At 68.2% G+C, this 57,671-nt stretch carries 46 protein-coding genes and 1 pseudogene (1 of these 47 only partly in view); 21 read left to right on the plus strand and 26 right to left on the minus strand.

Annotation, left to right across the window (positions count from 1 at the left end; genetic code table 11):
• Positions 1–589, minus strand: a pseudogene (locus VB739_RS05010) (NAD-dependent DNA ligase LigA); the annotation flags it as partial.
• 115 nt (positions 590–704) lie between these two features.
• On the opposite strand from VB739_RS05010, the gene VB739_RS05015 reads away from it, so the two are divergent.
• Complete coding sequence (locus VB739_RS05015; RefSeq protein WP_323356014.1) at positions 705–1,421, plus strand: hypothetical protein; 717 nt, start codon at positions 705–707, stop codon at positions 1,419–1,421.
• A gap of 93 nt (positions 1,422–1,514) precedes the next feature.
• On the opposite strand, the gene ligA is transcribed toward VB739_RS05015, so the two are convergent.
• Both ligA and VB739_RS05025 read right to left on the minus strand, forming a co-directional pair.
• Entirely contained in the window at positions 1,515–3,584 is a 2,070-nt protein-coding gene (ligA, locus tag VB739_RS05020) for an NAD-dependent DNA ligase LigA (RefSeq protein ID WP_323356015.1), read from the minus strand.
• Positions 3,585–3,587: 3 nt separating this feature from the next.
• Positions 3,588–4,010 carry a hypothetical protein gene (locus tag VB739_RS05025; protein WP_216906571.1) on the minus strand — a complete coding sequence of 141 codons (423 nt, stop codon included), beginning with the start codon at positions 4,008–4,010 and terminating at the stop codon, positions 3,588–3,590.
• A 61-nt stretch (positions 4,011–4,071) separates the two neighbouring features.
• Between VB739_RS05025 and VB739_RS05030 the strand changes: the two genes are divergently transcribed.
• The 3 genes from VB739_RS05030 (at position 4,072) to VB739_RS05040 (ending at position 5,949) form a co-directional block, all read left to right on the plus strand.
• Positions 4,072–4,599, plus strand: coding sequence for a SprT family zinc-dependent metalloprotease (locus VB739_RS05030; protein WP_323356016.1), 528 nt, complete (start codon positions 4,072–4,074; stop codon positions 4,597–4,599).
• 128 nt (positions 4,600–4,727) lie between these two features.
• Complete coding sequence (locus VB739_RS05035) at positions 4,728–5,360, plus strand: hypothetical protein (protein ID WP_323356017.1); 633 nt, start codon at positions 4,728–4,730, stop codon at positions 5,358–5,360.
• Between the two features lie 67 nt (positions 5,361–5,427).
• Entirely contained in the window at positions 5,428–5,949 is a 522-nt protein-coding gene (locus VB739_RS05040) for a DUF1269 domain-containing protein (protein ID WP_323356018.1), read from the plus strand.
• Here the strand turns inward: VB739_RS05040 and VB739_RS05045 are convergent.
• The 9 genes from VB739_RS05045 to VB739_RS05085 form a co-directional block, all read right to left on the minus strand.
• On the minus strand, positions 5,870–6,388 hold the full coding sequence (locus VB739_RS05045) for a hypothetical protein (protein WP_323356019.1): 519 nt from the start codon (positions 6,386–6,388) through the stop codon (positions 5,870–5,872). The genes VB739_RS05040 and VB739_RS05045 overlap by 80 nt on opposite strands.
• A 108-nt stretch (positions 6,389–6,496) precedes the next feature.
• Entirely contained in the window at positions 6,497–7,078 is a 582-nt protein-coding gene (locus tag VB739_RS05050; RefSeq protein ID WP_323356020.1) for a chorismate lyase, read from the minus strand.
• Between the two features lie 34 nt (positions 7,079–7,112).
• Entirely contained in the window at positions 7,113–7,970 is an 858-nt protein-coding gene (locus tag VB739_RS05055; protein WP_323356021.1) for a hypothetical protein, read from the minus strand.
• Between the two features lie 25 nt (positions 7,971–7,995).
• The gene (gene mnmG / locus VB739_RS05060) at positions 7,996–9,945 is read right to left on the minus strand and encodes a tRNA uridine-5-carboxymethylaminomethyl(34) synthesis enzyme MnmG (RefSeq protein WP_323356022.1); all 1,950 of its coding nucleotides are present in this window, start codon (positions 9,943–9,945) and stop codon (positions 7,996–7,998) included.
• Positions 9,946–10,008: 63 nt separating this feature from the next.
• Complete coding sequence (locus tag VB739_RS05065; RefSeq protein ID WP_323356023.1) at positions 10,009–11,166, minus strand: HD-GYP domain-containing protein; 1,158 nt, start codon at positions 11,164–11,166, stop codon at positions 10,009–10,011.
• 82 nt (positions 11,167–11,248) lie between these two features.
• Positions 11,249–11,983, minus strand: a complete 735-nt coding sequence (locus VB739_RS05070) for a sterol desaturase family protein (RefSeq protein WP_323356024.1) — start codon at positions 11,981–11,983, stop codon at positions 11,249–11,251.
• A gap of 68 nt (positions 11,984–12,051) precedes the next feature.
• Positions 12,052–13,461 (minus strand): replicative DNA helicase, encoded by a 1,410-nt coding sequence (gene dnaB, locus VB739_RS05075; protein WP_323356025.1) that lies wholly within the window; start codon positions 13,459–13,461, stop codon positions 12,052–12,054.
• A gap of 118 nt (positions 13,462–13,579) precedes the next feature.
• Positions 13,580–14,041, minus strand: coding sequence for a 50S ribosomal protein L9 (gene rplI, locus VB739_RS05080; RefSeq protein ID WP_216906589.1), 462 nt, complete (start codon positions 14,039–14,041; stop codon positions 13,580–13,582).
• A gap of 42 nt (positions 14,042–14,083) precedes the next feature.
• Positions 14,084–15,100 carry an acyl-CoA desaturase gene (locus VB739_RS05085; protein WP_323356026.1) on the minus strand — a complete coding sequence of 339 codons (1,017 nt, stop codon included), beginning with the start codon at positions 15,098–15,100 and terminating at the stop codon, positions 14,084–14,086.
• 56 nt (positions 15,101–15,156) lie between these two features.
• On the opposite strand from VB739_RS05085, the gene VB739_RS05090 reads away from it, so the two are divergent.
• Positions 15,157–15,972, plus strand: a complete 816-nt coding sequence (locus VB739_RS05090) for a hypothetical protein (RefSeq protein WP_323356027.1) — start codon at positions 15,157–15,159, stop codon at positions 15,970–15,972.
• Here VB739_RS05090 and VB739_RS05095 read toward each other — a convergent pair whose 3' ends face one another.
• The gene (locus VB739_RS05095) at positions 15,973–16,851 is read right to left on the minus strand and encodes an acyl-CoA desaturase (RefSeq protein ID WP_323356059.1); all 879 of its coding nucleotides are present in this window, start codon (positions 16,849–16,851) and stop codon (positions 15,973–15,975) included.
• 206 nt (positions 16,852–17,057) lie between these two features.
• Here VB739_RS05095 and VB739_RS05100 point away from each other — a divergent pair, with 206 nt between their 5' ends.
• The 4 genes from VB739_RS05100 to VB739_RS05115 all read left to right on the plus strand — a co-directional run bounded on the left by VB739_RS05100 (position 17,058) and on the right by VB739_RS05115 (position 22,044).
• Complete coding sequence (locus VB739_RS05100) at positions 17,058–18,332, plus strand: aminotransferase class I/II-fold pyridoxal phosphate-dependent enzyme (RefSeq protein WP_323356028.1); 1,275 nt, start codon at positions 17,058–17,060, stop codon at positions 18,330–18,332.
• Positions 18,333–18,359: 27 nt separating this feature from the next.
• Positions 18,360–18,749 (plus strand): glycine cleavage system protein GcvH, encoded by a 390-nt coding sequence (gene gcvH / locus VB739_RS05105; protein WP_323356029.1) that lies wholly within the window; start codon positions 18,360–18,362, stop codon positions 18,747–18,749.
• Positions 18,750–18,787: 38 nt separating this feature from the next.
• A complete protein-coding gene (gene gcvP / locus VB739_RS05110) occupies positions 18,788–21,724 on the plus strand; it encodes an aminomethyl-transferring glycine dehydrogenase (RefSeq protein WP_323356030.1) in 2,937 nt (978 codons plus the stop codon).
• Positions 21,725–21,810: 86 nt separating this feature from the next.
• Positions 21,811–22,044 carry a hypothetical protein gene (locus VB739_RS05115; protein ID WP_323356031.1) on the plus strand — a complete coding sequence of 78 codons (234 nt, stop codon included), beginning with the start codon at positions 21,811–21,813 and terminating at the stop codon, positions 22,042–22,044.
• 9 nt (positions 22,045–22,053) lie between these two features.
• Here the strand turns inward: VB739_RS05115 and VB739_RS05120 are convergent, their stop codons facing one another.
• Complete coding sequence (locus VB739_RS05120; protein ID WP_323356032.1) at positions 22,054–23,871, minus strand: diflavin flavoprotein; 1,818 nt, start codon at positions 23,869–23,871, stop codon at positions 22,054–22,056.
• The gene (locus tag VB739_RS05125; protein WP_323356033.1) at positions 23,871–25,649 is read right to left on the minus strand and encodes a diflavin flavoprotein; all 1,779 of its coding nucleotides are present in this window, start codon (positions 25,647–25,649) and stop codon (positions 23,871–23,873) included. The genes VB739_RS05120 and VB739_RS05125 overlap by 1 nt, the downstream gene beginning before the upstream one ends.
• 147 nt (positions 25,650–25,796) lie before the next feature.
• On the opposite strand from VB739_RS05125, the gene VB739_RS05130 reads away from it, so the two are divergent.
• Positions 25,797–26,147, plus strand: coding sequence for a PilZ domain-containing protein (locus tag VB739_RS05130; RefSeq protein ID WP_323356034.1), 351 nt, complete (start codon positions 25,797–25,799; stop codon positions 26,145–26,147).
• Between the two features lie 4 nt (positions 26,148–26,151).
• On the opposite strand, the gene VB739_RS05135 is transcribed toward VB739_RS05130, so the two are convergent.
• From VB739_RS05135 to VB739_RS05155, 5 genes are all read right to left on the minus strand, one after another.
• Positions 26,152–26,571, minus strand: a complete 420-nt coding sequence (locus VB739_RS05135; protein ID WP_323356035.1) for an Hsp20/alpha crystallin family protein — start codon at positions 26,569–26,571, stop codon at positions 26,152–26,154.
• 105 nt (positions 26,572–26,676) lie between these two features.
• Positions 26,677–27,123 (minus strand): MEKHLA domain-containing protein, encoded by a 447-nt coding sequence (locus VB739_RS05140; protein ID WP_416233302.1) that lies wholly within the window; start codon positions 27,121–27,123, stop codon positions 26,677–26,679.
• Between the two features lie 118 nt (positions 27,124–27,241).
• Entirely contained in the window at positions 27,242–28,120 is an 879-nt protein-coding gene (locus VB739_RS05145; RefSeq protein WP_323356036.1) for a hypothetical protein, read from the minus strand.
• Between the two features lie 146 nt (positions 28,121–28,266).
• Positions 28,267–29,178: a DUF1194 domain-containing protein gene (locus VB739_RS05150; protein WP_323356037.1), complete on the minus strand. Its 912-nt coding sequence runs from the start codon at positions 29,176–29,178 to the stop codon at positions 28,267–28,269.
• A gap of 223 nt (positions 29,179–29,401) precedes the next feature.
• Positions 29,402–30,268 carry an SWIM zinc finger family protein gene (locus tag VB739_RS05155; RefSeq protein ID WP_323356038.1) on the minus strand — a complete coding sequence of 289 codons (867 nt, stop codon included), beginning with the start codon at positions 30,266–30,268 and terminating at the stop codon, positions 29,402–29,404.
• Positions 30,269–30,337: 69 nt separating this feature from the next.
• On the opposite strand from VB739_RS05155, the gene VB739_RS05160 reads away from it, so the two are divergent.
• On the plus strand, positions 30,338–31,489 hold the full coding sequence (locus tag VB739_RS05160) for an acyl-CoA desaturase (RefSeq protein ID WP_323356039.1): 1,152 nt from the start codon (positions 30,338–30,340) through the stop codon (positions 31,487–31,489).
• A gap of 12 nt (positions 31,490–31,501) precedes the next feature.
• Here the strand turns inward: VB739_RS05160 and VB739_RS05165 are convergent, their stop codons facing one another.
• Together VB739_RS05165 and VB739_RS05170 are read right to left on the minus strand one after the other, a co-directional pair.
• Positions 31,502–34,603, minus strand: coding sequence for a DEAD/DEAH box helicase (locus VB739_RS05165; protein WP_323356040.1), 3,102 nt, complete (start codon positions 34,601–34,603; stop codon positions 31,502–31,504).
• Complete coding sequence (locus VB739_RS05170; RefSeq protein ID WP_323356041.1) at positions 34,600–35,076, minus strand: hypothetical protein; 477 nt, start codon at positions 35,074–35,076, stop codon at positions 34,600–34,602. The genes VB739_RS05165 and VB739_RS05170 overlap by 4 nt, the downstream gene beginning before the upstream one ends.
• 220 nt (positions 35,077–35,296) lie before the next feature.
• Between VB739_RS05170 and VB739_RS05175 the strand changes: the two genes are divergently transcribed.
• The 3 genes from VB739_RS05175 (at position 35,297) to alaS (ending at position 41,802) form a co-directional block, all read left to right on the plus strand.
• A complete protein-coding gene (locus VB739_RS05175; RefSeq protein WP_323356042.1) occupies positions 35,297–37,048 on the plus strand; it encodes an HD domain-containing phosphohydrolase in 1,752 nt (583 codons plus the stop codon).
• A gap of 111 nt (positions 37,049–37,159) precedes the next feature.
• Entirely contained in the window at positions 37,160–39,055 is a 1,896-nt protein-coding gene (gene glsA, locus VB739_RS05180; protein WP_323356043.1) for a glutaminase A, read from the plus strand.
• 65 nt (positions 39,056–39,120) lie between these two features.
• The gene (gene alaS / locus VB739_RS05185; RefSeq protein WP_323356044.1) at positions 39,121–41,802 is read left to right on the plus strand and encodes an alanine--tRNA ligase; all 2,682 of its coding nucleotides are present in this window, start codon (positions 39,121–39,123) and stop codon (positions 41,800–41,802) included.
• 17 nt (positions 41,803–41,819) lie between these two features.
• Here the strand turns inward: alaS and VB739_RS05190 are convergent, their stop codons facing one another.
• Positions 41,820–43,538 (minus strand): ShlB/FhaC/HecB family hemolysin secretion/activation protein, encoded by a 1,719-nt coding sequence (locus VB739_RS05190; protein ID WP_323356045.1) that lies wholly within the window; start codon positions 43,536–43,538, stop codon positions 41,820–41,822.
• Between the two features lie 232 nt (positions 43,539–43,770).
• Between VB739_RS05190 and VB739_RS05195 the strand changes: the two genes are divergently transcribed.
• The 3 genes from VB739_RS05195 to VB739_RS05205 all read left to right on the plus strand — a co-directional run bounded on the left by VB739_RS05195 (position 43,771) and on the right by VB739_RS05205 (position 49,157).
• Complete coding sequence (locus VB739_RS05195; RefSeq protein WP_323356046.1) at positions 43,771–47,985, plus strand: CHAT domain-containing protein; 4,215 nt, start codon at positions 43,771–43,773, stop codon at positions 47,983–47,985.
• A 90-nt stretch (positions 47,986–48,075) separates the two neighbouring features.
• A complete protein-coding gene (locus VB739_RS05200) occupies positions 48,076–48,435 on the plus strand; it encodes a DUF3307 domain-containing protein (RefSeq protein WP_323356047.1) in 360 nt (119 codons plus the stop codon).
• 23 nt (positions 48,436–48,458) lie between these two features.
• Positions 48,459–49,157, plus strand: a complete 699-nt coding sequence (locus VB739_RS05205) for a hypothetical protein (protein ID WP_323356048.1) — start codon at positions 48,459–48,461, stop codon at positions 49,155–49,157.
• Here the strand turns inward: VB739_RS05205 and VB739_RS05210 are convergent.
• Positions 49,111–50,973: an adenylate/guanylate cyclase domain-containing protein gene (locus VB739_RS05210; RefSeq protein ID WP_323356049.1), complete on the minus strand. Its 1,863-nt coding sequence runs from the start codon at positions 50,971–50,973 to the stop codon at positions 49,111–49,113. The genes VB739_RS05205 and VB739_RS05210 overlap by 47 nt on opposite strands.
• 89 nt (positions 50,974–51,062) lie before the next feature.
• A complete protein-coding gene (locus VB739_RS05215; protein ID WP_323356050.1) occupies positions 51,063–52,544 on the minus strand; it encodes a mechanosensitive ion channel family protein in 1,482 nt (493 codons plus the stop codon).
• Between the two features lie 89 nt (positions 52,545–52,633).
• Here VB739_RS05215 and VB739_RS05220 point away from each other — a divergent pair, with 89 nt between their 5' ends.
• From VB739_RS05220 to VB739_RS05235, 4 genes are all read left to right on the plus strand, one after another.
• Complete coding sequence (locus tag VB739_RS05220; protein ID WP_323356051.1) at positions 52,634–53,338, plus strand: SIMPL domain-containing protein; 705 nt, start codon at positions 52,634–52,636, stop codon at positions 53,336–53,338.
• A gap of 76 nt (positions 53,339–53,414) precedes the next feature.
• The gene (locus VB739_RS05225; protein ID WP_323356052.1) at positions 53,415–54,143 is read left to right on the plus strand and encodes an iron dicitrate transport regulator FecR; all 729 of its coding nucleotides are present in this window, start codon (positions 53,415–53,417) and stop codon (positions 54,141–54,143) included.
• A 28-nt stretch (positions 54,144–54,171) separates the two neighbouring features.
• Positions 54,172–55,242 (plus strand): hypothetical protein, encoded by a 1,071-nt coding sequence (locus VB739_RS05230; protein ID WP_323356053.1) that lies wholly within the window; start codon positions 54,172–54,174, stop codon positions 55,240–55,242.
• Between the two features lie 89 nt (positions 55,243–55,331).
• Positions 55,332–57,212, plus strand: coding sequence for an adenylate/guanylate cyclase domain-containing protein (locus VB739_RS05235; protein WP_323356054.1), 1,881 nt, complete (start codon positions 55,332–55,334; stop codon positions 57,210–57,212).
• Between the two features lie 2 nt (positions 57,213–57,214).
• On the opposite strand, the gene speA is transcribed toward VB739_RS05235, so the two are convergent.
• Positions 57,215–57,671: the end of a biosynthetic arginine decarboxylase gene (speA, locus tag VB739_RS05240; RefSeq protein WP_323356055.1), read on the minus strand. The gene runs 1,532 nt beyond the window's last position; 457 of the gene's 1,989 nt are visible here — the last part of the coding sequence; the start codon falls outside the window, past its right edge — the gene reads right to left on this strand; the stop codon is at positions 57,215–57,217.

A 57,671-nucleotide genomic window follows, 5' to 3' on the forward strand; every position in this document is an offset into this window, starting at 1 on the left:
GCAGGGAGCCCCGCAGGATGGCGGGGCAGCCGTTGTTGACGCAGCGGGTGGCGGCTTCCCCCTCCTCGCGCACCAGCACCGAGCCGCATTCCGGGCAGGTGGCGGGCAGCTCCAGCCGGGCCGCTCCATCCGGCCGCAACTCCTTCAGCACCCGCACCACCTCGGGGATGATCTCGCCGGCCTTACGCACCACGATCGTGTCGCCGGCGCAGAGATCCAGCTCCGCCAGGCGGTCGGCGTTGTGGAGCGTGGCGCGGCTGACGCTGGTGCCGGCCAGGGGCACCGGCTCGAACTCCGCCACCGGCGTGACGACGCCCGTGCGGCCCACCTGGCAGGTGAGACGCAGCAGGCGGCTGGGGGCCTCCTCGGCGGCGTACTTGAGGGCGATCGCCCAGCGGGGCGCCTTCTGGGTGAAGCCCGCCTCCTCCTGCAGACGCAGGTCGTCGAGTTTCACCACCGCCCCGTCGGTGGCGTAGGGCAGGCCGCGGCGCTCCTGCTCCCAGCGGTCGCAGATGGCCTTCACCGCCGCGAGCGAATGCAGCAACTCCGCGCCGGGATGCACCCGGAAGCCGGCAGCCTGTAGCCACTGCTGCAAGTCACTGGGTGATCAATTAGGACCTGCGATCAGAGAAACATCACAATCGACTGCGAACTTTCAGAGTATGCTCGTCAGGCTACTGAAGAGGGTGCGATCTTTGTCAGTCATGTGGGTTGAGGACTCGTTTGATGTGGAGCCTGGCATTGGCGTCGCCTGTGCCCGAGATAACTCGACCTCAGATCCTCTGTTTAAGCAGGCTCAAGACCATCTGCGCCGTGAACTGTCTTTATTCCTGCTCACCAAGGATGATGTCGACATTGTCTATAGGCCACAATGTAGCCTGCTGTTGACAAGCTCCTTAGATCATATTGAATCCAACAACAAGATTCGTGATGCCTACGGTTCCGGAGTTCCGGTCGTGCTGGCCTCCGATATTGTTACATGCTCTGTCGGAGAAAGAATTCGAGCATTCCTTGCGCCTTCGCGTCATGCGGATTACTGTAATGACAAACAAGAATTTGAGGGGTCATGGCATCTCGCTAGCCACGTCCTGAAGGCCAGCGATAGGTTTTTTGCGACGCACACTCGGGCTGGAGGTAAGTTGAAGTGCATTGAGCGCATTGAAGAGCATCTGCGCAGTGTTATTGGCGAGCCCCAGGAAGTGGGCAATGCGCTTCCCCAAAAGCAGCTGATCGATTTCGTTGTCGTGCCAACTCTCCGCACACATTCAAAAAACCTCAGGCTTGCGGTCAATCGGCATCCTCCTGTTCCAGTGATTCGCTCTTACGAACTAATTGATAAAGCCGAAGGCGATGAGGTGCCAGCATGGATTTGGCAGGGCGGTGAAATGTGGGCATATCCTCGGAAGTACAATCCTCGATAGCTGTCCACCGAATCGAACTAGAATCAAATATCCGAGCAGTTTCGAGAATTTATTATGTGTCTTTGCGCCCGGATTGTCTTTTGACTTCCGTTATTATGTTTCATTCAGCAAAGTCTTTAGCTCATGTTCGTCTAGCACTTGAATTCCAAGGTTCTTGGCTTTGGTTAGCTTGCTGCCAGCTTTTTCCCCAGCTACGACGTAGTCTGTTTTGTTGCTCACGCTGCTGATTACCCTTCCCCCTGCTGCTTCGATCAGGGCCTGGGCATCGGCTCTCTTCAGCGTGGGTAGGGTACCGGTTAGCACAAAGCTCTTGTTGGCTAGAGCGGTAGGGCGTTGGCCGTGTAGCTGGTTTGTGTCATCTGAGAGAGCGAATTGGGCGTTTTCCGAAAGAAGGTTGCCAGTTTCCTGTTGAAGAGATTTGACTAAGTCTTCGTTGGCGCGCGTGGAAAACCAATTGATCAGGCTTTGAATAGTGCGCTCTCCAATGCCTGGTATTTCATGGAGGATTTCCGGCGTCTCATCAAGAGCGGAACGTAGATCGGTCACGCTTCTATACCGACTGGCCAGGGCTTTGGCATTTACCTCTCCCACGTGGTGTATCCCCAGGCCGTAGAGCTGGCGGTACCAGGGCTGCTGCTTAGAGGTCTCCAGGGCGGCCACCAGATTGCTTGCACTCTTCGTCCCCATTCCCTCCATGCTGGCCAGGAGAGCCGCATTGAGCTGGTAGAGATCCGCGATGGAGTGCACTAGTCGGTTTTCCACAAGTTGCTCGATCCGTTTTGCGCCCAGCCCTTTGATGTCAAGGGCCCCCTTGCTCACCCAGTGGCGCAGGGAGCCCCGCAGGATGGCGGGGCAGCCGTTGTTGACGCAGCGGGTGGCGGCTTCCCCCTCCTCGCGCACCAGCACCGAGCCGCATTCCGGGCAGGTGGCGGGCAGCTCCAGCCGGGCCGCTCCCTCCGGCCGCAACTCCTTCAGCACCCGCACCACCTCGGGGATGATCTCGCCGGCCTTGCGCACCACGATCGTGTCGCCGGCGCAGAGATCCAGCTCCGCCAGGCGGTCGGCGTTGTGGAGCGTGGCGCGGCTGACGCTGGTGCCGGCCAGGGGCACCGGCTCGAACTCCGCCACCGGGGTGACGACCCCCGTGCGGCCCACCTGGCAGGTGAGACGCAGCAGGCGGCTGGGGGCCTCCTCGGCGGCGTATTTGAGGGCGATCGCCCAGCGGGGGGCCTTCTGGGTGAAGCCCGCCTCCTCCTGCAGGCGCAGGTCGTCGAGTTTCACCACCACCCCATCGGTGGCGTAGGGCAGACCGCGGCGCTCCTGCTCCCAGCGGTCGCAGAAGGCCTTCACCGCCGCCAGGTCGGGGCAGAGGGCGCAGTGGGGATTGACGCAGAACCCGGCCGCCTTGAGCCAGTCAAGGGCCTGCCACTGGCTGCGGGGCCCGGCCAGCCAGTCGTCGGGCAGGTGCAGGGTGTAGGCGAAGAACGACAGGCCCCGCGCGGCCACCACCTTCGGATCCAGCTGGCGCAGGGTGCCGGCACAGGCGTTGCGCGGGTTGGCGAACGGGGCTTCGCCCCGCTCGGCGCGCTCGGCATTGATGGCGGTGAAGGTGGCTTCGGGGATGAAGGCCTCACCGCGCACCTCCACCCAGGCCGGCGGCGACGCCAACGCCAGCCGCAGGGGCACGCTGCGGATCGTGCGCACGTTGGCGGTGATCTCCTCCCCCCGCTCCCCGTCACCCCGGGTGGCGGCCCGCACCAGCACCCCCTGCTCGTAGCTCAGGGCCAGGGCGTTGCCGTCGATCTTGAGCTCGCCCACCATCGGCAGGGCCGGCGCCTGGGAACCCTCCTGGGCTTCGCGGTCGAGCACCTTGAGCAGGCGGCCGTACCAGACGTCCAGGTCGTCAGGGGAAAAGGCGTTGTCGAGGCTCAGCAGGGGAACCCTGTGGGCCACGCTCGTGAAGCCTTCGGCCGGGGCTCCCCCCACCCGGCGGGTGGGGCTGTCGGGCCCGATCAGCTCCGGATCGGCCTCCTCGAGCGCCACCAACTCCCGGTAGAGCCGGTCGTAGACCGGATCCTCCATTTCGGGAGCATCGAGAACGTAGTAGGCATGGGCGGCGCGGTTGAGCAGCCGCCGCAGTTCTTCTGCCCGGGCTTGGGCCACGGCTCAGGCGGCCGCCAGCCGGGTGATGCGATCCACCCGCCAGGCCTCTTCCACCTTCACGAAGGTGAAGTCGAGCGGCAGTTCCTCCTTGCCGTCGGTCTTGAGCTTGACCGTCAGGATCACCTGGCCCTCCTGCAGCCGCGGCCGGCCGGACTTGAGGTTGCGGTACTTGTTGAGCTGCAGCCCGGCCAGGAAGCGGATGAACTGTTGGCGGTTGACGTGGGAGCGGTAGTTGCGGGTGGTCAGCAGGTAGGCCCCGTCCACCTGGCCGGAGGCCACCTGGGTGAAGAACTGCTTGATCAGCGGATTGATGCCCCGGGCGCTGAGCACCAGCCGGACCGCCGAGATGGTCCAGTACAGAAGCAAGCCACCGGCTCCCGCCAGCAGGAGCTTGGTGCCGATGTCGCGGGCCAGTCCCCAGTCCATGGTGATCCCATCCGTTCGCAGCGTTGCAGAGTCTGACGGACGACCCCACCAGAATGGGCCGATGCCCCTGGAACCGCTGCTGCCCCTGTTCCACCGGCTCAATCGCGAGCACTTCGACGGCCAGCTCACCCGCCAGGACAAGCCGCTGGTGGACGTGCGCTGGAGCGACGGCCGCCTCACCCGCACCGCCGGCCTCTACCGGCGTGGCCCCGACCTTTGCGAGATCGTTCTGTCCCGGCCCCTGCTGGAACCGTTGCCCCGGCAAGCCACCCTCGGCACCCTCTGCCACGAGATGATCCACGCCTGGGTGGATCGGGTGCTGGCGGTGCGGGAGGTGCATGGCCCCCACTTCCGGGCCCGGATGGCGGCGATCAACCAGGCCCAGGATGGTTTTGAGGTCAGCCTGCGGCACCGCTACCCCCTGCCGGTGGTCGCCAGCCGCTGGATAGCCCGTTGCCCGTGCTGCGGCAGCCGGACGCCCTACCAGCGTCGCCGGCAGGGACTGGCCTGCCGCCACTGCTGCGAGCGCCTCCATGGCGGCCGCTGGGATGCCAGCTGTCTGCTGGTGTTCGAGCCCAACACCGCCTAGGTTCGCCGCAGGTGTTGGGGCCGATGGCGACGTTTCTGTGGACCCTGGAATGGGGTGGTTTCACCATTGCCCTGGTGGGGATGGGGCGGGAGCACTGGCTCTCCGGTCGGCGCCGTTAAAATGGCCTGATGCCTACGACGGATCAGGGCTACGGCCGCGAGCGCGATCCCCGAGACCGCGAGTTCCGTGAGCGTGAAACGGCCCGGCGGCCAAGGGCCGGCACCGACCCGCTGGATCAACGGGTCGACCGCTGGGTGACGGCTGGGCGCCAGTTCGTCGAAGGGGTGGCGGGCTCCCGGCCTGGCGGCCGTCCGGCGCCTCGGGGCGCCGACCGTCGCCCCCCGTTGCGGCCCCGCATGGACGAGCTCGGCCGCTGGGTGGAGGGGCGCCTCGACTGGCTTCTCGATGACGGGGACGACTGGCGCGAACCGTGGCAGGAGTCCGAACGCAGCACGCCTGTGCCGCCGCCCCCTGGGGAGCAGCAGCCCGCCGCGCCGGGCCGTCCGCGCCGCCAGGGACTTGAGGCGGTGTCGCGCCGCGGCCGGTCGGGATCCGCCCCGTCCCAGCCGCCGGCTCCAGAACCCCGTCCCAGCATGGGTACCGCCACCACCGGCGATGGCGACTGGCCCGATGACGCCAGCTTCACCCTGCCCCGGTGGCAACGCCCCGAGTCCAGCGAGCGTCCCTCTCCCCCGGAAGCGGTGGCCAACTCCCCAGCCGACGGCCGGCCCCTGCCGCGCTCAAGCCGACGACGTCCCTGAGCCATGGACACCGCCAGTTCGGACCGGAGTGGGTTAGGAATACCTTGTCATTGAAATCTTGTCGGCCATGAGCAGCCTGGTGGTTGTTGGGTTTCCGTCCGTCGCGGAAGCGGACCAGGTCCGGCGTCAATTGGTGGAGATCCAGAAGGAGGAACTGATCGCCCTGGAGGATGCGGTCGTGGTGGAAGCGGAGCCGGACGGCAAGGTCCGCCTGCACCAGTCGCTCAACCTCACCAAAGCGGGGGCTCTCGGCGGTGGCTTCTGGGGAACCCTCGTGGGCTTGCTGTTCCTCAATCCCCTGCTTGGGGCTGCCGTTGGGGCGGGTCTGGGGGCCGCTTCAGGCTCCCTGTCCGATCTGGGCATCAATGACGGCTTCATGCGCGAGGTGGGAGAAACCCTCCCCCCCGGCAGTGCGGCTCTCTGCCTGCTGCTGCGCGATGCCACCCCCGACCGGCTGATCGACCGCCTGAGGGTTCACGCCCCCCACGCCAAGCTGCTGCGCACCAACCTCAGCACGACCGACGAGGACCGGCTGCGTCAGATGCTCGAGCAGGCGAGCAAGCAGGCCCAGGGACTGCGGTTGTCCTGAGCTTCGGGTTGACCCGGAAGCTGCAGCCCCTCTGACGCAATTCCCTGTTGACCGGCTTCACCAGGTCGCTGGGAACGTCATCGGCCATCTCCTCAACGGAGATGCTGATCGACGGTGAGCCGTTCTGAAGGGCACTGAGCAGATCCGCCCAGAGGCTCACCATCGTGCGCTGGGCCTGGGGCACCAGCCCCAGCCTCTCCAGGTGGGGGGCACATCCCTGATGCAGCCAGAGGCTGGAGTGGTGATGGCCGGGCTGGGGGCGCATGGCCAGGCCGGCCGCCAGGGCTTCGGCGGTGGGCTCGCCGCCGCTGCGGCGTAGGCCGGAGGCCACCAGCAGTTTCCCGGTGTGGACGGCTGACACGCCATAGCGGCGGCCCAGTTCGGTGAGGGTGAGCCAGTCGCCTCCGGGTGGGGTCTGGGCGCTGTGGCGGGTAGACATGGAGGCGGAATCGAGTAACCGAATCCTGCCCGTGACCCCTGAAGCGTCAATTCGTCAACAGGAAACCGCCACATGGTGTTACCGAATTGATGAGACTTTACGAACAATTCAGGTTTCGGCCGGGCCCAGCCAGCGCTCCAGCGCCGGGGAGAACACCTCCCTGATCACCGTGAGTTCCCTCCCCTGGCGAAAGAAGCGGTAGTGGCGGCTCCAGAAGGGGCCCTTGCAGCCGAAGCGCTCCTTCAGCCAGGGTTCCTGCACCTGGCCGAAACCATCCACCTCCCGGTACAGCTCTGCCCGTCCGGCCGAGAGGCTGCGCCAGATCGGCAGGCGGCGATCCTGCAGATGGGCCTCCGCCTCGGCCTGGTTCCACCAGCTCTCCGCCCAGCCCAGGGCCTGGGGCCCGCAGGTGAGCCACACCTGTCGCCGCAGCAGGGGCTCGGCCAGGTGGGCCACCTCCGCCGGAGCCCCTGGCGATCCCCCCGGTTCGGAGGCCATGGCGATCAGTTCGACCTCCACCGGCAGGCCGGTGAGCAGTTGCAGGTGCCGGGTCGGGCTGCCGTCTCCAAGCAGCAGCAGCTTCCAGGGCCCGGTGAGTTCCCGGCCGGTCGGCAGACCCTGGCGTTCGGCGGCGTTGGCCTGCCACAGAAAGCCGGGAGAGGGCCACAGGCCGCCGGAGTCAGGGGTCATGGCGGGCTGGGGCGCGGGTCAGTAGCCGTTCGGGTCAGTAGCCGTTACTGATCGAGATGCGCCGGACCTCGCCGCCGCGCTCGATCAGGGCGGTATCGCCATCGGCGGAGCGCAGGCGCCAGCCGCTGCCACCGATCGCTTCTCCGGTGTTGACGCTGGTGGAGCTTCCCCCCATCTGGAAGATCGCCGAGGCAGGGCGTCCCGCCGAGCCCACAACACCGACCAGCTCCGGAACGGCACCGCCCCCACCGACCGGGGCGGCGCTGCGCTCGGGGTAGGCCCCGCCGCTGCTGGCGGGGGGGGCGGCGGCGGCCAGTTTCGGGCTCACCGGCACCCGCAGGACTGGGGCCCTCGCCCCCTCCTGCTGGGGCAGCTGGGACAGCTGCTCGATCCAGGGTTCTTCCGGTGGAGGCGGGAGCTGGTCGCCGGACAGCGGCAGCATGGTCTGGCCACCGCTGACCAGGTTGGTGCCACCCACGGCCCCGAGCGGGGCCGGATTGGCCGGCCCGAGACTGCGTAACCGTTCCACCAGCAACAGGCTGCGCTCCTGCGTGAGGGCTTGCTGCATGCGGCTGGAGTGGGTCAGGTACAGCACCGAGCTGGCGACGCTGATCATGCAGACCCCGCCCATTGCCGTCAGCAGCAGGGTGTGGCGGTCGGGCCGTGCCGGGGTGGGGGCCATTGAAGGGGATGGAGTGGCCGGACGTCCCCGCAACCGTCGAGTGGGGGTGGCCACCGGCAGTGGTGGCGGCGGCTCGGCCTGGGCCGCCACATCGAGATCAATGGTGGCCTCAGGGTCGAACACCCGGTTCATCATCTGCTCGGCCTTCAGCTCCCAGTAGGCACGGGAGGTGGGGATGCCGCGCAGGGGGCGCCGAGGGGAGGGGCTCACGTGCAGTCCTCGGCGAAGGCGTGCGTCACTGTAACGATGGTTCCGCGCTCTGACGAGGGCCCGGTGGCTCCCGGCGCCGTTCCAGTTCCAGCCAAAGCAGCAGGGCGTTGACATCGGCGGGACTGACGCCGGGAATCCGGGAGGCCTGCCCGAGGCTGCGGGGTTGGATGGCTGTCAGCTTCTCGCGGGCCTCCGCCGAGAGGGTGCCGATGCCGGCGTAGGCGATGCCGGCGGGAATGGCCCGCCCGAGCTGGCGCCGGACCCGCTCGATCTGCTGTTCCTGGCGGGCCAGGTAGCCGCTGTACTTGATGTCGATCTCGGCGCCATCGCGCACGTAGGCCGGCAGATCCGGGTCACAGAGCCCCAGCCGCACCAGGTCCTCGCCGTGCAATCCCGGCCGGCGCAGCAGGTCGGCCAGGGTGATCGAACCGTTGATGCCGGCGCCGGTGACGGCGGCCACGGCAGCGGCGGCGGGGTCGGAGGCCTTGAGCCGCACCGTCTCCAGGCGTTGCTTTTCGGCATCGATCCCAGCCTGCTTCTGTTCGAACAGGCGCCAGCGCCGTTCGTCGATCAGGCCCAGCTGGTGGCCAAGGGGGGTGAGGCGGCGGTCAGCGTTGTCACCGCGCAACACCAGCCGGTACTCGCTGCGGCTGGTGAGCACCCGGTAGGGCTCCTTGAGGTCCTGGGTCACCAGGTCGTCCACCAGGGTGCCGATGTAACTCCCCTCGCGGGGGAAATGCACGGGGTCCTGGCCCCCCAGCAGGCGGGCCGCGTTCAGCCCGGCCACCAGCCCCTGGGCGGCGGCCTCCTCGTAGCCGGTGGTGCCGTTGAGCTGGCCGGCCGAGAACAGGCCCCGCACCCGTTTGGTCTCCAGGGAGGGCTCCAGCTGGGTGGCCGGCAGGATGTCGTAGTCGACGGCGTAGGCGGGGCGCAGCATCACGCAGGCCTCCAGCCCGGGCAGGGTCCGCAGCAGGGCCAGCTGCAGGGATTCGGGCAGGCCGGTGGAGAAACCCTGGACATACAGCTCGGGGGTGTCGCGCCCTTCCGGCTCCAGGAAGATCTGGTGGCTGTCCTTGTCGGCGAAGCGCACGATCTTGTCTTCGATCGAGGGGCAGTAACGGGGCCCTTTGCTGTCGATGAAGCCGCCGTAGATGGGGGTGAGGTGCAGGTTGTCGCGGATCAGCTGGTGGGTGGCCGCCGTGGTGCGGGTGATGTGGCAGGCCATCTGCTCGCCGCTCACCCGGGCGCTGGGATCGAAGCTGAAGAAGCGATCGGCCGCGTCGCTGGGCTGCTCCTCGAGGCGATCGAGGGCCACGCTGCGCCGGTCGACGCGGGCGGGGGTGCCGGTCTTGAGCCGGTCGGTGCGGAACCCCAGCTCCTCCAGGGCTTCGGTGAGGCCTTCGGCCGGTTGTTCGCCGGCGCGGCCCGCCGCCATCGAGCGGTTGCCCACCCAGATGCGGCCGCCCAGGAAGGTGCCGGTGGTGAGGATCACGGCCCCGGCGCCGTAGACACTGCCGAAGTAGGTGCTCACGCCGATCACCCGTGCCCCGGCTGGATCGCCGGGTTCCCCTTCCACCTCCAGGCCCGTCACCATCGCCTCGCGCAGGGCCAGGTTGGGGGTGTGCTGCAGCAGCTGCAGCATCTGGCGGGCGTACTGGCGCTTGTCCGTCTGGGCCCGCAGGGCCCAGACGGCGGGGCCGCGGCTGGCATTGAGCAGTCGTTTCTGCAGGGCGGTGGCGTCCGCCAGGCGTCCGATCACTCCGCCGAGGGCATCCACCTCATGCACCAGCTGGCTCTTGGCCGGCCCGCCCACGGCCGGGTTGCAGGGCTGCCAGGCGATGCGGTCGAGGTTGAGGCTGAACAGTGCTGTGGAGACCCCCAGCCGAGCGGCGGTGAGGGCCGCCTCGCAGCCCGCATGGCCGCCGCCGACCACGATCAGGTCGAAGCGTTCGGTGGGGGCTGCGCTCAGGGCCATGAATGAAATGTATGGCCCTGCAGCAATGGGTGCAGCGGGGCCCCAGGCCAGCAGGGCTCGGATCTAGCCATCCTGGAAGCGATCGCGGATCGCTTCCACCGCGTCGCGTCGCCGCCTGACGGCCGCCACGCAGTCGGCATCGAACTGGCCGGCGGCCACCAGGTGGTCGAGTTCCTCCATGGCCGCGTCCATCGTCCAGGCCTCCTTGTAGTGCCGGTGGCTTGTCAGGGCATCGAGCACATCGGCCACCGCGATGATCCGGGCCTCGAGGGGGATGGCCTCACCCTTAAGGCCCAAGGGATAGCCGGAGCCATCGAGTTTTTCGTGGTGCCCCGCCACGACGTTCTTCATCACGGCTGAGTCGGGGAGATCCTCAAGGCCAAACTCACCCACCATTCTATCCAGGATCTCCATGCCCTTTTGCACATGGGTTTCCATTAACTTGCGTTCCTCAGGATCCAGGGGGCCGGGCTTGAGCAGGATGCAATCAGGAATGCCGATCTTGCCGATGTCATGCAAGGGCGCAAACAGATAGAGATGTTCGATGTATTCATCGCTGAGTCCGTGGCTCTGCTGGAGTTCGCGGGCGATCAGCCGTGCGTAGTGGGCCATGCGCTCAAGGTGGGCACCGGTTTCAAAATCCCGCAGGTTGGCGAACTCCCGGGCCACCTGGGCCGAAGCCGTGATGGAGTGAACCAGATTGAGTTCGCTGCAGATCAACATGTTGATCAGTGAAGCAATCAAAGCGAGTTTCCGCTGCACAGGTTCGGTGAACACTGCGGGCTTCAGTGAATCGAAGAAGAGAAAGCCGATGAACGAACCCTTGTCGAGCAACGGAACGGTCAGCGAAGAGCGGTAGCCCTCCTTCAGTAGCCAGGCCGAGTGCTTGGTGTTGCCGCGCACCGCCGCCGGGATGTTGTCCAGCACGCGGACGGACCGGCTTGTAGCCAGGTGGCTGAGGGACTGGCTTTTGGAGAGGTGGAACTCGTAGCCGGTGATGGCCTCTCCTGTGCGGGTGCTATTCACAAACGTCTTCAGTAAATCGACCCGGGGGTCGTAAAGTGCGACGGCCACCCGATCCACATCGGGCGTCATTTCCATCAATTGCTGGTGCAGCTGGCGCAGCCGCTGATTGAGGGCCTGTCCCACCGGGGGTGCTTCGGTTCCGGTCTCAGCCAGGGTGATCCCGTTGCTGTCAATCGGGCTTGGTCGCGGGGTCATCGCATGGACGCCAAGACGCTTCCTCCATTCTTGCGCGTCGTGGAGCCCCCCTGGCGGATCCCCCTGGCGAAGCGGATTGCCCTCAGGCCCCGGGCCGGACCACGGCGGCCGGCTGCAACGCGTCCGCATAGGCGGGATCCTCGCTGCCGAACACCCGGTCCCAGAAGGTGAAGTAGAGCCCGAAGTGCTTGCCGTAGCGTCGGTGGTGAATCGAGTGATGCGCGGGGCCGATCAGCCAGCGCCCCAGCCAGTGGTGGGGGAAGTGCAGCGGCAGCACCTCCAGGCCCAGGTGGTTCACCACCGCCCACACCGTCATGGTGGTGAGCACCGCCAGCAGGGTGATGAAATGCAGGGGGATCAGCATCACGACCCCAATCAGGAACAGGGCCTGAACCACGGCTTCGAGCGGGTCAAAGGCGAAGGAGGTCCAGGGCGTGGGCTGACGCGATCGGTGGTGCCCCTGGTGAAACCAGGCAAACAGTCTTGGATGGTGAAACAGCCGGTGGGTGGCGTAGAAGTAGGCATCCTGCAGCACGAGCACGGCCAGGTAGCTGAGCGGCAGAACCCACCAGTTCTCTGCATCCATCCGGCCGTGGAGCTTGGTCATCCCCTTGTCGTCCAGGGTCATGATCACGGCCGTGGCCAGGGCGAAGACGCCCGTTGACAGGACGGAGAGTTGGATGTCCTTGAGAACGGAGATCGTCGCCGGCTGGCGGTGATAAAGAAGCCAGTGGGCGAATCCCGCCATGGCGAGATAGCGCACCAGGATGATGGCGAAGAACGTTACAATGTAAAACCAGAAAGAATGCTGCTGCACGTATAGCTTTGCAATGCCTTGATCTTCATGCTACTGGCCCCTTCGCTGGCGCGATACGGCGGTTACCCCTATGCAGCAAGATTGCGGAAACGTGTGAACTGCGGCTCGAACAGCAGCTTGACGGTGCCGACGGGGCCGTTGCGGTGCTTGGTGACGATCACCTCGGTGATGCCGCGGTCGGCGGTCTCGGGGTTGTAATACTCGTCGCGGTAGATCATCAGCACCAGGTCGGCGTCCTGCTCGATGGAGCCCGATTCCCGCAGGTCGCTGAGCATCGGGCGCTTGTTGGTGCGGGACTCCACGCCCCGGCTGAGCTGGGAGAGGGCGATCACGGGCACGTGCAGCTCCCGGGCCATGCCTTTGAGGCCACGGGTGATGCGGGAGAGTTCCTGGACGCGGTTGTCGGGCGTGCTGCCCTCCATCAGCTGCAGGTAATCGATCACGATCAGGCCGAGCTCCTTGCCGGTTTCGGCCATCAGGCGCCGGCAGAGCGAGCGCATCTCGAGCACGCCGGAGTTGGGTTTGTCGTCGATGAACAGGGGCAGCTGGCCGAGGCTGTTGATGCCCTGGCCGAGCAGGGGCCACTCTTCCTGCTGCAGGCGGCCGGTGCGCAGGCGGCCACTCTCGATGCCCACCTCCATCGAGAGCAGGCGGTAGGTGAGCTGTTCCTTGCTCATCTCCAGGCTGAACACGCAGACCGGCAGCTGGTGCAGCTGGGCCACGTTCTTGGCGATGTTCATGACGATGGAGGTTTTGCCCATCGCGGGGCGCCCGGCCACGATGATCAGGTCGCTGCGCTGCAGGCCCTGGGTGATGGCGTCGAGGTCGTAGAAGTTGACCGGGATGCCGGCGACGGCGGTGCCCAGGGAGCGGCTCTCGATCTCGTTGAAGGTGCTGGTGAGGATCTCGGCGGTGGGGGTGAGGCCGGCGGTGGGCTTCTCCTGGCTGATCGCGAAGATCTTCTGCTCGGCCTCATCGAGCACCTGCTCCATGGGGATGCTCTGGTCGAAGCCCAGGCGGATCACATCATTGGCGGAGCGGATCAGTTGCCGGCGCAGGTGCTTGTCCATCACCAGGCGGGCCACCTGGTCGATGGAGGCGGTGGAGAGGGTGCGCTCCACCAGCTCGACGAGCCGGGCACTGCCGCCCACCTTCTCCAGTTGGCCGGTGTCGGCCAGCCAGGCCGCCATGGCCGTGAGATCGGTGGGCTTGCCCTGGCTGTGCAGCATCAGGGCGGTGCGGTAGATCTCGCGGTGGGCGCCCAGATAGAACGCCTCCGGACGCAACACGTCGGCGATGCGGCCGATGGCATCGGGATCCAACAGGATGCCCCCCAGGACCGACTCCTCCGCCTCCAGGTTCTGGGGGGGAACGGAATCGGGCAGGGCCTCGAAACCAGCCTGTTCGGCCCGCCGGGCCGACGGCTTCTGACCGTCAGGTCTGGGGGGATCGGATCCAGCCAGGGGCACGCTCACCATGGACGCCATTCCAGAACGCGACTCACCGCAGAGGGGGCCGGATCGGTCGGGATCGGGCGCCAGTGAGAGGAATCACTCTGGGGCCCGGAGCCGAAAAAATCGGTTCGCGGCTGGCTGATCAGTAGCTGACCACTTCCAGGTTGACGTCGGCGACAACCTCGGGGTGCAGCTTGATCTGCACCTTGTAGGAGCCGGTGCGGTGGATCTCGGGAACGGTGATGACGCGGCGGTCGACCTCCTTCTTGGTGGCCGCTTCGATGGCTTCAGCCACGTCGCCGTTGGTGACGGTGCCGAACAGGACGTCATCGCCGCCGGTCTGCTTCTTGACAGTGAAGCGGCCGATGGTGTCGAGGGCGGTGCGGAAGGCCACGGCCTCCGCCTTGAGGGCGGCCTGGCGCTCGGCCTCCTTGGCCCGCCGGTGCTCCACCTGACGCAACACCGCGGCGGTGACGGCCAGGGCCTTGCCGGTGGGAAGGAGGTAGTTACGGGCGTAACCAGGGGCCACATCCACCAGATCCCCGTTCTTGCCCAGGGACAGGATGTCCTCGCTCAGGACCACCTGCACACGCTTCTTGACCATGACAACGCCCCGGCTGAGCCATCTGAAATCCGATCGGCCAGCCTACGACATGGCGCTGGTGGGGGCCGCCGCCCGGGGCAGGCGGACGCGGGTGGCCAGGCCCAGGGCCCGCATCAGACGGATGTGCTGCCAGGTGAGGTCGAACTGGCGGGGGCCGAAGCCATGGCGGGCGGAATGGGGGAAGGCGTGGTGGTTGTTGTGCCAGCCCTCACCGAAGGTGAGCGCGGCCACCCAGGGGTTGTTCTTCGACTTGTCGCCGCTGTCGTGGACGGACTCTCCCCACAGATGGGTGGCGGAATTCACCAGCCAGGTGCACTGGTAGACGATCACCAGACGCAGGGGAATGCCCCACAGCACCAGGGCCCAGCCGCCGGCGCCGGTGACGCTGCCGATCCAGAACAGCAGCAGGCCCAGGGGCACCTGGAGCAGCAGGAAGCCCTTGTTCAGCCAGCGGTAGTAAGGGTCGGTGGCCAGGTCGCCGGTGAGCCGAGGCACGGCGGCCATGGCGGGGATCTCCTCAAACATCCAGGTCATGTGGGCCCACCAGAAGCCCTTGTTGCTGTCGTGGTGATCCGCTTCCGTATCGGAAAACTTGTGGTGGTGGCGGTGCAGGCCGACCCAGTCGATCGGGCCGTGCTGGCAGCTGAGGGCGCCGCAGGTGGCGAAAAAGCGCTCCAGCCAGAGGGGCACGCGGAAGGAGCGGTGGCTGAGCAGGCGGTGGTAGCCGATCGTGACGCCCAGGCAGGCGGTGACCCAGTACATCACCAGCAGGGCACCGACGGCCTCCAGGCTCCAGAAGCGGGGCAGCAGGGCCACCACCGCCAGGATGTGGATCAGGACCATGAAGCCGATCGTGCCCCAGCGGGTGCCCTTGGGGGAGACGCCACGGGGTTCTCCGCGGCGGGGCTCGTGCAGGGCCCGGGCACGGACCAGGGCATCGGCCCCCTGGTTGATGGTGGCGGGGCGCCGGGTGTGGCGGGCTTTGGTGCCGGCCTCGCGGCGGCTGCCGGAGGGGGCAGCTGGCGGGATGGCGGGGCGGGAGAGGGGGGTGACGGCCATAGAGGACCGGGCTCCTGATGAGTGACTAAGATGGTAGCAATACGAATCCTGATCGAGTGGGGTATCGAGACGAACTCGTATCTGGTCGCGTCGCCTTCGCCCACCTGATCCGCGTCTGGCACGAGCGCAACGGCTGGTCCCACCGGGTGCTGCCGATGCTGGCCGAGGCCCTCGACCTGGGTCGGGTGCACAACTCCCAGCTCTCGATGCTGCGCAACGGCAAGCTGGCCTCACCGGGCCCGGAGGTGTTCCTGGCCCTGGGGAGCGTGAACCTCTGGCTTGACGCCCAGGCCCCCGAAGGTCGGTTGGAGCCGCTGTCGGCGCGCACCTTGCTGGCGGCCCACCCCGAGCTCTTCGAGGCCCTCTGCAGCTCAGCCTTGCCGGTGCGAGACGAGCGCCAGCGGGTGCTGGGGCCCGGTGCCCTGCTGGAGGTGTTCGTGGGCTTCCGCCAGCCGCCGGCCAGCTTCGATCTGCGCATCGCCGACGCCGAAGCCGGGGGGCTCAGCGCCGCCCTGGCCCAGCTGCTCACCGCCGGCCGGCCCTGGCGTGATTGCCGCGACCGGTTGATGGCGGCCTATCCGGTGGCCAAGCGCCAGCGGCGGGAGCGCTTTGCCGAGGTGATCGCCGGGCAGCGCGACTACACGGCGGTGGAACTCGATGCCGAACTGCCGGAACTGCGTCGCACCCTGGCGGCCCTGGGGGCGGCGGGGGAGGAGGAACTGGGCCCTGACCGCTTCCTGGAGCTGCTGCGCCAGCGGGCCCTTCGGCTGCAGGGGGAAGGGGCCGTGCAGGCGCCCGACGACCTGGCCGCCGCCATTCGCCGGGAGATCGGGGCGGCGATCCCGACGACGACCGACCCGGCGACGCGCTGATCAGGCGCTGGCGGGTGCGTCGCCGCGGTGGCCGAACACAGGGGCGATGCGGACGCGCCTGGCCAGGCCCAGGGCCCGCAGGGCGCGGATGTGCTGCCAGGTGATGTCGAACTCGAACCAGCGCAGCCCGTGACGGGCCGAGTGGGGGTAGGCGTGGTGGTTGTTGTGCCAGCCCTCACCGAAGGTGAGCAGGGCCACCCACCAGCAGTTGCGGGAGCGGTCGGGGCAGTCGAAGTTGCGGTAGCCGAAGGCGTGGGTGGCGGAATTCACCAGCCAGGTGACGTGATACACGAGCACCAGGCGCAGGGGAATGCCCCAGAGCACCAGCCCCAGGCCGCCGCCAGGAACGCCGGCCCAGTTGCCGTACCAGTAGAGGCCGGCCCCCAGGGGCAGTTGCAGCAGCAGGAACCAGCGATCCAGCCAGCGGTAGAAGGGATCCTTCTCCATGTCGCCGGTGAAGCGGTGGATCTCGGTGAGGGCCGGGATCTTGTGCAGCATCCACTCGCTGTGGGCCCACCACAGACCCCGGGCGGCGTCGTGGTGATCGTTGGGCTGGTCGGAGAAGAGGTGGTGGTGGCGGTGCAGCCCCACCCATTCGATCGGGCCGCTCTGGCAGGCCAGGGTGCCCATCAGCACCAGCAGCCGCTCCACCCAGCGGGGGGCTTCGAAGCCCCGATGCGCCACCAGCCGGTGCAGCCCCAGGGTCACCCCCAGCACCGTGGCCCAGTACAGAACCGCCAGCACGATCACCCCCTGCAGGCTCCAGAAGCGCGGCAGCAGGGCGAAGACAGCCCCCACGTGGATGGCCAGCATGAAGCCGGTGGTGCCGGTCTTGAACTTGCGCTGGGTGGCCGGCAGGGGCGGCCTGGGACCCTCCATGGCCGCCAGCAGCTGGGCTTTCTTGCGCGAGTGGCTGGGTTCCTGTCGGGTGACGCGCACGGTTTCGGCGCTCTGGCCGGATCGGAAGGCTTCGGATCGTGCGACCAAGCGTGTCTCCAGTGGTGGGGCGGGTGTGAGCGGGGATGCCACCCCCCATCCTGACCCACGGCAGCGATGGCAGAGTGATCCCTGCTGGCCCCAGGGCGTTGGAGCAAGTTCTTCCAGGCCTGGGTGAGGAGGCTGGTCCTGTCGACAGGGTTGCCGCTGCCCTGGAGCGGCTCGCTCCGATGGCCGCCCGCCGCACGGCCGCCGTGCGGCCCCGCCTGGCGCGGGTGCTGGAGGCCTTCGCCGCCGAACGCCTTGGGGTGCACCACTTCGCCTCGGTCAGCGGTTACGGCCACGGCGACCTGGGCCGGGAGGTGCTGGATCGGGTGTTCGCGCGGGTGCTGCAGGCCGAAGCCGCCGCCGTGCGGCTGCAGTTCGTCAGCGGCACCCATGCCATCACTGCCGCCCTGTTCGGGGTGCTGCGGCCGGGGGACCGGCTGCTGGCGCTCACCGGCCGCCCCTACGACACCCTCGAAGAGGTGATCGGGCTGCGGGGCACGGGCCAGGGATCTCTCGCGGAGTTCGGCATCCGCTACGACGAGCTGCCCCTCACCGAGGCCGGAGAGGTCGATGACGCGGCACTGGAGGACGCCCTCGCCCCCCAGACGCGGATGGTGCTGATCCAGCGCAGCTGCGGCTACAGCTGGCGCCCCTCCTTGCCTGTGGCCAGCATCGGGCGCCTCTGTGAACGGGTCAAGGCGCTTCAGCCCGATTGCGTCTGCTTCGTCGACAACTGCTACGGCGAACTGGTGCAGGAGCTGGAACCCACCGCCGTGGGGGCCGACCTGATCGCCGGATCCCTGATCAAGAACCTCGGCGGCACCATCGCGCCGACGGGGGGCTATGTGGCCGGCCGCCAGGAGCTGGTGGAGATGGCCTGCTGCCGGCTCACCGCCCCGGGCATCGGCAGCGAGGGGGGCACGGGGTTCGATCAGTACCGGCTGCTGTTCCAGGGATTGTTCCTGGCCCCCCAGATGGTGGCCGAGGCCCTGATCGGCGCCGACCTGGTGGCTGAGGTGTTCAGTGGCCTGGGCTATGCGGTGAACCCCGCCCCCGGTGCCCAGCGCAGCGACGTGATCCAGGCGGTTCGGCTCGGCCATCCCGATCGGCTCATCGCCGTCTGCCGGGCGTTCCAGCAGCTGTCTCCTGTGGGGGCCTACCTGGATCCGGTGCCGGCCCCCATGCCGGGCTACGCCAGTGATCTGGTCATGGCTGGGGGCACGTTCATCGACGGCAGCACCAGCGAGTTCTCCGCCGATGGCCCGCTGCGGGAGCCGTACGTGCTCTACGCCCAGGGCGGTACCCACCACGGCCATGTGGCCCTGGCCCTGGAGCGGGCCCTGGCCGCCCTGACGTCCCTACCGCAGGCAGACTGAGGCGGCCTCCCCCGCACTCCACCGGCCTTGGCGCACTCCTTCCCCGACGACTGCCGCTATTCCGAAAGCCACGAGTACGTGCGCCCGGAGGGTGACCTGGTGCGCCTTGGCATCAGCTCCTTTGCCGTCGATCAACTCGGTGACATCGTTTTTGTCGAGTTACCGGCTGTGGGGGCAGCGTTGGCGCGCGGCACCAGCTTCGGCAGCGTCGAATCGGTCAAGGCGGTGGAGGATCTGATGGCCCCGGTGAGCGGCACGGTGGAGGCCCGCAACGAGGCGGTGCTGGCCAGCCCCGAGGAGCTTCAGAACGATCCCTATGGGGAAGGCTGGCTGCTGGTGGTGCGGCTCGGCGCGCCTGATGAACTGGAGGCGCTGATGGATGCCGCCACCTACGGGGCCAAGGTGCAGGCGGGCTGATTGTCCTTAGGATCCCGCCACCTCCAGCCCGAACGCCCGTGTCCGCCTCCTTCCTGGTCCGGCATCTGGGTCCGGATTCCGAGGATCAGCAACGGATGCTGGTGGAGCTCGGCCTGGGCTCCCTCGATCAGCTGGCGGCCGAGGTCGTTCCCGCTGACATCCTGCTGACGGCGGCCGACGCCGAGATCGGCCTGCCGCTCCCCTGCTCGGAGGCGGAGGCCCTGGCGGAACTGGCTGGACTGGCTTCCCGCAACCGGGTGCTGCGCAGCCTGATCGGGCTCGGTTATCACGGCACGGCGACGCCGGCCCTGATCCAGCGCCACGTGCTGGAAAACCCCTGCTGGTATACCGCCTACACCCCCTACCAGGCGGAAATCGCCCAAGGCCGCCTGGAAGCTCTGCTGAACTTCCAGACCCTGGTCAGTGAGCTGACGGGGTTGCCCATCGCCAATGCTTCGTTGCTGGATGAGGCCACCGCCGCCGCCGAAGCGATGGCGATGGCGGCGGCGGTCAGCCCCCGGCAGGGGGCCCGCCGTTTTCTGGTCGACCGGGCTGTTTTCCCCCAGACCCTGGCCGTGCTCCAGACCCGGGCCGAACCCCTGGGGATCGAGATCGAGATCTTCGACGCCGAAGCCGCCGCCAACGGTCCCGATGGGGTGCTGGGCGAGGACGTGTTCGGCCTGCTGCTGCAGCTGCCCGGGGTCGGGGGCCGGCTCTGGGACCCCTCGGCGCTGCTGGCGGCGGCCCGCTCCGGCGCGGTGATCAGCACGGTGGCCGTTGATCCCCTGGCCCAGGCGCTTCTGGCCCCGGTGGGTGAGCTGGGCGCCGACATCGCCGTTGGCAGCCTGCAGCGCTATGGCGTGCCGATGGGGTTCGGCGGTCCCCACGCGGCCTTCTTCGCCACCCGGGAGGACTTCAAGCGTCAGATCCCGGGCCGCCTGGTGGGGCAGTCGAAGGACGCCGAAGGGAATCCGGCGCTGCGTCTGGCCCTCCAGACCCGGGAGCAGCACATCCGTCGCGACAAGGCCACCAGCAACATCTGCACGGCCCAGGTCCTGCTCGCGGTGATGGCGAGCTTCTATGCCGTGCACCACGGCCCTGATGGCCTCGAAGCCATCGCCCGTCGCCTTCTGGTGCTGCGCCAGGGGCTGGTGCTGGGGCTGGCGGCCCTGGGCTTGGCGACCGAACCAGGGGCGGCCTTCGACACCGTGGTGCTGCGCACCACCGCCGCGAACGCCCTGCGCCAAAAGGCCGTGGCCGCCGGCTTCAACCTGCGCTGCGGGATCCGTGGCGACGACGGAGAGGTGGCCCTGGCGATCAGCCTCGATGAACTCTCCACCCCTGAGGAACTGGCCACCCTGCTGGAGGTCCTGGCGGCGGACCCCGCCGCCGCCGCCGAGGCGCGCACGGCCCTCCAGGCCGGCCTGGTTGCCCTGGAGGGCAAGCCCCTGGCGGAGCTGCTCGAGGGCGTGCCCAGGCGGGAACGCCCCTGGCTGCGCCAGGAGGTGTTCCATCGCTACCGCAGCGAGACGGAGCTGCTGCGCTACATCCAGCGCCTGGTGAGCAAGGATCTCTCGCTCGTCCACGGAATGATCCCGTTGGGCAGTTGCACCATGAAGCTCAACGCCGCCGCCGAACTGGCGCCGGTGAGCTGGCCGGCCTTCGCCCAGATGCATCCGTTCGCCCCCGCCGACCAGACCGGCGGCTACGCCGCCCTGGCGGCGGATCTGGAGGCCTGGCTGGGGGCGATCACCGGCTTTGCGGGGGTGTCGCTGCAGCCGAATGCCGGCTCCCAGGGGGAGTATGCCGGCCTGATGGTGATCCGGGCCTGGCACCGCAGCCGGGGGGAGGGCCACCGGCAGGTGTGCCTGATCCCCACCAGCGCCCACGGCACCAATCCCGCCAGCGCCGTGATGGCCGGCATGCGGGTGGTGGCGGTGGCCTGCGACAGCCACGGCAACATCGACATCGCCGACCTGGAGGCCAAGGCCGCTGCCCACGCCGCCAACCTGGCGGCCGTGATGGTCACCTACCCCTCCACCCACGGGGTGTTCGAAACGGGCATCCGCCGCATCTGCCAGGTCGTTCACGACCACGGCGGCCAGGTGTATCTGGATGGGGCCAACCTCAACGCCCAGGTGGGGCTCTGCAAACCGGGGCTCTACGGCGCCGACGTCTGCCATCTCAACCTCCACAAGACCTTCTGCATCCCCCATGGCGGCGGTGGCCCCGGGGTGGGTCCGATCGGCGTGGCGGCCCACCTGGTGCCCTTCCTGCCCTCCCATCCCCTGGACGCCGCCGCAGGCCGCCAGGCGATCGGCCCGGTGTCGGCGGCGCCTCTGGGCAGTGCCGGCATCCTGCCGATCAGCTGGATGTACATCCGCATGATGGGGGGGTCGGGCCTGCGCACCGCAAGCCAGGTGGCCCTGCTGGCGGCCAACGTGATCGCCGAGCGACTCGAGCCCCATTTCCCCGTGCTCTACCGCGGCCGCGGCGGCCGGGTGGCCCATGAGTGCATCCTCGATCTGCGGCCCCTCAAGCGCAGCTGCGGCCTGGAGGTGGATGATCTGGCCAAGCGGCTGATGGACTACGGCTTCCATGCCCCCACCGTCAGCTGGCCCGTGGCCGGCACGGTGATGGTGGAGCCCACCGAAAGCGAATCGCTGCAGGAGATCGATCGCTTCTGTGCGGCGATGGAGGGGATCCGCCGTGAGGCCTGGGCGATCGAAACCGGGGCCGCCGACCCCCTCGACAACCCGCTCAAGCAGGCTCCCCACACCCTGGCGGCGGTCACCGCCGACTGCTGGGAGCGGGCCTACAGCCGCAGTGAGGCCGCCTTCCCCGCCGGGGAGGAACAGCGGCAGGCCAAGTTCTGGCCGGCGGTCGCCCGCATCGACAATGCCTTCGGCGATCGGAACCTCGTCTGCACCTGCCCGAGCGTGGAAGAGGTGGCAATTCCCGAACTGGCCGCCTGAGTGTTCCGCCGGTACCTTTTCCCCCCGCCATGGCGCATCATTGCTGTGCCATCTCCTAACAGCGATGGCAACAGCCTTTCATTGTCATGGGGTTCATGAACGGCAACGACAACTCAGGTGGTGAGCCGGGCCCGGGTGCCCTTGTGCCCGGTCTGCCGGAGGCCAGCCAACGGGTGGATGGCACCAACGTGGTGCGGGTGCCCTTCGGGGTGCGCCGGGCCCGGCGCAGTCGTCCCGAACGGCCCGACCACTGGGCCACCCTCGTCCTTCCCTTCCAGGCGGGCGGTGGCGGGTCGCCCACGCCGCCCCAGGCGGCCTAGGCCAGCGGCTCAGTAGTTGGCGCCGCTGCGCCGCTGGTGAACGGCGGTGGTGGCGGCCGGATCCAGCAGGTCGCCGCTGAGGGCTTCGGCGTAGAGCAGCCAGTGGTCGCCGCATTCCATTCGCTGGCTCACCCTGGCTTCCAGCCAGGCCAGGGCCTCCGGCAGCAGGGGTTGGCCGCTTGGGGTGGCGTCCAGATCCAGGCCCGCCAGACGATCGGCCCCCGGGGGGAAGGGCTGCAGGAACCGTTTCATCGGTCCGCTTTCCTTCCCGGCCGCCAGCACGTTGAGGCAGAAGCTGTCCCCCACGTGCAGCAGGCTCTCCATCGCCCGATCCTTGGCCACGGCGACGGTGAAGCCGGGGGGGCTGAAGCTGGCCTGGCTGACCCAGCTGGCCACCATCGCGCCACCGATGGCCTCAGGACCATCCCCTTTGCGGGCGAGCACCACGCACAAGGCACCCACCACGCGGCCGAGGGCCTGAATCGCCGGGTTGGTGCGGCTCTCGCTCAGGCCTCCGCCGGTGCTGCGCCGCTGGGTCTGGCGATGCTGGCTGCGCAGGCGGCGGCCCAGGGCGGTGCCGGTTTCCTCCAGGGTGCGCAGGGTGGCCAGATCGGGACTGAACTTGATCCGGATCGGATCGAAGGCGAACTGGAAGCCGCCGTCGCGGAGCTTGCTTTCGAGCAGGTCGATGGCCTCGCCGCTCCAGCCGAAACTGCCGAACACCCCCACCGGCTTGGCCCGGTCGCCTTCGGCCAGCACGGTGCCGAGGGCCGAGACGATCGGGGTGGGTGCATGGCCGCCGAGGGTGGGGGAGCCAATCAGCAGGGCGTCGCAGGTGTGGATCGCCTCCAGCAGCTGTTCCGGCGGCGCGAATTCACAGTTGATGCTCTCCACCCGCACGCCACTGCGGGCCACCCCCTGGGACAGGGCATCGGCGATGGCCGCGGTGTTGCCGTAGGCGCTCGCATAGAGCAGCGCCACCGACAGGCTGGCCTTCTCCTGGCTTTCGCCCCAGCGGCGATAGTCGGCCAGCAGGCTGCGCCAGCTCTGGGCGATGGCGGGTCCATGGCCCGGGGCGATCGTGCGGATCGGTAGTTCATCGAGGCGGTCGACGACCGTCTCCACCTGGCGGGCCATCGGCGCCATCAGGCAGTCGTAGTAGTAGCGGCGGTCCTCCTCGGTGCTGCTGCGACTCGCTTCGGCGAAGTCCTCGGTGCAGAGGTGGGCGGCGAAGAACTTGCCGCTCATCAGCAGCCCGGTGCTGGCCTCGAAGGCCATCAGGCCCCCGGGCCAGCGGGGGGTGGGGGTGGGGATCAGGGTGAGTTCATGGCCGCTGGAAAGGGTGCGGCTGGTTTCCTGCTTGACCACCTCGATGGTGGGCAGGGGCACGGCGTCGGCTGGGGCGGCGGCCTCACCCCCCGGGCCTGGCCGCTGCTGCTCCCACAGTTCGCCCAGCACCTGGGCGCCAGGGTTGGAGGCCACCAGCACTGTGGCGGGCCAGCCCGTCGCCAGCTGCTTCAGCAGGGCCACCCGGTTGGGGTTGAGGTGGCTCACCACCACCTTGAGGGGGGCGTCGGCCGGCACCAGTTGGGCCAGCTGCCCCAGGAAGGGTTCGGCGAAGGAGGCCCCCGGTGGATGCACCAGCACCGGGGCGCCTCCAGCGGCGCCGGGCTCAAAGAGGAAGCTGTTGGCGGTGGTGCCGCGCTCGAGGCCGTATTCCACCTCAAAGCGCAGGCGCCTGGGGCTGAGGCCGCGCAGGCAGATCAGGCCGGGTTCCACCGGCAGGGTGATGACGCGCCGATCGGTCGCGCTGGGAGAGGAGGTCATCAGTAGTGGTTGCCCACCTTGCGGTGGTGCACGGCCGTGGCGGCGGTGGTGTCGGCCACGTTGCCCTCTTCCACCACCGCGTAGATGATCCAGTGGTCGGGCCCCTCCATGCGCTGGGTCACCCGGCAGCCCAGGTAGGCGAGGGCATCCCCCAGCACAGGGCCGCCGGCGGCCACGCCCTCGAGGATGGACACCCCGGCGAAGCGGTCGGCCCCCGGTGGGAACCGGCGCAGGAAATGGCGCAGCAGCGGCTGGTGGTTGTCCTCCCGCAGCACGTTGAGCACGAAGCGATCGTCCACCTGCATCAGGGCCTCGATGGCCCGGTCTTTGGCGACGGCCACCGTGAGTCCCGGGGGGTCGAAACTCGCCTGGCTCACCCAGCTGGCCACCATGGCGCTGCTGCGGCTGCCGGCCTCGTCGTCCTGGCGGGCCGTGACGATGTAGAGCCCACCGCTGAGGCGCCCCAGGGCCTTGTCCAGATCCCCATCGATGGACTTCATCGCGGCGATGGTCTTGGCTTTGGTGAGCAGCTGGCCCAGGTCGGTGCCGGCCTCCTCGCAGCGCTGGTAGTCGGCGCCGCTCGGCACCTGGCGAATGCGCAGGGGCTCGAAGGCCCATTTCTGGCCCAGGTTGCGCAGCTGGCCGGCCAGGGTGTCGATCGGTTCGTCGTTGCCGCCGAAGGCGTCGTAGCACCCCACCCACTGCTTGGGATGCAGGGCGGCCAGCAGGGTGCCGATGGCCGTCTGCAGCTCGGGATCGGGGGAGGCCGGCCAGGTGGGAACCACCACGGCGCTGGCCTCGCCGATCAGGGCGGCGAGCTCCTGGGCGTCGGTGCCGCGCAGGTCGACGAGCTGCACCTGGCCGGAGGCCTTGCCCACCCCCCGGGCGATGGCCTGGCTGAGCCGATCGCAGAAGCCGTACTGGCTCAGGTAGCAGACGGCCGCGTAGGCCTCCCCGGCGCTGCGCTGGCCGCTCCAGTCGCGGTAGTCGCCCACCCAGAGCGGCAGATGCTCCCGCAGCAGGGGGCCATGGCCCACGGCGATCGTGGTGATCTCCGGCAGCCCCTCCATGCGCTTGAGGGCCTGCAGCACGCTGCGGGCGTTGGGGGCCATCAGGCAGTCGTAGTAGAAGCGGAAGTCCGGCGCGATGGCCCCCGGATCAACATCGAACAGGTCGTCGGAGCAGTAATGCAGTCCGAAGGCGTCGCAGGTGTAGAGGAGGCCGGTGCCGTGATCGAACGAAAAGATCGTGTCCGGCCAGTGCAGGTTGGGGGCGCTGAGGAAGCTGAAGCGATGGGCCACGCCGCTGTCGGGATTCACCCCCAGGTCGAGCTCGTCACCGCTCTTGACGGCTCGGCTGCGGAAGGGACGATGCACCTGGTCCTGGAGGAACTGGATCGCCACCTTGGAGCCGACGATCTCGATGTCCGGGTGGCGGTCGATCAGATCGCCGATCAGGCCGGAATGGTCAGGCTCGGTGTGGGAGACGATCAGGTGGTCGATCGCGGTGGGGTCGATCAGACCCTCCAGCAGGGGGATCCAGGTGTCACGGAACTTGGCGTGGCTGGTGTCGACCAGGGCCGTGCGCTCGCCCCGCACCAGGAAGGCGTTGTAGGTGGTGCCGTTGCGCAGGCCGAATTCGATGTCGAAGCGACTGCGGTCCCAGTCGAGGGAGCGGATCGCCGTGGTGTCGGCCGCGATCGGTTCGCACTGAAGGCTGAGGCGCGGCTCCGCCGTCTGCGGCGGGGAGGGTGGGGCGCTGGCGGTGCTGCTGCTCATCGGGTCAGACTCCTTCCGCAGGCCTGTGACTGTAGGCAGGACGGTGTCTCTTTCGATGTAGTCGCGGAAGTGGCAGGCCCCTTGCCGAACGGTGGACAATGAAGCAGATAAAAACCGTCGATGAGCTGATTTGTGGCCACTGGAGATTTGGAGCGGTTTCGGGAGGCGTTTCGCCGCCTGGAACGGCGTCTTCAGGAAGCCTCCCGTTCCGATCGTTTCAAGCCCCCGACCGGGCTGGCCACGGCCCGCCTGCACCTGACGGACCCCGGTTCATGCGAGGGGATTTTCGGAGAGGTGCTCGACCTGAGCGTGGATGGCATGAAGATCGCTCTGGCGGCGGGACACGCGCTCACGGTTGGTCAGAGCTGCGCCTTGGTGGTGGGTGACGGGGAGGGAGAGACTTACGACCTGAGAGGCACCGTGCGGTGGATCGAAGCCACCATGTACATCTCGGTGATTGGCCTCTCCCTCGATTCCGCCGACCGCCACGAGGCCTGAGGCCTCAGCCGGCCACCGTCACGCTGACCGTCGTCAGGGACTGCGCCTTGGGTGCCGTCACGGTGAGCAGCCCATCGCGGTAGTGGGCTTCGAGGGCGTCCCGCTGGATGCCGCCGGGGAAGCGGAAGCTGCGGCTCCAGGTTCCGTAGCGGAATTCGCTCAGCAGGGGAGCGGGTCGGCGGCCCTCAGCTGAGCTGGAGGTTTCTCCGTCCGGCTGAGGGGCACGGCGCTCGGCCGTGATGATCACGGAGCGGTCGGTGGCCTTCACGTCGATGGAGGAGCGGTCGACCCCAGGCAGTTCCAGGGCGATCGTGTAGCTGGCTTCGGTGTCGTGGATCTCGGCGGCGGGAACCCGCTCGGCCGTCTGCAGCTGTTGCTCCAGCCGGTCGAACAGATCGAAGGGGGAAGGATGAAGCGTGCGCATGGTTGGTGCTTCCGATGGGAGCGACGGGGATGGCCGGGTGAGGAACCACCCGCTCCGTCAATGTGCCCGCCTTGCCCGGGTGCTCCGAGGGGGAGAACCGATGGCTCAGGTTCGGTCCCCCCGACCGGGTTCGGCCCTTTCACCAGCGGCAGGGGGAGAACCGCCAGGGGCCTGCGGCAGCCACCACCAGGTGGCGAAAGCGGCCGCCTGCCCGCAGGGTTGGCCGTCACCATCCTGCAGGGTCCACAGTCGGGCCTTCTCGATGCGGAAGCGCCGCCCGTCGCTGTCGATGCGGATGCCGGCGTAGCCCTCCAGGGCCACGCAGCGGCGGGCCTGCTCCAGGGCGAGGGCCCGGCTCTGCCGTTCGGCTGGTTCGGCGGTGAGGCGGGAGGGCAGGCCCACCATGGCGCTCCAGGGGCGGCGCCAGAGCAGCAGCGCCGCGCGGTTGGCATAGATCAGACGCGGATCGGCGCTGCCGTCGTGGGCCAGCACCACGGTGGTGGCCACGAACAGTTCCTGGGCTGCCTGCAGCGGCGAGCGGCCGCTCTCCACGCCGGCCAGCAGGGGCCGATCGAACGCCAGCCGGTGGCCCCGGATGAGGCTCCCGGCGGTGGCGACGGCGGCGGCGCTCAGCCACGGGGGCGAATCGGGCGCTGGGATGGGTCCGGCCTCAGCGGGGGGGATCGTGGTCCTCGGGCATCATCATCCGCATGGCTGCATCCATTTCCGGGGGGGCCTGATGGCGCCGGCTGCCGAAGGCGGAAAGCACCCGGCCGGAGAGCACGCTCTGCAGCAGGGTGGGCTGGGAGGCGAAGCGCTTGCCGATCGCGGCGAAGGTGAAGAACAGCATCAGGGCGGCGATGACGTTCCTGGCCAGCTGCACGAACCAGTCGTTGAGCCGCTTCATGCCCATGGCATCGGCGCTGTTCTGGTAGCGCTTGATGAAGGGATTGAGGTCGTTGCTGAGCTTGGTTTTAACGACGTCCAGGGGGACGTTGATGCTGGCGGGCAGGGCCGGGGCCTGGCCGGGCAGCAGCCGCATGGCCTTGAGGATGTCGTCGTAGGTGCGGGCGCTTTCGATCGCCCTGGTGGTGGCGATGTAGGCGCTCAGTTCCCGGGTGTCGGTGGCCCTGAACTGGCGCAGCAGGTTGATGCCGCTGTAGAGCTGCAGTGGGATTAGCAGCAGGTAACCAAAGGCGATCCAGAAGCTCAGGGGCCGCAGCAGCGCCACACGGCGCCCGATTGGGCGGGAGTCGGGATCGATCAGCCTGGCGAGCAGCAGCAGCACCGCGCCCACCATGGCGATGGGCCCCGAAGCGAGCAGCTTGTCGCTCACGGCCTGAAGCCAGAGAGGATCGATCAGGCGCACCGGCCAGGCCGCGGCGATGATCCCCAGCAGGAACAGGACGAACAGCAGCATTGCCCCCCAGTTGAGGGCGAGGGCGACCTCCTCGACGTAGTTTTCGGCCAGGGGCACCTCCCTGCCCGCTCGCGGATGGGCTTCCGGATCGCGATCGGCCGTGGACTGGGGGTCGGCTTGGGGGCTCATGGGGAAGGGAGAGAAAGCACCGGAGGAGCGGCTCTGGCCTCAGGTGTGGACGGGCTCAGGTTGTTCGATTGGCGAGCGGATGGCCAGAGTCCACCCATGAAAAAGCCCGGCATGACGCCGGGCTGGAGCCACTGCAGGGGGCGGAATCAGGCTTGGTGGAAGTTGGCAGTGTTGATGCGGCGGCGCAGCTTGCGGGAGAAGCCGAAGGCTGCGGCGGCACCGAAGACGGGCAGGGGGCCGGGGACCGAATTGGTAGGACCGGGCTGAGGACCCACTTCGCGGATCAGCTTGCGGGTGATGGCATCTTCAAATTCGGGAAACCCTTTGGCGACCTCCACAAAGCCGGCACTGGCCTTGGCGGTGGCATCGGTCACCACATTGGCCAAGAGGAAGTCCTCGGCTGTAGTACCGCTCGCATCAACAGCCAATCCATTGATGATGATGCCTTCAGCTTCAGCGCGTAACCGTTGGGTGGCGACACTGGCTAAAATAGCTGGATTTCCAGGATTTGATCCAGGCGAGGCAATTGTCCGGTTTGGTTCACCATCTGTCGATATGTCAATCACAGTGCCGTTAGGCCTAGTGGAGACGTAATCGTTCCCAAGAATAGAATCAATCGCGGCCTTCATGCCGCAATCAATGCAGGTGAAGCCGTTGTCGTCCTTACGTGGCAGCCTTACTGCTGGAAGGCCGGTAGGGGGGGTCCTAAGGGCTAGAATAAAATTGTTAAGGGATGCCTGATCAGTAATATGAGTCCAGTTGATTGAAGGTGTAAATGCTGTTGTGCTCCATTGGCCTACAGCAATGGCAAGTCCCCCGCCGCTGAAGGTCTTGGCGATCTGCTCTTGGACGACAGCATTGCTGAAGGCATTGGCGTAACCGTCAATATAAGTACGGTAATCGGAAGAGCTAATGCTGCCGGAGACATCCAACGACAGGAACAACTCCTGGAAGACGTTGGTGACAGCCTTGGCCTGCTGGGCGCCGCCGAACAGGGTGATGGCGATGGCTGCGGCGGCCGCTCCTCCTCGGAGCAGGGGCTTGAGGGTGGTTCTCATGGCGCGGAAAAGTGGGGGGTCGTTGTGGTTTTCCGGAAATCCGGAGACTGCCTGAAGACAGGCAGTGCACATGGCCTCCAAGGAGGTGAGCGGCCAACCGTCGAAAGTTAGCATTAGATGAAAGGATATTCACCCTTTTGCCGCGAACTTAACAAAGGGTTAAAGGCGCCGGTGGCCTGGTCCGGGGGTGAAGGCAGCGGTGCGGTTCGGCTGGGCGCTGGCTTCAGCCTTCGCTGTCGTTGCCGGTGGCCATCGCCCGCGCCATCGCCTGCTGGGCCATGCCGGCCCCATGGGCCTTGAGCGTGTCCAGAAACAGCGCATTGGCCTCCGGGAAGCGGGGCTCCTCGGCCAGGGGCAGGGGGCCGGCGCCATCGAGGCCCGATTCCCCTTCCATGGCCGGCGTGATCACCACCAGATCGGGATCGAGTGGGGCGTCGTAGCGCCACCAGCGGGCCGGATCGGCGATGGCGGGATGGGTGGGATGGGGGGCGTGCTCCACCGGAGCCACCACCCCCTCCCGGCGGCGCTTGGCCAGATCGCCCAGCAACTGGCTGCGGGTGCGGCCCCGCAGCTGGAACAGAACGAACGGGTCCTCGCTGAAGCGATCCCCCATCAGGTAGTAGACGGCGCTGATGTGCTTGCAGGGATTCGCCTTGTCGGGGCAGCTGCACTCGCTGCGCACCTCCTGGAGCTTGAACGGGAACAGCCGCTTGCCGCTGGCGGCGAAGGCGCGCTCGATGTCAGCGGGCATGATTCCCGCCAGCAGCTGGGCCGACCAGCGAGCCTTCTGGCTCAGGGCCTCAAGCACATAGCCCCAGTCCTCGTCGTTGAGCACGTCGAGCCAGAGCTTCACCTTGTACGGGTCTGGATCGGTGCCCTGCACCCGGGCATGGACGCGGCGACCCTCGAAGCGGATCGAGACGACGTTGCCCTCGCGGGCGTAGGTCCAGGCGCGCTCCAGGCGCTTCTTGAACCGGTAGGAGTGGATCAGCTCCATCCACTGCTCCACCCACCAGGGCTGCTGACCCAGTCCCTGCTGGCCCAGCTGGGTGGTGATGGCGCCATTGGCGCCGGGGAAGGAGCTGGTCATGCCGCCGGCCTCAGGCCCCCATCCTGACGCCTACCCGACCCACTGGCCTAGGTTGGCCCGACGCAGGGCGTGGAGTCCTTGAATCGCATCACGTTCGGCGCCGGCGACGGTTTTCACAGTCTTCTCAGGGCAAGGGTTCACGATCACTTCGAGGCCACCGGGCAGGATCGGCGCGATGCGCCGGCCATGGTGGTCAAATCGGCCCTGATCCTGGGCTGGTTCGTGCTCACCTACGCCTTGCTCGTCTTCCAGGTCAGCAGCTGGCCAGGTGCTGTGGCCCTCTCGGCCTGTCTCGGCCTGGCGATCGCCGCCATCGGCTTCAACATTCAGCACGACGGTGGCCACGGTGCCTATTCGCGCCACCGCTGGATCAACAAGGCCGCCGCCATGACGCTCGACCTGCTGGGCGGCAGTTCCCTGATCTGGGCCCACAAGCACAACGGCCTGCACCACACCTTCACCAACATCTCCGGCCACGACGACGACATCAATCTCGGCTTGATCGGACGTCTCTCGCCCCACCAGCCTCACCGCTGGTGGCACCGCTGGCAGCACCTCTATCTCTGGCCCCTCTACGGAATGCTGCCGATCAAGTGGCAGTTCTTCGACGACTTCGTTGACCTGGCCAGCCGGGGCCGCGGTGACCATTCCCTGCCCCCGCTCTCTGCGGCCGACTGGCTGGTGGTCGTCGGCGGCAAGGTGATCTTCTTCTCCCTCGCCTTTGCCCTGCCGTTGCAGCGCCATTCCTTCGCAGCGGTGATCGGCTGCTACCTGGTGACGGCGATGGTGCAGGGGATCGTGCTGAGCGTGGTGTTCCAGCTGGCCCACTGCGTCGAGGAGGCCGACTTCCCTGGCGTTGCTGCCGCCGACGCCGGCATGGGTCCCTGGGCCGACCACCAACTCGCCACCACAGTGGATTTCAGCCGCTCCAACGGCCTGCTGAGCTGGTTGCTGGGGGGCCTGAACTTCCAGGTGGAACACCACCTGTTCCCCCGCATCTGCCACGTCCACTACCCCCAGCTCTCCGCCATCGTCGAGCAGACCTGCCGCGATTGCGGTGTGCCCTTCCGCAGCCACCGTTCCTTCCTGGCCGGTGTGGCTTCCCACTACCGCTGGTTGCGCCGCATGGGTCAGAAACCTGCCGCCGCCGCCCCCCTGGCCCTGCCGGTGCTGCTGCCGGTGATGGGGGAGCCGGAGGTGGCGGCGCTGGTCAGCCGCTGAGTCGGCAGGTCGTCAGGGCCCGTCCTCCAGGGCCACCAGATCCCGCAGCTGGCCCACGTCGAAGCCGCCGAGCCATTCCTCGCCGCTGCCGACGATGTCGGCGGCCAGCTTGGATTTCTCCTCGATCATGCGGTCGATCTTCTCCTCCACCGAACCGCTGGTGATGAACTTGTGCACCAGCACCCGGTTGGTCTGGCCGATCCGATAGGCGCGGTCGGTGGCCTGGTTCTCCACGGCGGGGTTCCACCAGCGGTCGATGTGGAAGACGTGGCTGGCCCGGGTCAGGTTGAGGCCGACGCCGCCGGCCTTGAGGGACAGCAGGAACAGCTGCGGACCACGGGGATCCTCCTGGAAGCGGTCCACCATCGCCTGGCGGTCGACCTTGCTGCTGCCGCCATGCAGGAAGGGCACATCCTGGCGCCAGCGCTGTTCCAGGTAGGCCTTGAGCAGGTGGCCCCATTCGGCGAACTGGGTGAACAGCAGGGCCCGATCGCCCGCTTCGATCACCTCCTCGAGGATCTCCTCCAGCCGCAGCAGCTTGGCGCTGCGGCTGGCGAAGCCGTTCTCCACCCGGCCCTCCTTCAGGGCCAGGGCCGGGTGGTTGCAGATCTGCTTGAGGCGGGTGAGCAGGGCCAGCACCTGGCCATGGCGTTGGCCCAGGGGGGCGCGGGCGATGGCGTCGAGGCTGTCGTCGACGGTCTGGCGGTAGAGCTTCGTCTGCTCCGCCGACAGGCCCACCCACTCGCGCAATTCCACCTTCTCCGGCAGGTCGGAGATGATCGAGCGGTCGGTCTTGAGCCGCCGCAGGATGAACGGCCCGACCCGGGCCTTGAGGTCCCGCAGGGAGCTCATGTCGCCGTAGCGCTCGATCGGCAGGCGGTAGCGCTGGCGGAAGAAGCCCTCCTCTCCCAGCACCCGGGGGTTGAGGAAGTCCATCAGGGCCCACAGCTCGCTCACCCGGTTCTCCACGGGTGTGCCGGTGAGGGCGATGCGGAAGCGCCCCTGCTTGCCGGGGCGGGCCAGGTCGCGGGCCGCCTGGCTCTGCTTGGCGGACGGGTTCTTGATCGCCTGGGCTTCGTCGATCACCATGCCCTGCCAGTCGATGCTCTCCAGCAGTTCGCTGTCGCGCTGCAGCAGTCCGTAGCTGGTGAGCACCAGGTCCACCCCGTCCAGTGCCTTGGCCAGCTTTTCCGGGGTGGATGGCCGACGCGGGCCGTAGTGCTCGCGCACCTCCAGATCCGGCGTGAAGCCCGCCGCCTCCCGCTTCCAGTTGGTCAGCACCGAGGTGGGGGCCACCAGCAGGACGGGCCGCTTCAGCTCCTGCTCCACCTTGAGGTGCTGCAGGAAGGCCAGCAGCTGGACGGTCTTGCCCAGGCCCATGTCGTCGGCCAGGCAGGCCCCCTGGTCGAAGCGGTGCAGGAAGGCCAGCCAGCCCAGGCCCCGCTCCTGGTAGGGCCGCAGCTGGCCGGCGAAGCCCTCCGGTGCCGGCAGGGGATCCGGGGCCTTCTGCTGGTGGTACTGCTCCAGCACGGCGTGCAGCCTGGGCCCGGCGGTGAAGCGATGCACCGGCAGCCGCATCAGGGTGTCGCCGTCGCTGGCCGTCAGCCGCAGGGCATCGTCGAGGCTGAGGTTGGGATCGGCGGCGCAGAAGCGCTCGGCGTTCTTGAGATCGCTGGGGCGCAGCTCGATCCAGGCCCCCTTGTGCTGCACCAGCGGACTGCGCTTGGCGGACAGGCGCTCGAGGTCCTTGAGGGTGAGGGTGACCCCGCCGATCATCAGCTCCCACTTCCACTGCAGGCTTTCCCCCAGGGAGAAGCCACGGGAGCGCTCGGGCAGCTCGGCTTCGATCGAGAGGCCCAGCCGGCTGGCCAGGCCCCCACTGAGGCTGGCGGGCAGCACCACGCCCACCCCCACGTCGCGCAGCTGGGTGGCGGCGGTGCGCACCAGCACGAACGCCTCGGCTGGCGTGAGCTGCATGGTTTCGGGAGCGGCCGCATCCAGGCCCCGCCCGATCGGTTCGAACACCTGCAGGGCCCGGCCCATGCCTTCCAGCAGCAACTGGCCCGGTTCGGCCACCTCCACTTCGCCCAGCTGCAGCCTGCCGTCGCCCGCATTCCAGACCGTGCGGGCCGGCATCCGCAGGCTGGGATCGGCCTCGGCCTGCAGGGAGAAGCGCAACTCCCAGAGCTCCTCGCCCTCCTCGGGGGTGAACAGCTCCAGGCAGGTCCTGGCCGGCGCCACGCGCCCGGCCACCGCTTCGCGCCAGTGGTGGGTGGCGACCGCCAGCCGCTCCCGTTCCTCTTCGTCCAGCTCAAGCCGGCCGGGACCGGGACCGAGGGCTTTCTGCCAGGCGCCCAGCAGCGGATCGAGACCCTCGGCCGGGGGGCGGAAGCCGGAGCGCAGCTGGCCATCCAGCAGGGCCTCCAGCAGGCTGGCCACCCGCAGCCGGCCGCTGCCCGGTCGGCGGCAGGCCAGGGCCCCCTCCCCCGACACCCCGGCCGCCATGGCGCAGGTGGCCACCTGGGGCAGGCGGATGGCCAGTTCTTCCAGCCGCCGCCGATCCCCCTCCCGGTTGAGCAGGGGCAACCAGCGGGCCCGGTCCTCCTCCACCTGGGGCAGCCAGCGGCCCCGGGCGATCAGGCTCAGGGCCCAGCGCTCCAGGTGGCTCCACCAGCGCAGATCGTCCGCCAGGCCGGGATCGTCGCCCGAGAGGGGCAGCCCGGCGAGCCAGTCGCCGGCCCCGGCGGGATCGAGGGCCAGCCCCTCCACCCGCCAGGGCCACCACTGCACCTCCTTCGGGATCGGCTCGCCCGCCTGCAGCGGCAGGCCGCTCCAGGCCGCCAGCCCCTCACTGGCGGCCTTGCGGCGGCCGCGGGCCCCCTGGCTGCGGCTGGGCAGGGTGAGCAGGGCCTCCGCCGGGCGGAAGGCCTCCGACCAGAGGCCGTGGTCATCCAGCCAGGCGCCCAGATCGTCGACGCTGAGGGACAGGGGATGGTCAGGAACGGTGTGCAGCGGCGCCACCGGTGCGGCGACCCGCCAGGTGTCGGCCCAGAGCAGCAGTCGGCCACCGGCCCCTTCAGGCGGAAACAGCCAGGTGGCGTGCAGGAGGCTCATGGCCGCAAGGCGGGCAGCAGGCGTTGGGCGCCCCTCAGCAGCAGGGCGCTGCCGATCAGGGGAAGCCAGAGCGGCAACCAGCCGCGCATCAGGTCGACAATCGCCTCAGCGGCGCCGTGCGCGAGGGGCTGGTGCAGCAGGGAATGGATCTCGGGAACGGGCAGGGCCAGGGAGGTGATCAGCACGGGTCCTCCCAGGCTGCGGATGCCGCACACGGCCCCCACCAGGCCGGCGGCCAGGTGCTCGTCGTCGGGATCAACCCGCTGCAGGTGGAAGGCCAGCAGGCCGTAGAAGAAGCCACAGCCCGCCGACCGCAGTCCGCTGTCCAGGCCGGCCGGCAGCCCGATCAGGGCGGCGGCCAGCCCGCCCAGCAGCGCCCACGACAGGGACTGCAGCCGCAGACGGGCACGGGAATCGTCGGACGCCTGGGTCAACGGCAAGGCCTTGGCGATGGCCCGATCATGCCTGGCCATCGGCAGGCTTACATTAATCAGTGATACTGGCCATGCCAGCGGTTCAACCAGCACAGCCCTTTTCGCAGCCTTTCTCCGCCCCCAGGCCGGTCATCGGGCGTCGTTCCGTTCACGGCCATGGGTGTAGGGATCCCCATTCCGGCAGGCCACCACCTTGAGCGCCGCCCATCTGCCACCGCACGCCTCCGACGCCCACCAGGCGAGGCGCGCGTTGCCGGAGATGCTCCAGATCGCGACGGCCATCAGTGGTGCGGCCAGCCTTCCTGCCCTGTTGCGGCAGATCCTTTCCAGCGCCAGGGATCTCACCCTCAGTGATGCGGGCAGCATCTACCTGGTGGAACAGGAGAAGGGGGAGAAGCGGCTCTGGTTCACGGCTTTCCAGAACAGCTCCCTGGCGGCCCGCGGGGCGGGCATCGATTCGGGGCTGCTGGATGTGCGCTTCCCGATCACACCCGAGCGCCTTGTGGGCTGGACGGCCCTGCATGGCGAGGTGCTCAACCTGCCGGATGTGTATGCGATTCCCCCGGACCGTCCTTACCACTTTGATGCCGGCCTTGATCGCCGCACGGGCTACCGGGCGGTGTCGATGCTGGTGGTGCCGCTGCGAACCATGGCCGGAGACGTGGTGGGGGTGATGCAGTTGATCAACAGGAAGCAGGAGTCCTCCTCCATGCTCACCCCCGAGACGGCCGCCGCCCTCGTGCGTCCCTACGACGCCGGCGACCAGCAGTTGATCGAGGCCCTGGCGGCCCTGGCGGCCGTCTGCGTCGAGCGGGCCCAGGCCCTGGAAGGGCAGCAGCGGCAGATTGATTCGATGATCGCCCTGCTGGCGGGAGCGATCGATGCCCGCAGCGCCCACACCGGCCAGCACTGTTCCCGGGTGCCGGAGTTGGCGCTGCTGCTGGCGGAGGCGGCGGAAGCCATCGAGGTGGGGCCGCTGGCGGCCTTCCGCTTCCAGGGGGAGGCGGAGCGGCGGGAGTTCCGTACAGCGGCCTGGCTGCACGACTGCGGCAAGCTCGTCACCCCCGAAGCCGTGGTGGAGAAGGCCACCAAGCTGGACGCCCCGACCAACCGGATCCATGAGATCCGCACCCGCTTTGAGGTGCTGCTGCGGGATGGACACATCGCCAGGCTCGAGGGCCTGCTGGCGGGCGGTGACCCGGCAACCCTGCAGCGGGACTTTGCCCAGCTGGAGCAGGAGCTGCAGCGGGATTTCGCCTGCGTGGCCCGCTGCAATCAGGGCAGCGAAGGCACCGATCCCGAAGATCTCGCCCAGCTGCAGCGGCTGGCTGTGCGCCGCTGGTGGCGCCATTTCGACGACCGACTGGGCCTGGGCTGGGAGGAGCAGGCCAGGCGCAGCGGCCCGCCGGTGCCCTTGCCTGCACCCGAGAGTCTGCTCAGCGATGCCCCCCACCACCGGCTGCCCAGGCCCGCTGCCGAGGTGCCGGAGGCCAGCTGGGGCTTCAACCTGACGGTGCCGGAGCTGCTCTACAACCGTGGCGAGCTCTACAACCTGTCCGTGGCCAGGGGCACGCTCACCGGCGAGGAGATCTACAAGATCCGCGAGCACATGATCCACACGATCGTGATGCTGGAGAGCATGGCCTTTCCCCCGTCGATGGACCGCGTCGCGGAGATCGCCGGGGGGCACCATGAAACCCTCGACGGCCGGGGTTACCCGAGGGGACTGACGGCGGAGCAGCTGTCGATCCCGGCCCGGATCCTGGCCATCGCCGACATCTTCGAGGCCCTCACCGCCGCCGATCGCCCCTACAAGCGGGGCATGCCCCTGTCCCAGTCGCTGGCGATCCTGGCCGGCCTGCGGGACCGTGGCCGCATCGATGCGGACCTGTTCGATCTCTTCCTGCGATCCGGGGTTTACCTCACCTATGCCCAGCGATTCCTGGCCGCCGACCAGATCGATCCGGTGGATCTGGACGCTCTGCTGCAGCCCCGGCCCCCGTCGCCCTGAGGCTCGGCACGGTTCTGGCAGAGGGGCGCAGAGCCAGCGGGACGGTTCCGGTGGCATGGTGGGTCGCGAGGCCGAGAATGACGCCTACTTGCTGGTATCTGTCGCTACGAAATGCTGGACCATCGCCACGACGACGCCCTGCTGCCGCTGCATGGTCCCGATCGCCATCCCAACGTGATCCAGGAGCTGCTCGGTGAGCTCTATGCCTCGTTCTCCAGCGTCAGGGAGGGCCGGGTGGCGGACTACATCCCCGAGCTGGCCAAGGCCTGCCCCGATGATTTCGGCATCGTCATCGCCACCTCGGGTGGGCGGATCTACGAGATCGGTGACACGAGAAAGGAATTCACGATCCAGTCGATCTCCAAGCCGTTCATCTATGCGCTTGCCCTGAAGCTGCTGTCGTTTGACTTCATGGCCAGCAAGATCGATGTGGAGCCTTCAGGGGAGGCCTTCAACGCCATCAGCCTGGATTCGGAGTCGGGGAAGCCGCGTAATCCCATGATCAACGCAGGGGCGATCGCCGCCTCCGCCCAGATCTGTGATGCCGACCCCAGCGGTGCCGTCGACCTGCTGCTGGATTATTTCGAGGAGCTGGCCGGCCGCCGTCTGACGATCAACGAGGACGTCTACCTCTCGGAGAAGCAGACGGGCCATCGCAACCGCGCCATCGGCCACCTGCTGCGCAACTTCAACATCATCGAGTCCGACCCTGAACCCGCCCTCGATCTCTATTTCCGCCAGTGCGCCATCTCCGTCACCTGCCACGACCTGGCCGTGATGGCCGCCACCCTGGCCTGCCAGGGCCGCAATCCCTTCACCGGCGGCCAGCCACTCCCCCACGACATCACCGTCAGGGTGCTGGCCCTGATGGGCACCTGCGGCATGTACGACTTCGCCGGCCAGTGGCTCCATGACGTCGGCATTCCGGCCAAGAGCGGGGTGGCGGGTGGCGTCATGGCGGTGATCCCCGGGCGGCTCGGCATCGCCACCTATTCCCCGCCCCTCGACAACTTCGGCAACAGCGTGCGGGGGGTGGCGGTCTGCCGCCAGTTGTCGGCGGGGGTGGGACTGAGCCTGTTCAATCAGTACTCCCACACCGATGCCACCATCCGCCGTTCCTACCAGGGCTCCCAGCGGAAATCACGCCGCTGGCGCAGTGACCGCGAACTGCAGATCCTGGCTCCCCACCGGGATGAGGTGCGCATCATCCACGTGCAGGGGGTGCTCGATTTCGGTGGCATCGAGCAGCTGGCGGCCGAGCTGGTGCGGCTCAGCAACGACGTGCGCATTCTCATCCTCGATCTGGCCCACGTGACCGAGTGCCCGCTGGAATCCTCAGGGTTGCTGGATCGCCAGCTCTGCTCGATGGAGGACGAGGGCGTCGAGATCCTGCTCTCCCGTGCCGGCCGGCTGCCCCTGGTCTCCATGCCCGACTGGAGGATCACCGATCGGGTTTCGACCTACGAGCATCTGGATTCGGCCCTCGAGGCCGCCGAGGACCAGCTGCTGTCGTGGTACGACACCGTGGCCGAGGGGCCCAATGGTCACGGTTCGGGGGCGATCGAGGCGCACGGGCTGCTTCAGCAGCTCTGTGGAGAGCATCGGCAGATCCTGGTCGAGCAGATGTCCCTGCGGGCCTTCATCGCCGGTGATTTCGTCATCCGCCGCGGCGATCCAGGCGACGAACTGTTCCTGGTGCGCTCCGGTTCCTTCGACATCGCCCTCGACGTCAAGACGGGCGATGGACACTCCCATTCGACCCGGCTGGCCACCTTCGGCCCCGGGCTCTGTTTCGGCGAGATCGGCTTCGTGGCCCAGACCCCCCGCACCGCCGACATCATCGCCACCAAGCCGGGGGAGTGCTGGGTGCTGCACCGCAACGCCTTCGAGGCCCTCAGCGCCAGCCATCCGGACGTGGTGATCGCCCTGCTCAAGGCGCTCACCTGCGACATCGGCGCCAAGCTCAGCCAGACGAGCGTCCAGCTGACCCTGATGGAGCACTACTGAGCGCCCGCCGGGCTCCGGCGCTGGGCGATCATGCCTGTGCCAGGACCTCTCCCTGCGTTCCCGTGATGGCTGCCGACCCCACCCTCCCCAGGCCTCGCCGCGGGGCCGAGATCCGTGAAGCCTTCCTGTCGTTCTACCAAGGGCGGGGCCACCGGTTGATGGCGAGTGCCTCCCTGGTGCCGGACGACCCGACGGTGCTGCTCACCATCGCCGGCATGCTGCCGTTCAAGCCGGTGTTCCTCGGCCAGGCGGCGCCGCCGGCGCCCCGGGCCACCAGCAGCCAGAAGTGCATCCGCACCAACGACATCGAGAACGTGGGCCGCACCGCCCGGCATCACACCTTCTTTGAGATGCTGGGGAACTTCTCCTTCGGCGACTATTTCAAGGAGCAGGCCATCCGCTGGGCCTGGGAGCTGATCACCGAGGTGTTCGGCCTCGATCCGGCCCACTTGGTGGTCAGTGTCTTCCGGGACGACGACGAGGCGGCGGCGATCTGGCAGGACGCCGTGGGGGTGGACCCCAAGCGGATCATCCGCATGGATGAGGCCGACAACTTCTGGGCCTCCGGCCCCACGGGCCCCTGTGGCCCCTGCTCGGAGATCTACTACGACTTCCACCCCGAACAGGGCGATGACGCCATCGACCTGGAGGACGACGGACGCTTCATCGAGTTCTACAACCTGGTGTTCATGCAGTACAACCGCGACGCGGCCGGCACCCTCACGCCCCTGGCCCGGCGCAGCATCGACACCGGCATGGGCCTCGAGCGCATGGCCCAGATCCTCCAGAAGGTTCCGAACAACTACGAAACCGACCTCATCTATCCCCTGATCGAGACGGCCGCTGCGCTGGCGGGGCTGGACTACCCCGTCCTCGATGCCCGTGGCCAGACGTCACTCAAGGTGATCGGCGACCACAGCCGGGCCATCACCCAGCTGATCGCCGATGGGGTCACCGCCTCCAACCTCGGCCGTGGCTACGTGCTGCGCCGCCTGCTGCGCCGGGTGGTGCGCCATGGCCGCTTGCTGGGCATCGACCGTCCCTTCCTGGTGGCGATGGGGGAGGCGGCGATCGCCCTGATGGCGGCGGCCTATCCGCAGTTGCTGGTGCGGCGGGAGGTGATCCTGGCCGAACTGGTGCGGGAGGAGGCCCGCTTCCTGGAAACCCTGGAGCGGGGCGAGAAGCTGCTGGCCGAGGTGCTCGCCGCCCGGCCGGAGCGCATCAGTGGCGAGGCGGCTTTCGAGCTCTACGACACCTACGGCTTCCCCTTGGAGCTCACCGAGGAAATCGCCGAAGAGCATGGCCTGACAGTGGATCTGGACGGCTTCGAGGCGGCCATGGAGCGCCAGCGGCAGCGGGCCAAGGCCGCGGCTGTCAGCATCGACCTCACCCTGCAGGGGGCGATCGACCAGGTGGCCGGTGCCCTCGAGCCCACCGACTTCCGGGGCTACGAGGCCCTCGACCAGCCGGCCTGTGTGCTGGCTTTGGTGGTGAACGGCGAACCGGCCACCGTCGCTGGCGCCGGCGATGCGGTGCAGATCGTGCTGGACAGCACGCCGTTCTATGGCGAATCCGGCGGCCAGGTGGGCGACCGGGGCGTGCTGCTGGCGGGGGACGCAGGTGCGGGCACCGAAGCCGGCCTGATCGTCGCCATCGAGTCGGTGAGCCGCAACCGCAGCGTGTTCGTGCACGGCGGCCGCATCGAGCGCGGCAGTCTGGAGGTGGGCCAGGTGGTGCAGGCCCGGGTGGATCACACCTGCCGCCGCCGCGCCCAGGCCCACCACACCGCCACCCACCTGCTGCAGGCGGCCCTCAAGCAAGTCGTCGATGACGGCATCACCCAGGCGGGATCCCTGGTTGACTTCGACCGGCTGCGCTTCGACGTCCACTGCCCCCGGGCCCTGAAGGCGGCCGAACTGGAGCAGATCGAGGACCTGGTCAACGGCTGGATCTCCGAGGCCCATCCCCTGGAGGTGGCGGAGATGGACCTGGAGCAGGCTCGGGCGTCCGGCGCCGTGGCGATGTTCGGCGAGAAGTACGGCGAGGTTGTGCGGGTGGTGGATGTGCCCGGGGTCTCGATGGAGCTCTGCGGCGGCACCCATGTGGCCAACACCGCCGAGATCGGCCTGTTCCGGATCATCGCCGAGACGGGCGTGGCGGCCGGGATCCGCCGCATCGAGGCGGTGGCCGGTCCAGCCCTGCTCCCCTACCTGAGGGAGCGCGACCGGGTGGTGCGGGAGCTGGCCGATCGCTTCAAGGCCCAGCCCGGCGAGATCCTTGAGCGGGTCGCCGCCCAGGCCGAGGAGCTGCGCACCACCGCCAAGGAGCTGGTGGCAGCGCGCGGTGCTTTGGCGGTGGCCAAGGCCAGTGCCCTCGCGGAGCGGGCCGAAGCGTTCGGCCCCCATCGGCTGCTGGTGCAGCGCCTGGATGGGGTGGACGGGGCCGGCCTCCAGGAGGCGGCCCAGCGCCTGCAGCAGCAGCTCGGTGAGGGGGCGGCCGTGGTGCTCGGTGGTCTGCCGGATCCTGGGGAACTGGGCAAGGTGATGCTGGTGGCCGCTTTCGGCGCGGCGGTGGTGGCTTCCGGCGCCAAGGCGGGAGCCTTCATCGGCGGCATCGCCCAGCTCTGTGGCGGCGGTGGTGGCGGCCGTCCCCAGCTGGCCCAGGCGGGAGGTCGAGACGGCGGCGCCCTCGACGGGGCGCTGGTGGAGGCCCGCCGGCGGCTGGCCGACCAGCTGGCCGGCGTCTGAGCCTCAGTGGCTGGGGCTCAGAAGCGGTAGTTGACCTTGGTGTAAAGGCCCTGCCCAAGCAGCCAGTCGTTCCAGACCCCGAAGTTGTCGTTGGTGGAGAAGGGCCGCGCCCAGCCCAGCTCCACTGTCCAGTTGTTGCTGGCCAGCCAGCGCACCAGCACCCCGCCTGCCCCCACCGTGTCGCCGAAGGAGCCACCGGTGAAGTTGGTGCGGATGCCCCCGGCGCCGATGAACGGCACGAGCTGGAGGGCACTGGTCTTGCCGTTCCAGAAGGTCCACACCGCCTCGGAGCTGGCCAGCCAGCCGCTGTCGCCGCTGACGAGCTGGCCGGGGAGGCCACGCAACCCCACATCGGAGCCGAGGGTGAACTGCATGGATGAGGTGAGTGGTGCGAAGGCCAGCTGGGCGGCGGTCCGCAGGTTGATCTGCCAGCGGGGGGCCACGGTCCAGGAGCCGGAGAGGATGGCGCCGATGGCGGTGGCCCCGCCGATGGCGATTCCCGCCTCCGCCAGTTGCTGGCGCTGGATGGCCGGGGTCGCTGCCGTGACGCCCTGCAGCAGGTAGGCACTGCCGTTCCAGCTGGCATGGCGGCTGGCCACACTGCCATTGAGGCCGAAGCGCAGGTAGCCGCCGGAAGGGCTGCGGACACTTTCGGGTACGGCGGCTGGCAGGACGGCGCCCTGTTCGTAGGTGTTGCTGCGGCTGTTGCTGTAGCCGGCGAAGAGACTCCAGCGCTGGCTGAGGGATTCGCGGAACACCCATTCGAACTGCGCCAGGCCCTGGTACTGGCTGGTGGAGAACCCGTCCACCGGCGCCGGCAGCTCCACCAGGTTGCGGCGACTGAAGCCGAAACCACCAGTGAGGCTGAAGGTGTCGCTGAAGGGGTAGGTGTAACTCAGCGAGGCAATGGCCGCTCCCAGTTCGGGGGTGTCGGTGGCATTGAGTTCGCCGTAGATCAGCAGGGTGTCTCCTCGTTGCAGCAGGCTGGGTTTCAGCAGCGTGGCCACGGCCCGGAACTCGCCTGAGCCGCCGGTGCCGTCGTTGCGGATCGCCAGATCCCCTTGCCACGGCTCGCGGGCCGGTTCCACCGCGACCCGGAACACCCCTTCGGAGGGATCACTGCCCAGCCGCGCCAGGGTCCCCCGGACACTCTTGATGCCTGGCTGCCGCTTGAGGAGCTGCAACTGCAGCTCCACTGTTGACAACCGCAGGATCTGACCCCGCAGGGGGTACAGCAGCCGCGCAACACGACGGTTCAGCCAGGGATCGCTGCCGGACACCTGGATTCCAACGACAGTCCCCTCCACCACATTGAGGTATCCAGGGGCCGGGTCGCTCACCACGTAGACGCGGCTGCTGACGTACCCATCGAAGACCAGCCGGGTACTGAGGGCGACGGCGCAGGCCTTGAGTTGCTCCTGGGGATCGGCGACCCTGCTGCACTCGGCCAGGATCCCGCGCACCTGGAGCGGGCTGTAAAGCGTCAGTCCGCGGATCTCCGGCAGAGGCCCCGCTGGCAGGGGGGACGGTGCCTGGGAAGCGGGTTCAGGGGTGGAGGGTACCGGCGGTCTGCCGTCGGGCTGGGGCTCCGGTGTTTCCAGGGGCCGGATGTCGACGGGGGCGGGCGGTTGTGGTTCGTCGAGGGTCGGTCGCTCAAGCTGGCGGGGTGGACCTGGTAATCGGACCGGGCCGTCCTGCAGGGGTGGAGCCACCAACTGGGCGAGAAGCAGCAGCATCAGGGTGGGGTGTGTTCTCGCTCAGAAAGAGAAGCTGGTAGCGTTCTTAAATGTTGTTGAAAGCAGGTGGAGTAGCGCCTGATGCGAGGATCATGACCAAGGGATCGGCTCTAGGCATGGAGCCAAGGGAACTTACCTACCCATCAGCCTTGTGAGCAGGATTTTGAGTAGCAACAGATACCAAGATCACGATGAGATGGTTCGGAGGTTCTGTTCAGGTTCGGCTCCTGTCTTGAAGTCCACGCGTTGGCTCGCTCCTCTGCGGGTTTTCGTTCTGATCGGTCTGGCGACCACACCCGTTGCCGCCGGCGAGATCACCGCCACGGGTGGTCCACTGGGGCTGGGCAGCGTGGTGAATGGCCTTCCAGGAGGCAGTTGCTTCGGCGGGGCCTGTGCGATCCAGGGGGGCACCTCCGCCGGGGCCAACCTCTTCCACCGCTTCTCCGCCTTTGATACCCGTGGCGGGATCACCGGCGTCAGCCTCGATGTGGCAGGCCACCGCAACGTCATGGTGGGCGTCACCCATCCCTTGGGCAGCTTCATCGACAAGGCCATCACCCTGAGTAGTCCGGCCAACCTCGTCTGGCTATCGCCGGGGGGGATCCGGCTCAGCGGCGCCGGCACCTTCACCAATGTCCAGCACCTCAACTTGACCACCGCCACTGGTCTCCGGGTGGGTGAGGGTCGTTTCGATGTGCATGGCACCACGGCTGCCGCCGCTGCCTCCCTGACCGGGGCGCCCGTCCTGGGTTTGTCCGGGCTCAGCACCGACCCGGCCACCCTCAACCAGCTTGGCCTGTCTGCCCAGGGGGACCTGGCCATTGAGGGCGGCCTGCTCACCGTGGATGGCGGCCTGCTGCTCGATGCCCAGGGAGGCCACGTGTTGCTGGGTGGATCCCGGCTTCAGGCCCCCGGGGGGCAGCTGGCCCTGCAGGGCCAGCAGGTGTCGCTCCAGAACACCACGGTGGACGTTTCCAGCCTTGCCGGAGCGGGCGGCAGCATCAGCCTCTCCGGACAGCAGGTTTCCCTGGTCGGATCCAGCCTTCTGGCGACGGGCCGTACGGCGGGTGGGGTCGTGCGGGTGGGAGCCGATCCCCTGGGAACCGTGACCGCGTTGAGCACCACGGTGGACGCCACGTCCACCCTGCGGGCGGACGCCACCAGCACTGGCCCTGGCGGCCGCATCCTGGTCCTCGGCAAGGAACGGGCCGATGTGGCTGGCGCCATCAGCGCCCGGGGCGGTCTCCAGGGTGGCGATGGTGGATTTGTGGAAACCTCTGCGGGGTGGCTCGCACTGTCCACCTCCCCGGATCTGTCGGCAGCCAGGGGGCGAGGGGGCACCTGGCTCATCGATCCCCGTGACATTGAGATCGTCGCCGCCGGGCCTGGGGGTGGACCTCCCCCCGGCGGCACCCCAGGGGGCCTGCCGGGTTCAGCTTCGCTGATCGACGTATCACTGATCAACACGGCCCTCAACGGCGGCCAGACAGTGATTGTCGACACGACCGACCCCGTGGGCACCCAGGCCGGAAACATCTCCCTGCTGGCCCCTGTCCAGAAATCCACTGGCGCGAACGCCACCCTGGATCTGAGGGCCGACGGCAACATTCTGATCAACATTCCAGGTGCTAACCCGGTCGCCTTCTCGAGCACCTCCGCAACAGGACGTCTCGATGTCAATCTCTGGTACCAGAAAACAGCGGATGCCGCCACGCCTGCAGGCTCCATCAGCTGGGAGAAGGGCGCGGTTGATATCAACACCGGCACCCTTCGAGCCTTGCAAGGTGCCTCACGGATTGACGGCAACATCGAACTCACCGGTCTCTTCGAACCATTTAAACTTCTCTCCGGCACGGTTCGGACGGGTGAGTTTGGTTGGAGTCCAGCCAGTCGAGGAGAGATTCAACTTTCCTCTTTTGCGAATCCAAAGCCCGCCATTCTGGATGTCTCCAGACGTTACACTCAGGGCCCAGATCGCATCGTCACAGCCTTCTCCACGGCGCTTCTGCAGATTGGCCCTTCCGCTCAAGTCAGCAGCATCGATGGTGGAACGTTCAGGGACGTGACCCCAGTTAAGAAAACCATCCTCAAGGTGTCTGATGGCGCTACTCTTGCCCTCAATCAGGCGAGCATCAGTGGCCCCAGTCTGGCCATTGAAAGTGGAGCACAGCTACAGCTGTCTGGATCCAATCAGCTGGCGAACCTTGCCAGTGCCGGATCGATCTTGATTGCTCCCAACAGCACCTTGAATCTACAGACTGCGACCATCTCCCCTGGTACCTCAATTGTTCTCCAGGGGAATGGTTCAGCAACCCTGCGGGTCGACAGTGCCTCGTTTCGGAATGATGGAACGGTCCAGGGTTCCGGTGAGATTGTGGTGGGTTCCGGTCAGGGGTCTTTCACAAACGGAGGCTCCCCCCTGCCCGGGGCCCCAGTGGCGTTGCTCGATCCCATTGGTTCGCTCGTCATTCGGGCGGCAAGCTTCCAGCTGGCAGATAACAGCCAGCTCCTTTTTGATCTCTCCACCGCTGATCAACTTTCCATATTCGGCGACACCGTCCTTGGCGGGGGGCTGGAAGTGGCTTCTCCGCCGATCGTCGGGGTTGCCACTCCCTTCGATCTGATCAGGGCCCAAGCCATCACCGGCGCTTTCATCCCCAACCAGACTTTCCTGCCGATTGGTTTCGTGCTTCAGGGTGTGGCCATGACTGGCGATCCGCTCTTGCCGGCCATCGTTGGCGGGAGCCTGGCGGCCAATGCTCCACCCCCCCTCGCGCCACCCGACCCACCCTTCACGCCGAGCCCGCCCTTCACGCCGAACCCGCCTACCACAGCCTTGCCGCCCCAGACGGTGACAGCTCCCCAGGCGCCTTCACCGTCACCCGAGCCGTCACCAGCGCCGACCCCGTCGCTCCTGGTGCCCGATCTCGGCTACCAACTCTTTGCTGGCACCCAGACCTCTCCCTTCGGCTCCAGTCTCAGCAGCAGCCGTCAAGGCGTGGGTACCGATGCGCTGGCGGTGAATCTCTCGGAAGCCGATTTCAGCCTGGCGGATGGGGCGGTTACGGCTCCTGCTCCCCTCACCGTCACCACCACCACCCTGTCGCCTGACCTGGTGGCCTCGGCCCTCTCGGATGGGGATCAGCAGCGGACGGAGGATGTCAGGAGGACCCTGGGGGATGTAGGCACGGCGGCGGATTCCGACGGAACCCTGCGCCTTGAGGAGCTGCAGCGACTGCTCAGCAAGGCCTCCCAGAAGGGGGACAAGGACGACGAACGCTTCAATCCGGCCGTGCTGATGGTGTCCTTCACCGAACAGCAGGAGACTGCAGGCCAGGAGCAGAAGCCCCCTGCGGCCCAGGATCAGAAGGCCCTGGGCGCCACCGAGAAGAAACCGACCAACTCATTCCTCGATCTGATTCTGCTCAGCCGCAAGGGTGAGCCGTTCGGGCAGCGGGTTGAACTGTCCCGCGAGCGCTTCGGTCAGCAGCTGAGGGCGCTCTACCGCCAGCTGGCTCGCCTCGAACCGCTTGACGTGGAGAACCCTGAGTCCCCCTCCAGGCAGATCCACCGGGCCCTGATCGCCCCCTTGGCCGAGGAGCTCAAGGCCAAGGGCATCACCACCCTGGTGATCGTCGCCGACCGGGGCCTGCAGGGTCTTCCCTTCGCGGCCCTGCATGACGGTGCCAGCTATTTCGGTGACCAATTCGGCTTCTCGATCACCCCGTCTCTCAACCTCACCTCCTTCGGCCCTCCCCGGCTGGCCCGGGGCCGGGTGCTGGCTGCGGGGGCCTCAGAGTTCGAAGGCCTCAGCCCCTTGCCCCTGGTGCCCGAGGAGCTGGCCGGTATCCCTGATGGGGTCGGCATCGACCGCTTTCTGAACAAGAACTTCACCCCGGAGGTGCTCCTGAGCCAGGCGGCCGACCCTCGTTATGAGCGCCTGCACGTGGCCACCCATGCGGAGTTCATGCCCGGGGGACCGTCCCAGGCCCGCATCTTCACCGGAACCGGCTCCGTCAGCCTTCAGGAGTTCGCCCGCCTGCGGCAGCAACGCAGCGGCAGTCCGCTTGAATTGTTCGTTCTGAGCGCCTGTCGCACCGCCTTGGGGGATAGCGACAGTGAGCTTGGTTTTGCAGGCCTGGCCCTGCAGGCCGGATCACGTAGTGCGATCGGGACCCTCTGGTATGTCGATGACGTCGCCACCTCGGCCTACTTCCTGCAGCTGTATCGCTACCTTGACCAAGGTGTGCAGAAAGCCGATGCCCTGCGGGCCACACGACAGGCGATGGCCACTGGCAAAGTGCGGCTTGAGGGCGATAAGGTCATCGGGTCTGATGGTGTCCCCCTACTCACCGAATTGACACCATCCCAGCGGCGCCGCGTTGCCTCAGGCATGGCCCATCCCTATTTCTGGGCAGGGGTTCAGTTGATTGGAACTCCCTGGTGAACCATCGACAACGGCTGTCTTGGCCTGCTTCCTTCCCCCTTTCGATCCCACCTGTGGTGGGTCTCCACGGTCCACCCAGTTCCTCATTCAGTGCCTGATCTTCCAGCGGTCTTCAACGTCTTTCTCATGCTGGCGATGGCCCATTTCCTCGGGGATTTCGGGCTCCAAAGCGATCGCATGGCGCGGGAGAAATGCCCCGGTTGCGGGGTGACGCTCGGATGGGGGTGGTGGCTCGCCTCCCATGCCGCCATCCATGGCTTTCTGGTGGGGATGGTCACGCAAACTCCGCTTTTGGGTGTGGCAGAATGGGGTGTGCATCTGTTGATCGACTTCGGCAAATGTCGACGTCTGTGGACCCTGTCCATTGATCAGGCGCTTCACATCCTCTGCAAGCTCCTCTGGGCCTGGCTGGCGATTCGGCAGGCCTCCACACCGCTCTGGTTCCAATGAAGAGAAAGGTTGCCGGTTCCCCCATGGCTGTTTCTACGCGTCTCCGCCCCCTCGGCTCTTCGCGACGTTCCCCCTCCCCGTTGCTGGCCGCTACCCTTCTGACCCTGGTCCCCCTGGCGTTCATCGAGCCGCCGCCGGCCCAGGCCCAGAGTGAGCTGCGTAAAAGCTTCCCGGGCCGGCGTGTGGGTGGAGGAACCCGGGGTGAATGCGCCAGTCGCCTTCTGGCCCATCTGGTGCCCTCCAGCAGCGTCTTCGCCCCCGGCAAGGCCCGTTATCTCGGTGTGCTCGAAGGCCCCAGCGCTGCCCCCAGTCCCCTGGAGATCACCTTCCGCCCCTTGAGCGACCGCGGCACCGTGGATGGGGCGATGGCCTCGGGCCAGCGCCGGGTGCTGCCGGCCTCCGCACCGGGCATCACCCTCCTGACCCTGCCCCCCGTGAAGGTGCCGACGATGTGGGAGTCGAGCTACATCTGCCCCGGGGCGCCCGCCACCTCCACCCCGGCTGATCCGCTCAACTTCGTGGCCGCAGACTCGCCGCCGGCCCTGAGTCTGCTGGTCACGGAAGCGTCCAAGGAAGATGCGGCCGTGCAGGCTTCCCTGGCCAAACTGCGCCAGTCCTGTGGCTCCAGTGTGTCCCGCGAGGACGTGGCCACCACCTTCGGCCTGGCCGATCTGATCACGACTCAGTGGCCGGAGCGGATTCCAGTGCGCTGTCCCGCCTGAGGCCACCCCGCAGCTCCCAGATGCTCAGGGGTTCGGTGCGCCCCTTGACGCTCATCGCGCCCCAGTCGAGCCACTCCAGCGGCAGCCCCTTGGGCAGCAGATCCACCGTGCTGGAGGACACCAGCACGCGACAGAGGTTGGTCTGACGCTCCTTGTCGAGGCTTTCCAGCCGTGAGGCGCAGTTCACGGCATCGCCGATCACGGCGTACTCCAGCCGTTCGCTGCTGCCCATCGATCCCGCCAGAACGGGCCCGGAATGGACGCCGACGCGCAGTCCCATGGCTGGCAGTCCCTCCTTCGCCAGCTCCTCATTGAGGCTGGCCACGGCGCGCTGAATCGCCAGGGCGGCATCGATGGCGGCCTTGGCGTCCGCCTGCTCACCGCTGCTCAGGGGGGCGCCAAACACCGCCAGCAGCCCGTCGCCGGTGAACTTGTTGACCATGCCGCCCCGCCGCGTGATCGCCGGCACAAACAGCGCCATGCCCCGGTTCAGCCAGTCGAGCAGCTCGCCAGGGGTGAGGCGTTCCGACACGCTAGTAAACGAGCATGTGTCCGACATCAGCACCGTGACCGGCAGCTGGCGACCCTCGAAGCGACCGTCGCTGAGCAGCCCATCCCGCTGGTTCCAGAGCTGGCGGGCGACGGCCGGGGAGGTGGTCTGGCCGAGCAGCCGTTCGATCTGCTGGCGTTGCTTCTGGCTGGAGGCGCCCCGGCGCACCCAGGCCGCACCGGCCATGGCGATCAGCCCGGTGAGGGGCAGGCTCAACCCGACCCAGACGAAGTTGTAGAGCAGCAGCACGGCCCCTCCGACCATCAGGGCGGCCACCAGCACCACCACGATCACGCTGCGGCGCAGCAGCCGGAAGGCTTCCCCGAGCACGATCCCCAGCACCACGGCCAGCACTTCGGCAACACGCTCCACCCAGCCCGGCAGCGTCCGCAGCCGCCGCGGGTCGCCGGCCACATCGCGGTCCATCAGGGCGGCCAGCCGATGGGCATGGATCTCGACACCGGGCACCAGCAGCTGCTTGGCCCCGAGGGCAGAGCGGGTCTGGGGCACGGGGAACAGATCCCGCAGGCTCGGAGCGGTGCTGCCGATCAGCACGATGTGCCCGCGGATCTGGTCGCGGGGGATCGGCCGGCGGCCGAGCACATCCTGGAGATTCCAGAGGTGGAAGCTGCCGAGCTGGTGGAACGACAGCATCTGCTGGAACCCGGCGGCATCCAGCTGGTCGTAGCCCCCGGAGGCCGGATCCAGCCAGGGGCCCGGTTCGCTTCCTTTCTCGAGCCGCTGCCGCAGGTTGCGCTGGCCCTTGCCCACCTCCAGCAGGCGCAGGGGCAGGGACACGGTGGCTTCGTCCTGGCCGGCCACATGCACCAGATCACGCCGGATCACCCCATCGGCATCCAGCACCAGGTCGTTGAAACCGCGCCGATCGGGCGGCGTGCCCGGCACCGGGCCGATGGCTTCGGCCACGTTGAAGATCGAAACGAGGCGAGGGTTGGTCCGGAAGCGCTCCCGCAGGCAGGCCTGGTCGGGGCCGACGCCCTGGTCGCGGTAGATGTCGAGGCCGATCGCCACGGCCCCCTCGGCGATCAGCCGGTCGATGGCCTGGCACAGCACCTTGTCGTCGATCGGGAACCCATACGTGGCCAGGTCGGATTCGTCGATGCCGATGATCGTGATCGGCTTGTCGGTGCCCGGGGGAGCCTGGCGCAGACTGGTGATCAGGTCGTAGAGGAGCAGGTTGAGGGTTTCGTTGATGGGGCTGCGCTGCAGCGCCAGCAGCAGCAGCCCCGCGGCCGCGTAGGGCACCAGCGAGCGGAGGCCATCTCCCAGATGGTGCAACCCCAGCCGTGCCAGCAGAGAGTGCAGCCGAGATCCGCGCGACGGTCTGCTGTCCATCAGACGCCCGTGAAGGCCAGGAAGAGCCGTTTCATGGTCTCCAGCAGAGTATGGGATTGTTCCGTGTGCTGTTCGCGATCGAGGCTTTTCAGCTCCGCCTGCCGCTCCTGCACCATGGCCGCGAAGCGCTCCAGCAGGTCGGGGTTCTCCTCCAGCAGGCCCTTGATGCTCTCCCGGTCTACCTTCAGAAGCAGGCACTCCTCTTTAGCCCGCACCGTGGCACTGCGCGGGGCATCCAGGAAGAGGGTCATCTCGCCGAACACCTCGCCCGGCTCCAGCTGGCGCACGGTCACCGTGTGGCCGGGCTCCACCTCCTTGAGGATCTCCACGGTTCCCCGCAGCAGATGGAACATGGAGCGGCCCTCGGCCCCCTCCTGCACCACCGCCTCGCCGGGTCCGTAGGACACCAGGTGGCTGCCTTCGACCAGCCTCTCCAGCTGATCGCCGCTCAGGTCGGCGAACACGCCAGCGTTGGCGAGGGCCTCGCAGCACAGCGCGGGGGAGGGGCGGGCCGGAAGCCGGGGCCGGTCCCTTGAGCGGCGTGGCTGCAGCTCCCGCACCGGGAAGGGGATGCTCTGGCCTGCGCGGGCCAGGGCATACCAGATCTGCTCCAGCAGATCGCTGCGCAGATCGCCGATGGCGGCATCGCCCAGCTCCTGCTGCCACACCTGCAGCTCGTAGGCGATGGAGCTGTCCTGGAATTCCTTGACCCGGATGCGGGGGAACGGTTCCCGCAGCACCTTCGGATGCTGCAGCACCACCTTCTCCAGCAGGGCCCTGGCCTGGGCGGGGGGGAGGTCGTAGTCGAGGCCGACGCTGAAGCGGTTGCTGATGGCCCCCGAGCGCCCCAGGTTGCGGAGAACCCTTTCGGTGACGAGGCTGTTGGGCACCACCACCAGATGTCCGTCCATGTTGCGGAGCATGGTGTCGCGCCAGCTCACCTGCACCACCACCCCGCGCACCCCCTGGTCCAGCTCGAGGAAATCCCCTTCGGTGAAGTCGTCCCCCAGCTGCAGCTCCAGGCCCGCAAACAGGTCCTTGAGCGACTCCTGGGCCGCCAGGCCGATCACGGCGGTGAGCACGGCGGAGGTGGTCACCAGTCCCACCAGATCCAGCCGCGCCGATTGCCGCACCAGCACCACCGTGGCCAGGGCGCCGCTGCCGAGGGTGAGCAGCTGCATCAGCAACTGGGGCGGCGGACGCCATAACCCCAGATGGGCGGGCACCTGCAGGGTCGCCCAGAGGGTGATGAGGATGGCCGCGTAGGTGAGCAGCAGGTCGTCGGTGAGCAGCAGCCACACCCGATAGGCCGGCGGCAAGCCCTGCAGCGGCAGGGAACTCAGCAGCGCCCAGGCGGCGATGGCCAAAAGCGGCAACCGCAGCGGCAGGGCCGGCAGCTGCCTGTGGCGACTGAGACGGGCCAGCACCAGCAGCCCGGCCGTGGCAGCCAGGGCGCTGATCCAGATCTGCAGCAGGGCCAAGGCACTCGCTTCGATCGCCCCATCCTGCCGCTGATCCTGGTCTTCGGCCCATGGGGAGAGCAGGCTGGGAGCAGCCGCGCCCGCCGTTGATGCGTCCGATCTACCTCCGCCCCGTTGTTGTTCTGCTGGCTCTGGTGGCGACCGGCACCTGGCCAGGCGCCGCCGGCGCCCAGGTGCAGCTGCGCTGCGAGGGCACCCTGCTGGAGGCCCGGGGCAGTGCCGAACAGGAACGGCCCACCCGCCGGCTGTCGTTCTCCCTCTCCCTGGAGGCGGAGGCACCCACGGCCGATGGCGCCCTCCAGAGCCTGCAGGAGCGCCTGGCGGCGGTGCGGACCGCCTTGCAGGGGCAGCAGGTGGAGGAACTGCGGGTCACCTCGCCCAGCACCTGGCGGCGCGACGCTGATCGCAACCGACCGGCCGCGGTGACGGCCAACCTGCAGGTCAGCGGCCGGCTGGCGCCCCAGCGGCTGCAGTCCCTGATCCGGGAGGTGGGGGCCCTGCCCGGGGTGCGCCTGGCGCCGGTGGGCACCGTGGCCGATCGCGGCCTGGATGGGACGGTGCGGCGCCAGCTGCTGCGGGGGGCCTACCAGGACGCCCTCGCCCAGGCCCGGGAGGTGGCCGCCGCCGTGGGCCTGAGCAAGCTCAACCCCCTGGAGGTGCAGCTTGACGGCAACGAACTGCGGCCGATGCTGATGCGGGCCGCCGCCGCCGATGCCGCACCGCCCTTCGATCCGGCCGAGCTGGCGCTGCCGAAGGACCGCTTGAGCCTGACGGTGCGCTTCTGCGCCCGGTGATGCTTTTGAGGCGTGCGGATGCGTTTTGGGCCCCGCCGAGCAGAATGCAGCGATCCGGACTCGGAGCCTTGAGCGAATGCGCCACCGCCTGTCGAGCGCCCTGCCGAGCCTGTCATTCCTGCCGATCCTGATCCTGCTGGTCGGTCCGGCCACCGGACCGCTGCCGGCGGAGGCCTCCGAGAGCGCTGTGGTGCAGGAGATCCTCGATGGCAACGAGATGTTCATTGATGGCAAGACGGCCCAGGTGAAGCAGAAGGCCGTTGCCCCCCAGAAGGTCAGCACCCAGAACAGCCGGGGCCAGATCCGGTTCGACAGCGGTGCCGCCGGCCGCCTCAACCGCTTCGCCCTGCTCAAGCTGGGCCAGGGCTGCTTCCTGATCGAGAAGGGCCAGATCCTGGTCTCCGGCAAGCAGAGCGGCTGCACCCGTTCCGCCCGCCTCAGTGTGCGCGGCACCAACTACCTGATCGATGTCAGCGAGTCGGGTGAGTCGGAGATCTCCGTTCTGGAGGGGTCGGTGGAGGTGGAACCGCTTGTCGATGGGGAGCCCAGCGGCAAACCCGCCACCACGGTGGAGGCGGGCAACAAGCTGCGGCTCTCGGCCGGCGGGGTGGTGATGGCGCTGCTGGGGCTCAGCGCCAGCGACTACAACGGCATCCTGGGCGGGCCCCTCTTCCAGGGGTTCCGGGTGCCGCTGCCGGCCTACGGCTCCCTGGAGAGTTACATCCGCTCCAAGGTGCCGGGGGTGAACCTGCCCGTGCCGGTCAGCGTCCCGTCGCTGCCCTTCGGTCTGCCGCGCTTCTTCTGATCCGGTGGTTCGACCGCTCCCGCTCCTGATGACGGCCTTGGCGGCGGCCCTGGCCTGGCCCAGCGGCAGCGTGGCCAGCACCAGCACGTCGGCGGTCGTTCAGGAGATCCTCGATGGCAACGAGCTCTTCATCGAACGCCGCCAGGCCCAGCTGCGGGAGAAGGCGGTTGCGCCCGAACTGGTCCGCACTCAGAACAGCCGCGGCCAGCTGGGCTTCGCCAGCGGCGCTGCCGGCCGTCTCAACCGCTTCACCCAGCTGCGGCTCGGCAGCAGCTGCTTCCTGCTCAGCAGCGGCCAGATCCTGGTGTCCGGTCCGCAGAACGGTTGCACCCGTTCCTCTCGGCTGAGCACCCGCGGCACCAACTACCTGATCACCCTGCTCGACGGTGGCGAGGAGGAGGTGGCGGTGCTGGAGGGGGCACTCGAATTGCAGCCTCTGGCCGATGGACGGCCCCTGGCCGGGGCGCCGATCCTCGTGGCCGGTGGCAACAGAGTGCGCCTCTCCAGCCAGGGGGCCCTGCTCTGGCAGCGACCCCTGACGGCGGATGACTACGCCGCCATCCTTCGGGGGCCTCTGTTTCAGGGGTTCACGGCCCCCCTGCCCGGCATGGCGGCGCTGGAGTCCTTCGTGCAGCGCCGTTTCCCGGGGGTGATCGCCGCCCCTGCCAGGCCGGCGGTCAGCAGTGACCCCCTGGTGGCGACCATCAACCGCTACCGGGCCCAGAGCGGGCGCCCCTCCCTGCAACCCCTGCCGGCGGACCTGGCGGCCCGGAACGCCGCCTATCTGGCCCCGGTGCTCGACGAGGTGCTGAACAGCCGCGACTGCGACCACGACCGCTCCCGCTGGGGGGCGTTCCAGGAGCGCATGGCGGCAACGGCCAGGCTCATGCCCACCAGTGAGGTGATCGCCTGCCCGATGCCGGCGGGCGCCTGGAACCCGGAGGTGATCGTGTCGCGCTGGATGGGCTCGCCCCTGCACACCCAGATCCTGATCAACCGTCCCAGGGCCCGGGCCATCGACTGTGTACGTCTGGAGCGCTCCGGCCGGGCCGTCGCGATCTGCACGCTGTGGAGTCCGGTGGCGGGAGCCTCCCCCTAGGGCCAGGGCAGGGCCCGCAGCGGCGATGTCCCCGATGATGGGGGCCTGCCAGGCGCCAACGCCACCACCACCGGGAGGGGTACGACCAGATGGCGCGACGCCGCACCTTCAGCGTCCTGGTGGTGGCCGTGCTGGCCTGGGTGGGGGTCAGCTCCGGCTGGCCAGGGCCCCGGATGAGGGTCTGGGAGCGGGGGGTGGAGCAGCAACTGCTGCTGCTGCGCGGCCCGCGGCGCCCTCCGGCGAACGTGGTGCTGGTCACGGTCGATGACGCCACGCTGCAGCAGGGCGACTGGTTCGAGGAGGAGGGCCGCATCCCGGAATGGGCCAGGGGCGTCGGCAGCCTGCCCTGGCCCCGCGCCACCTATGGCATGGTGGCGGAGAAGCTGCTGCAGGCCGGCGCCAAGGCGGTGGCCGTGAATGTGGTCTTCGAGGGGCCCAGCGGCAAGGGCGCTGCCGATGACGAGGCCCTGGAGCTGCGCTTGCGGCGTTACCCCGGCCGTGTCGCCCTGGCGGCCGAGATGCTCGAGTCCAACGACGCCCAGGGGGCCGGCTCGCTCACCTTCGTGCGGCCGGAGCGCTTCCTGGCGGCCATCGGCGGCACCGGCTCCCTCGGGCTCACCAACATCCTCGCCGGCACCTCCAGCGAGCCCAGCCGCCACCCCGAGGCCTATGCCAGCGGCGTGCTCCCCGCCCGGGGCGCCGAGGGCCACAGCGCCCTCTCCTCCACCCTGCTGCGGCTGGGGGGCCAGCGGAGTCGCCAGGACGACAGGGCCAGCGCCCTCAATTTCTATGGGCCGGAGGGCAGCTTCCGGCGCCTGCCGGCGTGGGAAGTGCTCGACCCAGAGCGTTGGAAGACCCATCCCCTGCGCAAGGACCTGGCCGGGTCTGTGGTCTTGCTCGGCCCCGTCGTCGCCCAGGGGGCCGATGGCTACCCCACCCCTTTCGGCAGCCTGTCGGGGCTGGAGGTGCTGGCCACCGCGACGGCCAACTCCCTCCAGGGCGATGGCCTGCAGCCCTGGCCCCGCAGCGCCCCAGGACGGGCCCTGCTGGCCCTGGTGCCGCTGCTGGTCGTCCTGGCGGCGGCCCGCCGCTGGACCGACCTGCGCTGGCGGCTGGTGCTGGTGGCCCTGATGCTGGCCCTCCAGGGTGCCGCCGTCGCCGTGGCGCTGCAGCAGGCCAACCGCTGGCTGCCGCTGCTGGCTCCGGTCTCGGGCCTGGTCCTGCTGGGCCTGCTCTACGGCGGGGACGCCTACCTGCGGGAGGGGCAGGAGCGGCGGCGGCTGCGCCGCACCTTCGAGCGCTACGTGGCCCCTGGGGTGGTGGCGGAGATCCTCTCCGACCCGGAATCGGCCCAGGGCATCCTGCGCGGCCGGCTGCTGGAGGTGACCGTGCTGATGACCGACATCAAGGGCTTCACGGTGCTCACCAAGCAGCGCAGCGGCGAAGGCCAGAGCGAGCTGCATGTTCGCCAGCTCAACGAGTACCTCGGCGCCATGGTGGAGGTGGTGATGGCCCATGGCGGCACCGTCGATAAGTTCATCGGCGATGCGGTGATGGCGGTCTTCGGATCACCGGTGAGCCGGGGGGTGACCGAAGAGGCCAGCCAGGCGGTGCGCTGCGCCCTGGCCATGCGGGCGGCCCTGGCCGGCCTCAACGAGGACTGGGCGCGGCGGGGCATCGCCACCCTCGACAACGGCATCGGCCTGGCCAGCGGCCAGGTGATGGTGGGCCAGATCGGCAGCCCCCGCCGGATGGAATTCACCGTGATCGGCGACACGGTCAACCTGTCGGCCCGGCTGGAGTCGGCCACCCGGAATGTGGACGCCGCGGTGGTCTGCGACGCCCAGACCGCCAGCCTGATTCAGGCCGATGCGGGCCTCGACTCCCGCTCACTGGGGGCCCAGCCCGTGAAGAGCCTGGGGGAGGTGGAGATCTTCACCGTGTCGCTCCGGGATCAGGCCTCCAGGTAAGGTCAGGCCTCCAGATAGGTCGTCTGCTCCAGGCTGGCCCGCAGATGGGCCATCAGGCGCCGGGCGTCGCTGATGGCCAGGTCGCCGCGGCCGATGGCCTGTTCGCTGGCCAGGCGGAGCCTTTCCAGCAGCAGGTCGGGGTCGTGTTCCATCGCCTCGAGCACCTCGGCGTTGGTGTTGCCCCGCACCACATGGTCGACCCGGTAGCCGCCCCCGGCCGCCAGCCGGATGTGAACGGCGTTGGTGCTGCCGAAGAGGTTGTGCAGGTTGCCCATCACCTCCTGGTAGGCCCCGCCCAGGAACAGCCCGATCCAGTAGGGCTCGCCCGGCCGCAGGTGGTGGAGCTCCAGCAGGGGCTTGACCTGGCCCCGATCGATGAAGCGGGCGATCTTGCCGTCGGAATCGCAGGTGAGGTCGGCGAAGCTGCCCAACCGGGTGGGCCGTTCATCGAGCCGGTGG

It is taken from the genome of Cyanobium gracile UHCC 0281, from assembly GCF_034931305.1.
Taxonomy (GTDB): Bacteria; Cyanobacteriota; Cyanobacteriia; order PCC-6307; family Cyanobiaceae; genus Cyanobium; species Cyanobium gracile_A.

Coding starts and splice junctions, on each gene's coding strand:
- VB739_RS05015 (WP_323356014.1), top strand. CDS start 705: ATGTGGGTTGAGGACTCGTTTGATGTGGAGCCTGGCATTGGCGTCGCC.
- VB739_RS05025 (WP_216906571.1), bottom strand. CDS start 4,010: ATGGACTGGGGACTGGCCCGCGACATCGGCACCAAGCTCCTGCTGGCG.
- VB739_RS05030 (WP_323356016.1), top strand. CDS start 4,072: ATGCCCCTGGAACCGCTGCTGCCCCTGTTCCACCGGCTCAATCGCGAG.
- VB739_RS05035 (WP_323356017.1), top strand. CDS start 4,728: ATGCCTACGACGGATCAGGGCTACGGCCGCGAGCGCGATCCCCGAGAC.
- VB739_RS05040 (WP_323356018.1), top strand. CDS start 5,428: ATGAGCAGCCTGGTGGTTGTTGGGTTTCCGTCCGTCGCGGAAGCGGAC.
- VB739_RS05045 (WP_323356019.1), bottom strand. CDS start 6,388: ATGTCTACCCGCCACAGCGCCCAGACCCCACCCGGAGGCGACTGGCTC.
- VB739_RS05050 (WP_323356020.1), bottom strand. CDS start 7,078: ATGACCCCTGACTCCGGCGGCCTGTGGCCCTCTCCCGGCTTTCTGTGG.
- mnmG (WP_323356022.1), bottom strand. CDS start 9,945: ATGGCCCTGAGCGCAGCCCCCACCGAACGCTTCGACCTGATCGTGGTC.
- VB739_RS05065 (WP_323356023.1), bottom strand. CDS start 11,166: ATGACCCCGCGACCAAGCCCGATTGACAGCAACGGGATCACCCTGGCT.
- dnaB (WP_323356025.1), bottom strand. CDS start 13,461: ATGGTGAGCGTGCCCCTGGCTGGATCCGATCCCCCCAGACCTGACGGT.
- rplI (WP_216906589.1), bottom strand. CDS start 14,041: ATGGTCAAGAAGCGTGTGCAGGTGGTCCTGAGCGAGGACATCCTGTCC.
- VB739_RS05085 (WP_323356026.1), bottom strand. CDS start 15,100: ATGGCCGTCACCCCCCTCTCCCGCCCCGCCATCCCGCCAGCTGCCCCC.
- VB739_RS05095 (WP_323356059.1), bottom strand. CDS start 16,851: ATGGAGGGTCCCAGGCCGCCCCTGCCGGCCACCCAGCGCAAGTTCAAG.
- VB739_RS05115 (WP_323356031.1), top strand. CDS start 21,811: ATGGGGTTCATGAACGGCAACGACAACTCAGGTGGTGAGCCGGGCCCG.
- VB739_RS05120 (WP_323356032.1), bottom strand. CDS start 23,871: ATGACCTCCTCTCCCAGCGCGACCGATCGGCGCGTCATCACCCTGCCG.
- VB739_RS05125 (WP_323356033.1), bottom strand. CDS start 25,649: ATGAGCAGCAGCACCGCCAGCGCCCCACCCTCCCCGCCGCAGACGGCG.
- VB739_RS05135 (WP_323356035.1), bottom strand. CDS start 26,571: ATGCGCACGCTTCATCCTTCCCCCTTCGATCTGTTCGACCGGCTGGAG.
- VB739_RS05145 (WP_323356036.1), bottom strand. CDS start 28,120: ATGAGCCCCCAAGCCGACCCCCAGTCCACGGCCGATCGCGATCCGGAA.
- VB739_RS05150 (WP_323356037.1), bottom strand. CDS start 29,178: ATGAGAACCACCCTCAAGCCCCTGCTCCGAGGAGGAGCGGCCGCCGCA.
- VB739_RS05155 (WP_323356038.1), bottom strand. CDS start 30,268: ATGACCAGCTCCTTCCCCGGCGCCAATGGCGCCATCACCACCCAGCTG.
- VB739_RS05165 (WP_323356040.1), bottom strand. CDS start 34,603: ATGAGCCTCCTGCACGCCACCTGGCTGTTTCCGCCTGAAGGGGCCGGT.
- VB739_RS05170 (WP_323356041.1), bottom strand. CDS start 35,076: ATGGCCAGGCATGATCGGGCCATCGCCAAGGCCTTGCCGTTGACCCAG.
- VB739_RS05175 (WP_323356042.1), top strand. CDS start 35,297: ATGCTCCAGATCGCGACGGCCATCAGTGGTGCGGCCAGCCTTCCTGCC.
- glsA (WP_323356043.1), top strand. CDS start 37,160: ATGCTGGACCATCGCCACGACGACGCCCTGCTGCCGCTGCATGGTCCC.
- alaS (WP_323356044.1), top strand. CDS start 39,121: ATGGCTGCCGACCCCACCCTCCCCAGGCCTCGCCGCGGGGCCGAGATC.
- VB739_RS05190 (WP_323356045.1), bottom strand. CDS start 43,538: ATGCTGCTGCTTCTCGCCCAGTTGGTGGCTCCACCCCTGCAGGACGGC.
- VB739_RS05205 (WP_323356048.1), top strand. CDS start 48,459: ATGGCTGTTTCTACGCGTCTCCGCCCCCTCGGCTCTTCGCGACGTTCC.
- VB739_RS05220 (WP_323356051.1), top strand. CDS start 52,634: ATGCGTCCGATCTACCTCCGCCCCGTTGTTGTTCTGCTGGCTCTGGTG.
- VB739_RS05225 (WP_323356052.1), top strand. CDS start 53,415: ATGCGCCACCGCCTGTCGAGCGCCCTGCCGAGCCTGTCATTCCTGCCG.
- VB739_RS05230 (WP_323356053.1), top strand. CDS start 54,172: ATGACGGCCTTGGCGGCGGCCCTGGCCTGGCCCAGCGGCAGCGTGGCC.
- VB739_RS05235 (WP_323356054.1), top strand. CDS start 55,332: ATGGCGCGACGCCGCACCTTCAGCGTCCTGGTGGTGGCCGTGCTGGCC.